Source organism: Actinophytocola xinjiangensis (assembly GCF_001921215.1).
Classification (GTDB): Bacteria; Actinomycetota; Actinomycetes; order Mycobacteriales; family Pseudonocardiaceae; genus Actinophytocola; species Actinophytocola xinjiangensis.
Genome location: NZ_MSIF01000021.1, coordinates 113,723 through 157,286, shown reverse-complemented (window position 1 = coordinate 157,286; position 43,564 = coordinate 113,723). Strand labels below are relative to the sequence as shown.

Sequence of the window (43,564 nt, the reverse complement as noted above, 5' to 3'; positions counted from 1 at the left end):
GATGCCACGCCGCTACGCGGGCATCCTTTCGTGAGGCAACGACTCACCTTCCCGGGCATTTTTGATGAGTCAACGCGAAAGACCTCCCCAACTGCTACTCCGGATAGAATGGCCCTGAGGGGAGCCCCCGGGAGGGTGGGGGTCTACCTACCAGTTGGGCGCGGTTGCTGACCTTGGCTGTGGGTGTTGGGGTCGTGGTCTTTGGCTGGGGTTCTTGGGTGTGCGGGCGGGGTCTGGGTCAGGGGCGGATGGTCCGGGTGGCCCCTCGCCTCATGCGGCCAGCAGCTGGCTTCTTGTCCCGTGAGCTTCCGCCGCCCCGCTCAAGGCAGGGGTGGCGCCGTGCCTCATCGTGGGCACCCGACCCGAACCCGTCGTGATCAATGGCTGTGGTCGGCGGCCAACCCTGAACCGGTCGTGATCAACGGGTCGGGCCTGGTGGAGGTCAGCGGCTGCGGCGGACGAGTTCGAAGCAGAGGACGGCGGCGGCGCTGGCCACGTTCAGCGATTCGACGCCGCCGGCCATCGGGATCGACAGGTGGGTGGTGACGCGTGCGTCGACCTCGGCGCTGACGCCTGCGGTTTCGGCGCCGAGGACGAAGGCGGCCCGGCGGGGGATGTCGGCGTCGAAGATCGTTCGGCGGGCTGTGCCGGTCAGGGCGAACAGGGGGTAGCCGGCGGCGCGCAGGTCGGTGGCGGCTTCCTCGGCGGTGTAGCAGCGCAGTACCGGCGCGTGGAACGCGACACCGGCCGAGGCCTTCACGACCAGCGGGTCGATGCTCGCCACTCCCCGCCGGGGCACGACGATGCCGTCGATGCCGGCGGCGGTGGCGGTGCGCAGGATCATCCCGACGTTCGCGGGGGTGGTGATGCCGTCGAGGAGCAGCACCGTCGCGGGTGGGGTGGGGTCGGCGAGGGCGGCCGAGAGTCGGCGCATGCGGGGGGCGATGATGTCGGCGAGTACGCCCTGGTCCTGTTTTCCGTTGCCGGCGAGGACTTTGACCCGGTGGGGGCTCGCGCGTTCCACGGGCACGCCGCGTGCGGCGGCGGCGTCGATGATCTCTCTCGCGGCCGGTCCTCGGGCGGTGTCGGCGAGGACCACCTTGTCCACGCGCAGGTCGCCGTCGCCGAGGGCTTCGAGTACGGGTTTGCGGCCGAAGACGGTCACGAACCGGTCCTTCGGTGATCCAGCGTCCACGGGCGAGAGCATTCCACGTCGCCGGGCGCCGGGTGTGTCAGGATCTAGCCGTGAGGGTCTACATCCCGGCCACGGTGACCATGCTGCGCGCGTTGACCGCCAAGGGCGAGGTCGCGGCGGTGAACGACACCGCGTTCGCGCTGACGCCCGCGCTGCGCGAGTCCTACGCCACCGGCAGCGCGGAAGAACTCGAGTACGCGGCGATGAGCGAGGCCGCGCGGGCGTCGCTGCGTCTGCTGGCCGGTGAGCTGTCCGACGACCCGGAGGGCACGCTCGCCAGGCGCGGGGTGATCTCGGCTGACGTCGACGGCGTCGAGCTGCGCCCCGACCTCGACTACGGCGTCGTGCGGCTGCCCGGCCCGGTCCCGTTGTCCTCGGTGGCCGCCGTCCACCTGGACACCGAGGACGCCGAGTCGGCCGTCCGCGCCGCCGCCGAGGTGATCGACGCAGCCGACCTGGGCGACGCCGACGCCGAGTTCACACTCGGTGACGCCGAGGACCACGAACTGGCGTGGTATGCCACGGACGAGTTGCCCTTCCTGCTGGAACTCCTCTAGCCGGCAGTCACTCTCCGCTTTCACCTTCCTGATCGGGTGATGTTTGTCCCGATTGGCCGGGAACCTGCCCTGTTAGGGCATGTCCGTACCTGCGATGCACGAGCCGACACCAGGCGGTTTCGTGCTGTACTCGCTACCCGACTACGAGCCGCCGCACGAGCCGGAGGAGTTCGGCCCGCCGCCGCGCTGGTCCAGCCTGCGCCCGGCCAGCGGCTCCCAGCTCACCCTGGTCGCGCCGCCCACCGAACCCACCCCGCCGCCGGCCGACGTGCTGTGGCGCCTGGTGCTGCACCTGATCGAGGCCCTCGACGCCCGCCGCCCGGTGGCCCAACTCCGGGCCATGCTCTCCGACGCGGCCTACGAGGCACTTCTGACGAGACTGCGCACCTCCAGACCCGGCCGCCGCCACCGCCTCCTGCGGCTGCACACCTGCGCACCCACGTCGGAATCGGTCGAACTGGGCGCCGTCCTCGAGGTCGTCGACAGCGCCGTCCGACGCGGCCGGCCCAGACGTGTCCGTGCGGCCGCCCTCCGCCTGGAACTGGTGAAGGGCCGCTGGCACTGCGCGGTCCTGCGCGTCCTCTGACAGCCCGGCTCGGCCGGCGCGGAAGAACTTCCCCTGCCGGCCGGGCCCCGACCCCTACGGGCCCTGGCGTCCGCTCGCGGGACGCGACGGGGAACACGTTTGGCCCGCTGGTCAGCGGGCATCCTGCTCCTGAGCCGCCCTGGACCTCGGCGGGTGGAGTCCGTGCACCCACCGCCCGGACAGACCGTGGAGGCAGACATGCTGATCTTCGTCGTCGTGTTGCTGGTGGCGTGGCTCATCGTCTCGATACTGGGTTTCGCCATCCAGGGCCTGATCTGGCTGGGCATCATCGGCGTCGTACTGTTCCTCGGTACCGCCGTGATCGGCTTCATCAGGCGCAAGGCCCTCCGGCGTCCCCGTCCACCCTCTGACCAGGGGCGACCGAGACCAGCGGAGCACTGACATGCGCACGAACACGGACTCACCGACAACGACCGAGGTACTGACGACCGAGCGGCTGACCCTGCGCCCCTGGAGCCTGGAGGACGCCGCGACCGCGTTCGGCATCTACGGGCACGCCGAGGTGACCCGGTGGCTCAGCCCGCTGATGGAACGGGTGCCGAGCCTGCCGGCCATGCGGTTGCTGCTGCGGCAGTGGATCGCCGAGGACGCCCGGTTGTCCGCCCCGGCGGGCCGGTGGGCGATCGAACGCACCAGCGACCACCACGTGATCGGCGGCGCCATCCTGCTCCCGCTGCCCCCGGGCCGCGAGGATCTGGAGATCGGCTGGCAGCTGCACCCCGACACCTGGGGAAACGGCTACGCCACCGAAGCCACCCATGCCCTGGCCAACTGGGCGTTCAGCAACGACGTCTACGAGGTGTTCGCCGTCGTCGCGCCGGGCAACGTCCGCGCGGCGGCCACGGTCCGCAACAACGGCATGTACTGGGTCGGTGAGACCACCAAGTACTTCGGTGTCGACCTGCAGGTGTTCCGGCTGCGCATCGCCGACCACAACCGGGCGGCACCGGAGGGCCACCACCCGCCCACCCGGCCGAGCTGAGGGAGGCCCCGGCGTCATTTCGCGCGCAGGATCTCGTCGACGAGGGTGCCCTCGATGATCTGCGCCGCGACGTCGGTGAGCTTGCGGTTGTGGCCACGGGCGTAGGAGCGCATCACCTCGAACGCCTCGTCCATCCGCAGGCCGACGCGTTCGGCGAGGACCCCTTTGGCCTGTTCCAGCTGGATGCGGCTGGTCAGGGCGGTTTGTAGCTGGGTGGCGAGCAGTTCACCGGCGGCGATGGTGCGTTCGTGGATCAGGCTGACGGTGGCGACGTCGGCCATGGCCTGTCCGACCCGCAGGTCGGCCTCGCTGAGCAGGCCGGGTTCGGCGCGGAACAGGTTCAGCGCTCCGAGGGTCTCCTCCCGCAGGCGCATCGGAAGTGCCTGCGCTGAATGGAACCCGACGCCCCGCAGCTGTTCGGTGAAGGCCGGCCACGACGCGCTCATCGCCGTCAGGTCGTCACGGGCGACGGGACGTCCTGACCGGTAGCAGTCCAGGCAGGGGCCTTCGTTGCTCTGCAGTTCGTACAGTTCCAGCAGGCGGGCCTCCTCGGCGGAGGAGGCCATCACGTGCAGGCCACCGTTCGGGTCGGCCAGCATGATGCCGGCCGCGTCGACGTCGAGCAGCTCCACGCTGCGGCTGGTGAGCGTGTGCAGGAAGTCGATGAGGTCGAAGTTCGCGACCAGTGTGTCGGCCAGGTCCACGAACGTGGTGGCCAGAAGTTGTTCTCGGCTCATCGTGAGCCCACCGCCTGGTTTCTGTTGGGGCGTCAGGGCCGGTCGTGCCGTGACGTGCCGGCCTGGTTGTCATCGAAGTGCAGGCGTCGGGCAACCACGTCGGCGGCGACGGACGACACCGTACGTCCCGAAGCGTACGCGTACGCGCGAAGCCGCAGCAGGGCCTCCGTGAGGCCGACACCCAACTGGATGGTGATCATTCCGGTTGCCTGGTGGACCTCGGCGCGGCCGTCGAGCGGCCCGAGCAGCGCCGTGTCCCCGCTGCCGTCCCGCAGGTGCAGGATCACGGCCGTCGCGGCGTCGGCGAAGGCGAGCGCCTCGGTGAGGTCGGGGAGGGCGAGCGTCCCGGGGGTGTCCCGGTAGAGGTCCAGCACGCCGACGCGGATCGCGCCGACCCGCAACGGGAACGCGAACAGGGCGCGGATTCCGGCGTCGCGCACGGCCGCGCCGAACCGGGGCCACCGGGAGGACCCGGCGAGGTCGGGTTCGAGCACGGGCTGACTGCCGTTGGACGCCTCGACGCACGGGCCCTCGCCGAGCGCGAACTGCCACTCCTCCACCTGTCTTGCCCGGTGGTCGGTGGCGGCGAGGACCACCCCGCTCGGCCCGTCGACGGTCATCAGCGCCGCGCCGACCCCGCTGACCGGCAACGCCGACAGGCAGGCCGCGCACAGCCGGGACGGCAGCGACACCTGGCCGCCGCCCCGGGCGAGCACGGACAGGATCTCCGCGACCCTCGGCTCGCGCCGTTGGCCGCTATCCATCGGGACCGCCTCCCGGTAAAGGCAGTGCGTCGGCGAGCGCGGAGTGGATGTCGAACTCGCGGTCGAGCCCGGTGAGCGTCAACGGGCGCAGCACGACCCGGGCGTGCGCGACCAGTGAGAGCCGCACGTTCGCCGCCGTCGCCGCCCTGCCGAGGATGTCCAGCACGCTCAGGCCGGCGGCGCCGAGGAAGGTCACCCCGGTGAGGTCGATGACCAGCGGCGGGCCGGCGGGGGTCAGGTTGGCGAGGCCGACGTCCTGGAGCAGCGGACCGGTGCGGTAGTCCACCTCCCCGCACGCGGTGACCACCACCGCGCCGGACGGGGTCGGCCGTGCGGTGACGGTCAGGAGTTGGGTGCTGGGCCGCTGGTCCGGTGGGACGATCGTTGCTGGCTCTTCCCGGGTGGTGCCGCGCCGGGCGGTCCAGGAATCCGGCGGTGTGCGCACCACCGAGGAGGTGGCCTTCTGGAGGTCCGTCCGGGACTGTCCACCGGCGACCCTGGCGAGGACCGAGGTGCCGTGGTCGCGGGGGATCAGCGGGCCGGCGTCCGTCGCGGTGAGGTGGTCGAGCCCGGTGGTTGAACTGGTTCGCGCCATGGAGATCGCATCCCTCGGTCGGATGTCATCAGACCGGGGTCCCGGGCACTCACTGGTCACCCTACCCCGCCGCGTTGACGAATGGTCACACTTCCAGGACCACCTTGCCGGTGGAGTGACCCTCGGCGAGGACACGGAGGGCTTCGGCGGCCTTGTCCAGCGGGTAGCGGGCGGTGATCGGGGGGTCGAGGGTGCCGGCGGCGACCAGGGCGAAGAGCTGGGTGAGGGCCTCGGTGAACCGGGGGCCGGGCTTGACGTAGTAGAAGCTGAAGCGGCGGCCCCGGCCCCGACCCCGCAGCCGCTGGATCTGCCAGCCGAGGACTCGGGCGATCATCCCGAAGTACGGGGTCGTCCAGTGGCCCTGGTCGTTGACCGTGGTGGCCGAGCCGTAGCTGACGACGATGCCGCCGTCGGCCAGGAGTTCGTAGGACTCGGTGACGCTGGCGGTGCCGAGGTGGTCGAACACGGCGTCCACCCCGCCGGGCGCGAGTTGCCGGACCCGGGTGGGGACGTTCTCGGTGCGGTAGTCGATGGGCTCCGCCCCGGCCGAGACCAGCAGGTCGCGTTTGGCGGCGGACGCGGTGCCGATGACCCGGGCGCCGGCGGCCACGGCCAGGCGCACCAGCAGGGTCCCGACCCCGCCGGACGCGCCGTGGACCAGCACCGTCTGGCCGCGCCGGACCTTCGCCACCTGGTGGAGCATCTGCCAGGCGGTGACGCCGTTCATCACGACCGCCTCGGCCACGCCGGCGTCCAGGTCGGCCGGGACCGGGACGATCTGGGCGGCCTTGACGACCACGTGGGTGCGCCACGCGCCGGTCCTGGTCAGTGCCGCCACCCGGTCGCCGACCCGCACGCCCTCGACGCCGGGGCCGATCTCGCTGACCGTGCCGACCAGGTCGTAGCCGGGCACGAACGGGTACTTCGGCTGCAGGGGGTAGCGGCGGCGCAGCATCTGCACCTCGGCGAAGCTCACGCCGGTCGCCTCGACCCGTACGCGGACCCGGGCGCGGCCGGGCATCGGAGCGTCACCCTCGGTGACGCGCAGCATCTCCGGGCCGCCTTCGCCGGTCAGCACGATCTCCATCTCGTCCACCCCTTCGGTTGTTATAGCCTCTAACTCACATTAGAAGGTGTTACTCTTCTCGTGTCAAGCGGAGGGAGAGGCATGGATCGCCGGCAGCGGTACCGGGAACAGACCCGCCAGGAGGTCAAGCGCATCGCGCTCGAACAGCTCGCCGAGCACGGCATCGCCGGCATCTCGGTGAACGCCATCGGCAAGCGGCTCGGCGTCACCGGCCCCGCCATCTACCGCTACTTCGCCAACCGCGACGCGCTGCTCACCGAGCTGATCGCCGACGGCTACCACGGCCTGGCCGACACCCTGGAGGCCGCGATCGACCCCGCCGCCCCACCGGCCGAGCGCACCCGCGCGGTCGCCACCGCCCTGCGGGACTGGGCGGTCGCCGTCCCGCACCGCTACCTGCTGCTGTTCGGCACCCCCATCCCCGGCTACCAGGCCCCGGCGCACACCCTCGACGCCGCCAACCGCGCGATGACCGCCCTGCTGGCCACCGCCCCGCCCGACCCGGGGCCCACCACCGTGGCCGAACCGCTGTATGGCCAGCTCTCCGAATGGGGTGAACAACTCGGCCACAACCACCTCACGCAGCGTCAGCAGCACTGGGGGATGACCGTCTGGAGCCGCCTGCACGGCGTGCTCAGCCTGGAGGTCGCCGGCCAGTTCTCGCTCACCGGCCTCGACCCGGGCCTGCTCTACCGGGCGGAGGTCGAGGCGTTGATCGCCTGGTGGGAATAGCGAACCGTGACAGGATGGACGGCACAGGCCGGCGATCGGTCACAAGCCGTCCGGCGACCCGACACCTCAGGGAGGCGAGCCACATCATGGACGCCGTTTCGTCCGTCCCACCGCCGGTCAACGAGCCGGTCCGCTCCTACGCGCCGGGCAGCCCCGAGCGCGCCTCGCTGCAACGGCGCATCGCCGAGCTCGAGGGTGAGCGGCACGAGTTGACCATGACCATCGGCGGCGAACAACGGATGGCCGGCGGCGACCCGATCGCGGTCGTCCAGCCGCACGACCGTCGTCACGTCCTCGGGGACAGCGCGCAGGCCACCGGCAAGGACGTCGCCGACGCGGTGGCCAGCGCCAAGCAGGCCGCGCCCGCCTGGCGGGAGCTGCCCTTCGACGAGCGCGCCGCCGTGCTGCTGCGCGCCGCCGACCTGCTCGCCGGGCCGTGGCGGGACACGCTCAACGCCGCGACGATCCTCGGCCAGTCCAAGTCCGTGCAGCAGGCCGAGATCGACAGCGCCTGCGAGCTGATCGACTTCTGGCGGTTCAACGTCGGCTACGCCAACCGGATCCTCGCCGAGCAGCCCAACTCCGGCCCCGGCGTGTGGAACCGGTTCGACCACCGGCCGCTGGACGGGTTCGTCACCGCGATCACCCCGTTCAACTTCACCGCCATCGCCGGCAACCTGCCGACCGCGCCCGCGCTGATGGGCAACACCGTCGTCTGGAAGCCCTCGCCCACCCAGCAGCTCGCCGCCCACCACACGATGCGTCTGCTGGAGGCCGCCGGCCTGCCGCCCGGCGTGATCAACCTGGTCACCGGCGACGGCTCGGCGGTCAGCGACGTCGCGCTGGCCGACCCGGACTTCGCCGGGCTGCACTTCACCGGCTCCACCACCACCTTCCGCTACCTGTGGCGCTCGATGGCCGAGCGGCTGGACACCTACCGCGCCTACCCCCGCATCGTCGGCGAGACCGGCGGCAAGGACTTCGTCGTGGCGCACCGCTCGGCCGAACCCGGCGCGGTGGTGGCCGGGCTGGTGCGCGGTGCGTTCGAGTACCAGGGGCAGAAGTGCTCGGCGGCCTCACGCGCCTACGTCTCGCGCACGCTGTGGGAGTCGGGCCTGCGGGAACGCCTGGTCGACACCACCGCCTCGCTGACCTACGGCGACGTCACCGACTTCGCCAACTTCGGCGGCGCGGTGATCGACGCCCGGGCCTTCGCCAAGCACCGGGGCGTGCTGGAGATGGCCGCCGCGACACCGACGCTGGAGGTGCTGACCGGCGGCACCTGCGACGACTCGGTGGGCTACTTCGTCTCGCCGACCGTCGTGCTGGGCACCGACCCGACACAGGAGATCTTCACCACCGAGTGGTTCGGGCCGATCCTGGCCGTGCACGTGTTCGACGACACCGACTACGGCAAGGTCCTCGAACTGGTCGACAGCTCCACGCCCTACGCGCTGACCGGCGCGGTGTTCGCCACCGACCGCTCGGCCATCGAGGAGGCGCACCGGTCGCTGCGCTTCGCCGCCGGCAACTTCTACGTCAACGACAAGCCGACCGGCGCGGTCGTCAGCCAGCAGCCCTTCGGTGGCAGCCGGGGCTCTGGCACCAACGACAAGGCCGGTTCGATCTACAACCTGCAGCGGTGGGTCAGCCCCCGCTCGGTCAAGGAGACGTTCGTGCCGCCGACCGAGGTCGGCTACCCGCACATGAACTGAAAACCTGGAAAACCTCGCAACCCGCACGGCGTGGGTGGGGTGGTTACGGGAGACAAGGCAGCGGGTGAGGCGCTGCCGCGACTCCAGGAGCGTTGATGACCCACCCACGAGCCAGAGCCGTTCTCGCGGCGCTGGTCGCGGTCGCGAGCGCAGTGGTGCTCCCCGCCGGTTCCGCCGTCGCGGAACCGGCGGGGAAACCGCTTGCCCGGCCGCCTTCGACCGTCACCCTCGTCACCGGCGACGTCGTCACCCTCGGCGGGCCGGCCGGCGTCCGGTTCACCCCGGGCGCCGGGCGTGAGCACATCGGTTTCCGCAGCCACACCGACGTGGACGGCGACGTGCACGTCATCCCCGACGACGCGCTGACCGGCGTGTCCGCCGGCCGGCTCGACCCCCGGCTGTTCGACGTCAGCGAGCTGGTGCGCACCGGCTACGGCGACGACGCGCGCGCCGACCTGCCGCTGATCGTCGACCACCGGGGCGCCCTGTCGAGAACCGCCGGCGCCAGCGCGGTGCGCGAGCTGCCGACCATGGGCGCCACCGCGCTGCGCGCCGCCAAGGACCAGCGGTTCTGGAGCGCCGCGCACGCCGAGCGGATCTGGCTCGACGGGCCGGTGCGGGCCTCGCTGGAGCACAGCGTGCCGCGGATCGGCGCGCCGGCCGCCTGGGAGGCCGGGTTGACCGGCGCGGGCGCGACGGTCGCCGTGCTGGACACCGGCATCGACGTCACCCACCCCGACCTGGCCGACGCGGTCACCGGCGCGCGGGACTTCACCGGCAGCCAGACCGGCACCGACGACCACCTCGGCCACGGCACGCACGTCGCGTCGATCGTCACCGGGGCCGGGCAGCGGCACCGGGGCGTCGCACCGGACGCGGCGCTGCTCAACGGCAAGGTGCTCGACGACACCGGTGAGGGTCTGGAGTCCTGGGTCATCGCCGGTATCGAGTGGGCCGCCGGCAGCGGCGCCGACGTGATCAACCTCAGCCTCGGGTCCGGCCCGACCGACGGCACCGACCCGATGTCGGCCGCCGTCGACCGGATCAGCGCCGAGACCGGCACGCTGGTGGTCGCCGCCGCCGGCAACGACGGTCCGGGTGCGGAGACGGTCAGCTCGCCCGGCACCGCCGGCGCCGCGCTCACCGTCGGCGCCGTGGACCGCGACGACCAGCTCGCCGGGTTCTCCAGCCGTGGCCCGCGCCCGCGCGACGGTGCGGTGAAACCGGAGATCACCGCGCCGGGCGTGGGCATCGTCGCCGCGCGGGCCGCCAACGGCATGATCGGCGACCCCGTCGAGGACGGCTACGTCGCCCTGGACGGCACCTCGATGGCCGCCCCGCACGTCGCCGGGGCCGCCGCGATCCTCGCCGGCGCCCACCCCGACTGGACCGGTGACCGTCTCAAGTCGACACTCGTGTCGACCGCGCGGCCTAGTGACGGCCCGTCGGTGTTCGAGCAGGGCGCCGGCCGGGTCGACGTGGCGGCGGCGGTCGGCTCGACCGTGTCGGTGTCGGCGGCGAACCTGTTCCTCGGCGTCGCCGCCTGGCCGCACGAGGACGACGAGCCGGTGGCGAAAACGGTGTCCTACACCAACTCCGGCACCGAGCCGGTCACCCTCGCGCTGGCCGCCGACGTGCGCGGGCCGGAGGGCGAGCCGGCCCCGGCCGGCCTGGTCACCCTGTCGGCCGACGAGATCACCGTGCCCGCCGGCGGCACCGCCGAGGTCACGGTGACCGCCGACACCAGCGTCGAGGCCGACAACGGGGTGTACGCCGGCACGGTCACCGCCACCGGGGACGGTGCGGCGCTGCGCACGGTGATCTCGGTGAACCGCGAGGCGGAGGTGTTCGACGTGGACCTGGAGTTCCTCAACCACGAGGGCACGCCGACCGACGGGTACTACGTGCGGCTGGTGGATCTCAACAACCCCAAGGAGTTCACGCCCTACGACCCGTCCGGCACGATCGCGCTGCGCCTGCCGAGGGGCGAGTACTTCGTGGAGGTCACCGTCCAGAACAACTACGGCGACTGGGAAACCCGGCGCACCGACTTCGTCGAACCGAGCATCGTCGTCGACGGCCCGGCCGAGTACACCTTCGACGCCCGCGACGGGATCACCCCGACGTTCGTCGTCGACCGGCCCAACGCCGCACCCACCTCGTCGTTCCTCGACTACACCGTGGAGACGGCCTGGGGCCGCACCGGGTTCCACGGGATCGTCTCCAAGTACACCTTCTACGGCCTGACCCCGTCGGCCACGGCGCTGCCCGGCGGGTTCACCGCCAGCATCGACTCCTACCTGGCCGAGCCGGAGGACTCCGGCCAGTGGGCCGGGTTCCACGAGAGCCCCTACCAGTACAGCCTGCGGGAGACCCTGGACGGCGCCATCCCGGCCGAGCTGGAGTTCCGGGTGACCGACGACGAGCTGGCCACGGTCCGCTCGACCCACGCCTCGGCCACCCCCGGCCGGGTCGGCGTGCGCGACAGTGTCGTCACGATGTCGCTGCCGTTCACGATGACCGAGTACTACACGCCCGACGTCGACTGGTTCCCCATGTTCTACGAGGTCGATCCCGCCGAGCTGTTCGTCCTGAACGGCATGAGCGGCCTCACGGTCGAACCGGTGTCCTACTCGCGGGGAACCACGACCGAGCAGCGGTGGAACGCCGGGGTGTTCGCCCCGGGCTTCCCGGTGCCGCGGACCTGGGACCAGGCGTTCAGGCTCCCCTATCTCAGCCGCCTCGGCGACACACTGATGGTCGGGATCCCGCTGCGTGCCGACCAGAACCTCGGCCGGGAGAACGCCCAGCACAACCAACCGGGCACCACCCAACTGCTGCGCGAGGGCGAGGTGATCGCGGAGAACCCGGACGCCGCCGGTGAGCTGATCACCGACCTGCCGCCGGAGCCCGCCGACTACACCCTGCGGGTCACCTCGACCCAGCCCGGCCGGCTGTCCACCGAGATCAGTGCGGAGTGGACGTTCACCTCGGGCCACTCCGACGACGAGGTGGAGGGGATCCCGGTGCCCGCGCTGGCCGTGCGGTTCGCCCCCGACCTGGACGAGCACAACAGCGCCCCGGCCGGCCGGTTCCGCCTCCCGGTCCACGTGCAGCGCAACGGCTCGCCCGACCCGGCCCGGGTCGCCGCGCCGAGGATCGAGGTCTCCTACGACGACGGCGCCACCTGGCGCGCGGCGAAGGTGGCCCGCACCGGCAGCGGGTGGTGCGCGGAGGTCACCCACCCGCGCGGCGCGGAGTTCGTGTCGCTGCGCTCGTCGGTCGACGACGGTCGGGGCAACACGGCCAGGCAGACGATCCTGCACGCCTACGCACTGCGCTAGGGGGAACGGTCTACGGCCGCGCGTCGGCGCGGCCGTAGACCGGGCGCCCGCCCGGCCGGTACACCTGGATCGTCACGCCCTGGGGCGTGGTCCGGGACGACACCAGGTCCAGCGCGAAGTCCTCGCCGTCCTCGGGGAACAGCCGCGCGCCCTGGCCAAGGACCACCGGCGCGACGAACAAGGTGATCTCGTCGACCAGCCGCTGGCTGAGCAGCCAGCGGACCAGCACACCGCTGCCGTGCACCTGGACCTCGCCGCCCGGCCGGGCCTTCAGCTCCGCGACCGCCGCCGCGAGGTCGCCGCCCAGCACGGTGGTGTCGGCCCACGTCGGGTCGGTGAGCGTGGTCGAGGCCACGTACTTCGGGGTGCCGTTCAGTGCGGCGGCGATCGGGTTGGCCGGGTCGGCGGTGCGGCCCCAGTAGCCGGCGAACAGCTCGTAGGTCCACCGGCCGAACAGGAACGCGTCGGCGCGCTGGTAGATGTGGCGCAGTGCCGTGCCGGCCTGCTCGTCCCACGCGGCGGCCTGCCAGCCGCCGCGTTCGAAGCCGCCCCGGCGGTTCTCCTCCGGGCCGCCGAGCCCCTGCAGGACGCCGTCGACGGTGACCATGGTGACGGTGGTGAGTTTCATCGCTGCTCTCCCAGTCGGGCTCGTCGGGTGCGCAGGAACGCGCGTTCGGTGTCGTTGGTGGCCAGGGCGATCGCCTCGTCGTAGGCGGTGGCCGCCTCGGCGGTGCGGCCCAGGCGGGTGAAAAGGTCGGCGCGGGTGGCCGGCAGCAGGTGGTAGCCGGGCAGGTCCAGCTCGTCGACCAGTGCCAGCGCCAGCGCCGGACCGTGGACCTGCGCCACGGCCACCGCCCGGTTGAGGGCCACGACCGGCGTCGGTTCGTGGGCCAGCAGCTGGTCGTAGAGCGCCAGCACCTGGTCCCAGTCGGTGGCCGGGCCGTCGGTGTGCACGGCGTTGATCGCGGCCTGAAGCTGGTAGGGCCCCGGCTGGTCGCGGCGCAGGCAGCGGCGGACCAGAGCGTGACCCTCGGCGATCAGCTCCCGGTCCCAGCGTGACCGGTCCTGCTCGGCGAGGGTCACCAGCTCGCCGTCCTGCCCGACCCGCGCCGGGCGGCGGGCCTCGGTGAGCAGCAGCAACGCCAGCAGCCCGTCGACCTCCGGCTCGTCGGGCATCAGCCCGGCCAGCGCCCTGGTCAGCCGGATCGCCTCCCGGCACAGGTCCGCGCGCAGCAGCTCACCCGAGGTGGCCGCGTAGCCCTCGTTGAACACCAGGTACAGCACGGTCAGCACCGAGGACAGCCGCGCCGGCAGCTCGGCCTCGCCCGGCACCCGGTAGGGGATGCCGGCGTCGCGGATCTTCTTCTTCGCCCGCACGATCCGCTGGGCGACGGTCGTCTCCGGCACCAGGTAGGCGCGGGCGATCTCCTCGGTCGTCAGCCCGCCCAGCAGGCGCAGGGTCAGCGCGGTGCGCGCCAGCGGGGACAGCGCGGGGTGGCAGCAGGTGAAGATCAACCGCAGTTGGTCGTCGCGCACCGGTCCCACGTCCTCACGCTCCTCGGGCTGGTGCAGCAACTGGGCCTGCGTCTGACGGTCCTTGCGGGTGGACTCCCGGCGCAGCCGGTCGATCGCCCGGTGGCGGGCGGTGGTGACGATCCACCCGCCGGGGTTGGGTGGTGGGCCGTCCGCCCAGGCGGTGACCGCCACCGCGAACGCGTCCTGCACGGCTTCCTCGGCCAGGCCGAGGTCGCCGAGCAGCCGTGTCAGCGTGGCCACACAGCGGCCGTACTCGGCCCGGTAGACACCGGCCAGCTCCATCGGTGCTCAGCGTCCCGAGTCGTCGGCGAACGGGCGCACCTCGATCGGCTCCCCACAGGCCAACGCGGCCTTGTTCGCCCAGCCAAGCGCCTGGTCCAGGTCGGCGCACTCGATCACCCAGAACCCGCCGAGCTGCTCCTTGGTCTCGGCGAACGGGCCGTCGGTGATCGTGGTGGTGCCGTTGCCCGGCCGCACCAGCGTGGTGGCGTGCGAGGGGCGCAGCCCGCCGACGAACACCCACGTGCCGGCGGCCTTCATCTCGTGGGTGACCCGGCCGGTCCTGGCCATCTGGGCCTGCACCTCCTCCTCGGTGTGCTGGGAGGTCTCGTCGTACTGGACCGCGAGCAGGTACCGCGCCATGGTGAACTCCTTCGTCGGTGTGACCGGCCCGCTGCCGGTCTCCCTACTCTGGCTACGAACGGGCCCGGCGTCATTCGACATCACCCGGGAGAAAAAACACGACGCCCCCGCCGAACCCGGCGGGGGCGTCGTCGCGCTGGTACCCGGTCACATACCGGGCATCTCCGCGATCTGGTCCTCGGACGGCGCGGTGACCTCCACCGGCTCGCCCCAGTTCGTGTAGTCCATCTGGAACGTGGACTCGATGGCCTCACCGGAGGCCGGGTTGGACATGGCCATCGTCATGGTCATGCGCACCGGCAGCTGGTCCTCGTTCACCCACAGCTCGACCGGCAGCTCCGTGACGTCCATCATCTCCATGGCCTTCTTGGCCTCGGGGTCGCTCTGCTGCTCGGCCATCTTCTTGGCGTCCAGCACGATGGAGTAGTGCGTGGTCTGCTCGCCGTTCAGCTCGACCTGCTCCTCGGCGGTGATCTCGCCGGCGTCCTTCATCTGCTCCAGCGACGCGCGCGGGTCGGCGTTCTTGCGCATCTCGTCGAAGGTGCTGCCCAGGGACTTGGACATCGCGTCGTCGCCGTTGGGGTCGATCTTGATCCAGGACTTGCCCGGCTCCAGCTCCTGGGGCATCTCGATGTACATGATGCCCTCGGCGAAGACCATGCTGATGCTGCCCTGGCCGGGGATCTCCATGTCCATGGTCATCTTGATGTCGTCGGCGCTGAACTCGACGTCACCCTCGGCGTTGATCTCCTGACCGGCCGCCTCGGCCGCCAGCGTCATGTGCGCCGAGTTCTTCTCGGTGGTCTTCTCACCGATCTGCTGGGTCAGCGCGGCGAGGTTGGTCGCCGCCTCCTTGCTGCCCCCGTCGCCGGAACCGCCACCGGTACCGGACCCGGTGCCCGGCACGCTGTTGCTGCCGCAGGCTCCCAGCGTCACGGCCAACGCTAAGGCGGACAGCCCCGCTGTCAGCTTGCGCATCCCTGAATCACCCCTAAGTTCGATTGGTCCGGACAGAGCCTAACCTCCGGTCGTCCGACCTACAGGCTAATCGGCGTATTCGTCCAGCCGGGCACGGGAGGACAACAGTCGGCGCAACGACTCGAGACGCCCGGGTGAGGCCTGCCCCTCGGCGGTGACCACGTCCAGCATGCACTCCGGGTCCTCCGGCGGCCCCAGGTGACCGCAGTGCGGCGGGCACTCCTCGGCCGGCTCGACGAACTCGTCGAACGCCGCCACGATGTCGCCCGGTTCGATGTGCGCCAGGCCGAACGAGCGGATACCGGGGGTGTCGACCACCCAGCCACCGCCCGGCAGCGGCAGCGCCACCGCCGTGGTGGAGGTGTGCCGGCCCTTGCCGACCGCGCTCACCGCCGACACCGCGCGGTCCGCGTCGGGCACCAGCTTGTTGACCAAAGTGGACTTCCCGACACCGGAATGGCCCACCAGCGCGGAAACCTGGTTGGCCAGCCGCTCGCGGACCTCGTCGGGCTCGCGGTCGCTGCGGGTCACCAGCACCGGCAGGGCCAGCTCCGCGTACGCGGCGACGATCTCGTCGGGCGAGGCGAGATCGGACTTCGTCAGGCACAGCAACGGTTTCAACCCGCCGGCGTAGGCGGCGACCAGGCAGCGGTCGATGAACCCCGTGCGCGGCGGGGGATCGGCCAGCGCGCACACGATCAGCAGCTGCTGCGCGTTGGCCACCACGACCCGCTCGTAGGGGTCGTTGTCGTCGGCGGTGCGCCGCAGCACGCTGGACCGGTCGGCCACCCGCACCACCCGCGCCAGCGTGTCCGGGCGCCCGGAGGTGTCGCCGACCAGGTCGACCAGGTCACCGACGACGATCGGCGTGCGGCCAAGCTCCCGGGCGCGCATCGCCACCACCTGCTGGTCGGGGCGGCCGTCCAGCGCACAGGTCCACCGGCCCCGGTCCACGCCCACGACCATCGCCGCGCGCGCGTCGGCGTGCTCGGGGCGGCGTTTGCTGCGGGGGCGGGTGCCCTTGCCGGGACGCACCCGGACGTCCGACTCGTCGAGTCGTGCCCAGTCCGGGGCCCGCCCGCGCCGGCTCACGACGTGCCGCCCGTCCCCTCCGGCCCGGGTGTTGCTGATGTCCCGCCGACGATCCGCCGCCACATCGCCGGGAAGTCCGGCAGGGTCTTGGCGGTGGTGGCGATGTCGTCGACCTCGACACCGGGCACCACCAGGCCGACGATCGCGCCGGCGGTGGCCATCCGGTGGTCGGCGTAGGCGCGCCAGGCGCCGCCGTGCAGGGCGGCCGGCTCGATCGCCAGGCCGTCGTCGGTCTCGGTGGCCACACCGCCCAGGCCGTTGATCTCGGCGGCCAACGCGGCGAGCCGGTCGGTCTCGTGCCCGCGCAGGTGGGCGATGCCCCGCAGCACCGACGGCCCGGCGGCCAGCGCCGCCATCGCGGCCACCGTCGGCGTCAGCTCACCCACGTCGTGCAGGTCGATGTCCAGGCCCGTCAGCCGGTCGGGGCCGGTGACCGTCAACCCACGGGTGTCCCTGGTCACGGTCGCGCCCATCCGTTCGGCGATCTCGCCGATGGCGTCCCCCGGCTGGGTGGTGCGCTCCGGCCAGCCGGTGACGGTGACCGTACCGCCGGTGACGGCGGCGGCCGCCAGGAACGGCGTCGCGTTGGACAGGTCCGGCTCGACCGCCCACTCCCGCGCGCCGATCGGGCCGGGCGCCACCCGCCAGGTGTTCGGCTCGCTGTCGTCGACCTCGACACCGGCCTCGCGCAGCATGGCCACCGTCATGTCGATGTGCGGCAGCGAGGGCACCGGCTTGCCGTCGTGGTGCACGGTCAGGCCCCGGTCGTAGCCGGCGCCGGCCAGCAGCAGCCCGGAGACGAACTGGGAGGACGCCGACGCGTCGATGGTCACCGCGCCACCGGGCACACGTCCCCGGCCACGCAGGGTGAACGGCAGGGCGTCGCCGTCGACGTCGGCGCCCAGCGCCCGCAACGCGCCCAGGACCGTGCCCATCGGCCGCTGCCGGGCCCTCGGGTCACCGTCGAAGGCGACCTCGCCGTCGGCCAGCGCCGCGGCCGGCGGCACGAACCGCATGACGGTGCCGGCCAGCCCGCAGTCCACCGTCGCCGGCCCGGACAGACCCTGGTGCGGCTCGACCTTCACGGTCGTGCCGTCGACGGTCACCGTCAGGCCCAGCGCCGTCAGCGCGTCGACCATCAGGTCGGTGTCGCGGCTGCGCAGCGCGCCGGTCAGCGTGCCACCGCCCTCGCTGAGCGCGGCCAGCACGAGCGCGCGGTTGGTGATGGACTTGGAGCCGGGCACGGCCACGGTGGCGTGCACGGGTCCGGTCGCGGTCGGCGCGGGCCAGGGCTGGGTCATACCCGTGATCCTCCCGCATCACGGCCCCGTCGGTGCAGACTGTCGGTAGGACGTGTCACGATCGCCCACCCGTTCAAGGAGGTGCGCCCGACCATGTGTGGCAGGTACTCGGCGTCGAAGGACCCGGCGCGGCTGGCCGCCGAGTTCGACGCCCTGGACGCCACCGACGGCCACGCGCCGCCGGCCGACCACAACGTGGCGCCCACCAAGGACGTGGTGGCCGTCGTCCAGCGCCACCCCCGCGACGAGCACGGCACGCCCGACCCGTCGACCACCGTGCGCAGCCTGCGGGTGATGCGCTGGGGCCTGATCCCGCCGTGGGCCAAGGACCGCTCGATGGGCGCCCGCATGATCAACGCCCGGTCCGAGTCGGCCGCCACCAGCCGCGCGTTCAAGTCCTCGCTGGCCCGCCGCCGCTGCCTGCTGCCGGCCGACGGCTGGTACGAGTGGCGCCGCGAGGGCAGACACAAGCAGCCGTTCTTCATGACCCCGCCCGACGGTCACAGCCTGGCCATGGCCGGCCTGTGGACCACCTGGCGTGACCCACGGGCGCCCGAGGATGCCCCGCCGGTGGTCAGCGCCGCCGTACTGACCACCGAGGCGCTGGGCCAGCTCGCCGAGGTCCACGACCGGATGCCGCTGCTGATGACCCCGGAGCACTGGGCGGCGTGGCTGGACCCGGACGTCGAGGACCCGGGGGAGCTGCTGGTCTCGCCGCCGCTGGAGCTGATCGGCTCGCTGGAGCTGCGCCCGGTGTCCAGCCGGGTCAACAGCGTCCGCAACAACGGCCCCGACCTGGTCGAGCGCGCCGAGCCGGTGGTGGCGCTGGACGAGCCGACCCTGTTCGACCAATGACCGCGATGGAGATCGACACCCCGCACGGCCCGGCCAGGGCGCAGCTGCACTGCGCCGAACAGGGCCGCGCCGGGCTGCTGCTCGGCCACGGCGCCGGCGGCGGTGTCGGCGCCCCCGACCTGGTGGCCGCCACCCGGGGCGCGCAGGCCGCCGGGGTGCACGTCGCCCTGGTCGAGCAGCCCTACCGGGTCGCCGGGCGCCGCGCGCCGGCCCCGGCCGGCCAGCTGGACACCGCGTGGCTGGCGGTCGCCGAGGTGCTGTCGCGGGAGTGGTTCGACGACCTGCCGCTGGTGTTCGGCGGGCGCTCGTCGGGCGCGCGCGTGGCCTGCCGCACGGCCGCCGACGGGCAGGCGGTGGCCGTCCTGTGCCTGGCGTTCCCGGTGCACCCGCCGGGCAAACCGGACCGCACGCGGATGCCGGAGCTGGACGCGGTGACCGTGCCGACACTGGTCGTGCAGGGCAGGTCGGACCCGTTCGGCATGCCTGACCAGGGCCATCACCGGGAGATCGTGGTCTTCCCCGGCGACCACTCGCTGCGCCGCGACGCCGACGGCATCGGCCGCACCGTCGAGGAGTGGCTGGGCCGCATCCTGCGTCCGCTGGACTGACGGCCGGGAATGTGCGGTGACCAGCCGTCGTTCCTACAGGTGTGCCAGCTGACGTGCTCACCAAGCCCCGCCGCGTATCCTCGGTGATGTCCCATCCGATGGTGGGACGGTTCCAAATGGAAGGGAGCACGGTGCCACGCACCGATACCCACCCCGACGCCGACGTCGACGCGGTCGAGACGGAGGAGCAGCGCGCTGAGCGGTTCGAACGGGATGCCATGCCGTTGCTGGACCAGCTCTACGCCGCCGCCCTGCGGATGACCCGTAACCCGGCCGACGCCGAGGACCTGGTCCAGGAGACCTATCTGAAGGCCTACGCCGCGTTCGCGTCCTTCTCCAAGGGCACGAACCTCAAGGCGTGGCTGTACCGGATCCTCACCAACACCTACATCAACGGCTACCGCAAGAAGCAGCGCCAGCCGCAGCAGTCGCCGACCGAGGAGATCACCGACTGGCAGCTCGCGCAGGCCGAGAGCCACACCTCCAGCGGCCTGCGTTCGGCCGAGATCGAGGCGATGGACCGGTTGCCGGACAATGATGTGAAGGAAGCGTTGCAGCAGTTGCCGGAGGACTTCCGGCTCGCCGTGTACCTCGCCGATGTCGAGGGCTTCGCCTACAAGGAGATCGCGGAGATCATGCACACGCCGATCGGCACGGTGATGTCCCGGCTGCACCGTGGCCGCCGGCAGCTGCGCGACCTGTTGGCCGGGGTCGCGCGGGACCGGGGGTTCCTGCGTTCGTCCGAGCACGAGGTGACCGGGTCATGAGCTGCGGCGAACCACACGAGACGGACTGTTCGGAGGTCCTGGAGGAGGTCTGGCTCTTCCTCGACCACGAGTGCGACCAGGGCCGCCGTGAGCTGCTGGAGAAGCATCTCGACGAGTGCAGCCCGTGCCTGGAGCAGTTCGGCATCGAGGAGCACCTGAAGGTCCTGCTCAGGAGCAAGTGCGGCGGCGAACACGCCCCCGAAACCCTCAAGCAGCGCCTGAGGGACAAGATCCGGCAGGCTGCTCCGCCTCCCCGAACTTCCTGAGTGTTGGTCGCGCTGGGCATTGTTGGTGCGGTTGGGTGGATGGTTGGTGGCTGGGTTGCTTCACGTTCCCCTGAGGTTGCGCTGAGTAGCGCCGGACTTGTGTGCACAGAAACAGGTCGGAAACACATGCGTGGCAGGATCGGTTAGGTGTCGACGCTCTCCGACCTGCTTGCCGAGCACACCAAGCTCTCCGGTGGTGAGGTCGACCACCTGCAGATGGTGGTCGCCGAGTGGCAGCTGCTGTCCGACCTGTCCTTCGCCGACCTGCTGATGTGGGTGCCGATCGGCGAGCCGCCGACTCCCGCGCAGACCGAGGCCGAGTACCTGTGCGTCGCCCAGGCCAGGGCCACCACCGCGCCGACCGCGCATCCCGAGGACGTGGTCGGCAGCATCCAGCAGGTGGCCGACCAGCCGCAGCTGCGCCGGGCGATGGAGGAGCGGCGGATCTGCCGCGAGGAGGACCCGCGCTGGTTCCACGGCGTCCCGGTCCGCCGCGAGGTCATCCCGGTGACCTTCGACGACAAGGTCGTCGCCGTGCTGTCGCGGGAGACCGACCTGGCCGTGCCGAGGGTCCCCAGCTCGCTGGAGATCGCCTATCTGGGCATCGCCGCCGACCTGTGCCAGATGGTCGCCGACGGCACCTTCCCCACCTCCGAACCGGCCGCCGACGTGCACACCAGCCCCCGCGTCGGCGACGGGCTGATCCGCCTGGACACCTCCGGCGCCGTGGTCTTCGCCTCGCCCAACGCCCAGTCCGCCTACCACCGCATGGGCCACCCGGCCGAGCTCGTCGGGGTCCGGCTCGCCCCGCTGACCAGGGGTTTGATCGCCGACCCGTTCGACGCGACGGAGATCGCCCAGCGGATCCTGGCGGCCCTGGACGGCCAGCCGAGCATGCGCGCCGAGGCCGAGTCCCACCGGGGCGCCGGGGTGCTGTTCCGCGCGCTGCCGCTGCGGCCGGGGGGCAAGGCGGCCGGCGCGCTGGTGCTGGTGCGTGACGTCACCGAGGTCCGCCGCCGGGACCGGGCGCTGATGTCCAAGGACGCGACGATCCGGGAGATCCACCACCGGGTGAAGAACAACCTGCAGACCGTGGCGGCGCTGCTGCGGTTGCAGTCGCGGCGTACGGCGAGCCCGGAGGCGCGGGCGGCGCTGGCCGAGTCGGTGCGCCGGGTCGCGGCGATCGCCATGGTGCACGAGGCGCTGTCGACCTCGGTGGACGAGAAGGTCGACCTGAACTCGTTGGTGGACAAGGTGATCCCGGTCGTCGGGGACGTCGCGGTCGCCGAGAACCACGTGCGGGTGCGGCGGACCGGGCAGTTCGGTGTGGTGGCCGCGGAGGTGGCCACGCCGCTGGTGATGGTGCTCACCGAGTTGGTGCAGAACGCGATCGAGCACGCCTACCCGTCGGGGGTGAGCGGCGAGGTGGAGGTCTCCGCCGAGCGCACCGCCCGCTGGCTGGACGTGGTGGTGTCCGACGACGGGCGGGGTCTGCCGAAGGGTTTCTCGTTGGAGCGGTCCAACGGTCTCGGGCTCCAGATCGTGCGGACCCTGGTCGAGTCGGAACTGCGCGGATCGCTTTCCATGCGGAACCGGCCGCGCGGGGGAACGGAAGCGGTGTTGCGCGTTCCGCTCTCCCACCGCCGGCAGTGACCTGCGCTGTCGATAATCCGGAAATCCGGAAACACGAAGGCCCGGTTCCCTGCGATCAGGATCCGGGCCTTTCGGCGTCTTGCTAAATTTTCAGGCGTTACAGTTCAGGCTGAGAATCAGGCGTTGCTGCCAGTCCGCGTACGAGCGTTGCGCCGCTTGAGCGCACGACGCTCGTCCTCACTCATTCCGCCCCACACGCCCGCGTCCTGGCCACTTTGCAGGGCCCACGTCAGGCAGTTGGAAGCGACGGTGCAACGGTGACAAACGGCCTTCGCCTGGGCGACCTGCAGTATGGCAGGACCGCTGGTTCCCACGGGGAAGAACAGCTCGGGGTCCTCGTCACGGCAGGCCGCGCGGTGGCGCCAGTCCATTTCTACGTGCTCCTCGCTTTGGGCGCGTTCGGAAGCGCCTCAGTCGTCATCCGGTCGTTTGGGGTGCTTGTGAATGCTTTCACGAACCAGCCGAATGTCAAGGGTTCTTCATCGGCCAGTGCGTGAACTCACCCGAAAGATCGACGTCAGAGGCCTATCCGGACGGAGTGTAACGATTAGGTCACGTCTACATCTCGCCCCTCAAGTGCCTCCCCGGCGCCTTCCGGGGTCGCCGGAGGGACTACCCAGCGACGGCGAGGGCATGCCTCACGGACGTGACTTTCACGCAGGTCCGCTCGCCGATGAGATCACCGTCACACTGCACCCGGACCGGCTCGGCACTGGTGATCGTCAGCTCAGGGACGTCGTCGCGGCGGAACAACTTCCTGCCGTGCTGCTCACCCGTCCGGCTGACCGCCTGCCGAAGGTGCCTGGCTACTGTCGGTAGCCGCAGGCTCTGGAGGGCGAACACGCCGAGGCCCCCGTCGAACCCACAACCCCGGTTCAGATGAATCGGCCGGGCCCCCAGATAGGTCCACGGATCGGTGTTGGACACGAACGCCAGCCGCAACCCGGTCACCGGCTCCTCGCCAGGAATCGACACCGTCAGCTGAGGTTTCCCGTGCTTGGGACGCAGGTACTGGAACAGCGCCATGCGCATGTAGAGCGCCGGGCTCGCCTTCTTCCCCCGCTTGCGGTCCACCTCGGCCACCACGTCGGCGTCCAGGCCGACCCCGGCGGAGAAGGTGAACCAGCGCGCCGGGTCGCCGGCCCGGTCCGAGGTCATCCGCCCGAGCCCTACTCTGCGTGACCGGCCGTCGGCCAGGGCGTGCAGCAGTTGGTGGGTCGCCTCGACCGGATGGCGCGGCAGGCCCAGCGAGCGGGCGAAGACGTTGGCCGAGCCGCCGGGCACGATCCCCAGCATCGGCACCGTCGGCCCGACGCCGTGCGTGAGCAGGCCGTTGACCACCTCGTTGACCGTGCCGTCGCCGCCGTGCGCGACGACCAGGTCGACGCCGTCGGTCGCCGCCTGGGCGGCCGCGGCCAGCGCGTGGCCCCGGTAGTCGGTCTCCAGGATCTCCAGCTTGGTCAGCTGGCTGGCCAGTGCGTGCGCCAGCACGTCCCGCCCGGCCGCGGTGGTCGCGGTCGCCTTCGGGTTCACCACCAGCACAGCACGCATGACGGCAGGGTAGGCGAGCCGGCCGGGGTGCCGGGCTACCATCCAGTCGAACCTCACACCCCGGACGAATCACAGCCGGACGACCCACGAAGGACCACGCGTGCGCATCGCCTCCGACGCCCCGGTCACCGTCCGAGGTGCCGGTGCCCTGGTCGGGCTCCAGGGTCTGGCCGGGCTCGGGTTCGCGGTGGCCCTGCTGGTCCGGGCGCTGGGCGGCGCGTCGACCGAGGGCAACAACATCTACGGCGAGGCCGCCTACTTCGGCGTGATCGGCGCGGCCGTGGTGGCCGTCGGGATGGCGCTGGTGCTGGGCAAGCACTGGGCGCGCAGCCCGGCCGTGGTCGTCGAACTGCTGCTGCTGGGTGTCGCCTGGTACGCCGCCGGCCCGTCCGGCCGGCCCGAGTTCGGGGTTCCGATCGGGCTGGTGTGCGCGCTCGTGCTGTACCTGCTGTTCACCAACCGGTCCCGGGAATGGTCCTTCGGTGAGGACTCCGACGAGGGTTCCGGCAGCGAGACCGGCACCCGGTAGTTCGGATTTCCGACTAACGGCGGGTAGTGGATCTACCTCGATCGAGTGACCCTGAAAGGGTTCCTTGTCCCTGCTTCGCGATGCTTTCCGTCGCGACTACGAGGAGATTCGCATGCGTTTCGCACGTGTCGGGGCGGCCTTCCTTGGTGCGGCGGCGGCCGTGCTGGGCCTGGTGACCACATCGGCCTCGGCCGACGAACCACCAACGGTCGGGCCGACGATCATCGACGGCGACTTCGCCGACAACGCGCCGTGGGCGGCGCGCCTTTTCGTCAACGGCCAGGAGAACTGCTCGGCGACCATCATCGCGCCGACCTGGATCCTGACCGCCGAACACTGCGTCGCCGGCGGCGGCACGGTGTCGTTCAACATCGGCAGCCTCGACCAGACCCAGGGCGAGTCCGCCACCGCGATCAACATCCACACCCACGACTCCGCCGACCTCGCGCTCGCCGAACTGGACCACCCGGTCGACGCGACCTACTCGCCGCTGGGCACCGCCGACGCGGTGGCCGTCGGCCAGACCGTCCAGGTCTACGGCTGGGGCGCGACCTGCACCGACCAGCCCGAGATCAACTGCCAGTCGCAGTACCTCAAGGTCGCCGACGTCGGTGTCTCCTCGACGACCTGCTCGGACTACCGGGGCGGCGTCGCGGTGTGCGCCAACCGGATCGACGGCATCACCGCCGGCGGCGACTCCGGCGGCCCGATGTTCGCCACCAGCCCCGTCGACGGCGGCTACTACCAGGTCGGCGTGGCCTCCACGAGCGACCGGCAGACCTTCACCGCCTACGGCAACGTCACCCAGTACCGCGACTGGATCGCCAGCATCGCGGGCGTGTAACGGGATTCGACGCGGGGCCGACGGACCGTCGGCCCCGCGTCGCACGTTCGCACATGCCACGTTTCCCGGGATTTCCCTGGCCCTGCCGGGGGATCGTCCCCATAGTCTTTCCGCCATGGACGGGAAGATCCTCGACCCGGATGGCGCGCGCGACCATCTGGCCTCGTGGAAGGGCCGCATCGACCGGATGGCCCAGGACACCGAGGCGATGAGCCAGCGCCTGCGGGAGTTACGCGTCACCGCCAGCGACCCCAACGGGCTGAGCCAGGTCTCGGTCGACTCGACCGGCGCGCTGGTCGACCTGCGGCTGACCGACCGGATCGCCCAGGTCCCCCCGGACGAGGTGGCGCGCGCGATCATGACGACCCTCGGCCAGGCGCGCAACACCCTCGCCGACCGGTCCCAGCAGATCATCGCCGACACCGTCGGCACCGAGTCGCCGGCCGCCCGCGCGATCGCCTCCAGCGTCGACACCCACCTGCGCCGCGACCTCGCCCCCGCACCCAAGTCGCCGCGCGGCGGCGCCAGCGCGACCAGCAACGACGACGGCTACGACGTCAGCTCCGACCTGTGGCGGTGACGAAATGGGGGTGACAGTGTGAGCGACCAGTTCACGGTCGAGATCGAACAACTGCGCACCCACGCGCAGAACGTGCAGGCGGTGCGCCAGCGCTTCGACGCCGTACGCGGCGCCAGCGCCGGCATCGCCCAGAACGACCAGGCCTACGGGCTGCTGTGCGGGTGGATCTCCTCGGTGCTGGAAGGCCGGCACCGCAGGCAGGACGAGCTGATCGGCTACGTCGCCGAGAACCTCGACCTGGTCACCCAGGAACTGGAGTCGACCGCGGACGCCTACGACACCGTCGACAACGACAGTGCCGACCGCCTGGACAGGATCGGTGCGGTGGAGCGGAGATGAGCGACGGTTCCCTGGTCGCCCCCGTCGAGTCGACCCGCGACCCGTGGACCGGGTCCAGCCTCGCCGACGGCATCGAGGACCTCGTCGAGGCGATCAAGAGCGAGAACTGGGTCACCGGCGCGCTGGCCGGCGCCGGCCTGGCCGTCGAGGGCGCCGCGACGGTGATGGACCCGTTCAGCGCGCTGCTGGCCAACGGCCTCGGCTGGGCGATGGAGTACTTCGACCCGCTGCGCGAGGCCCTCGACGAACTGACCGGCATCCCCGACGTGGTCCGCGCGCACGCCGCGACCTGGAACAACATGGCCCGCGAGCTGCAGGCCATGTCCCAGGACCTCGGCACCCACCTTGGCAACGACCTGCCGGGGTGGACCGGCGGCGCCGCCGAGTCCTACCGCTCGCTGATGGCCAACAACGTCGACGCGCTCGGCGGCCTGGCGGCGGTGTCGGCCGGGATGGCCGCGGCCACCGAGGGCGCCGGCGGCCTGGTCGAGATGACCCGCGAGATCGTCCGCGACCTGATCGCCGACCTGGTCGCCAGGGTGATCGTGTGGGCGGTGGAGGCGCTGCTCGTGGTCACCATCCCGGTGATCGCCGCGCAGATCGTCGCGGCGGTCACCAAGTGGGCGGGCCGCGTCCTGAACTACACGACGTCGCTGGTCGAGAGCATCACCAACCTTTCCCTGCTGCTGGACGGATAGCGCGCCATGACCCCAAGACCACGACGTCCGGGCGGCGACTCCGGTCACGGGCGGCCCTCCCGGCGTTCCGGCGACGTCGACGCGTCGTCGAGCATCGCCACCGCCCAGCGCACCACCGGCGACATCGCCGCCCGGGGCCGTCCCGGTGGCTCCGGCGGAACGGGCGGCACCACGGGGTCCGGCGACCAGACCACCGGCGAGACGTCGAGCCGCCCCGAGTGGTTGACCCAACGGCTGGAGGAGGGCAACGAGTTCAACCGCCGCCGCGAGCCGTACTACGAGGCCGAGGGTGGCGCCAACGAGGTGCACGTCGAGCCGAGGTCAGACAAGGGCCAGTACCCGAGGGTGGACTCCTACGTGCCGGGCGAGCAGATCGTCAGCCGCAAGTACACGCAGCTGGCTGATGTGCGGGAAAGCACCGCGGTCGGTTATCTGCGGGAACTTGCCAACACCTATGGCCCCGGTACCATCGTCGCCGACACCCCCTCCAACCGACGCGACCTGGGCGACGACGCCATTGGCCTGCCGATGGACGGGGACATGGTTCTCGAGGTCCCCGTGCAGAATGGTGCGGTGCCGCCGGCAGTTCTCGCCGAAGCGCGACGCCTGGGTATCATCATCCGGGACGAGAACGGACACACGTACTGATGGTCGACTACTGCTTCAAATGGAACTACGCGGACAACCTCCCCGGTGAACCGCTCACCGCCGACGAGGCGGCCACCCGCGACGCGGCCGGCGAGGAGTACACGGCGATCATGCCGCCGCGCGCCGGCACGACGTCTCCGGTGCTGGTCACGCCGGTGTGGAAGTCCGGTGTCGTCGCCGTCACGTTCCTCGACGACCCCGGCCGCAAGGCGACCGAGTACACGTTCATGCGCAAGACCGACGAGAGCCTTTTCCTGGCCAGGGTCAGTATGTGGACCTACGCCACCGACGAACCCGGCCTGCGCCTGTCGGACGCGACCACCAACGAAACCGTCACCTATCGCGAGGACGGTTACGTGAAAAGGCTCGTGAAGAACAAGGTCGAACATTTCCAGGAAACCGTCGAGTACAACGACGTGCCGATCGACACGAACTGGGAACCCATTCCCACGTTCGGTGACTACCGCTCGATCGCCCGTTTCGAACGCGGCGAGCAGATCACCAACCGCGTTCCCTAACGGCGGGCGTGCAGCCGCAGTTTGTGACCGCAGCCCCGGCAGTTCCGGGTGAACGCCTGGATGAGCGCCACGCCGCCGACGGTGGCGATGTTGGCCAGCAGCTTGCCCTGCCGGCGCCCCAGTTCGCCGACCGCCGAGTTGGTGCAGCGCTTGCAGTTGCCGCAGCCGGTGAGCACCCGTTTGGCCACAGTCCCTCCCCAGATCCCTCCTTCCACCCTACCGTTCGAGCCAGCGCGTCCAGGTCCTTCTGGTGATCGTCCGCCCTGGATCGGCGGACACGTCCAGCACGAACCGCGCGCGCAGCACGACGAGCGGATCGTCGTCGCCGGTGAGGGCGGTGACCGGCTCGCGCAGCCCGAGGTCGATGACGTGGCGCGCCAACAGGGCGTAGGCCCAGTCCTTGCACCGGTAGGGCCGCCGCAGCGCGGTGAGGACCAGCTCGACGGCGTCGGTCCCGGCGTCGTCCTGGTCGATCAGACCGAACATCCACGAGGTCCCCATGCGCGCAGCATCGCACGCCGATTCCCTGGTCGGCGCCACATTTACCGCCAGTGGCGTCGCACCAGACCGGCCAGCGCGCGGTGGGTGACCCGGTCGGCGGCGGCGATCAGCCCCTCGACGCCCGTGTGCACCTCGCCGCCGGCGAGGTTGGTCACCACGGCGCCCGCCGCCTGGCACAGGGCGATGCCGCTGGCGAAGTGGACGCTGTCGCGCAGCCGGCCGTCGGTGACGTAGCCGGCGCGTCGCCCGGCCGTCACCCAGGCCAGCGCCACCGAGGAGGACACCACCCGGGGCCGCCACGGCCCGGCGAACGCGTCGTCGGTCAGCAGCGTCGCCACCCGGAAGTCCGCGCCGTTGGGGAACGGCGGATCCAGGTTCAGGTCCACGAGCCGGTCCCCGGCGGCGGGTGCGAGCCGCCGCTCCCCGAGGTACGCGCCGGTGCCGTCGGTCCAGAAGACCTCACCGGACAGCGGATCCGCCGACGCCGCCGCCGTGACCCGGTCCCCGTCGCGCAACGCGACGTTGACCGCGACGAGCGGGGTGTTCGCGGCGAAGTTCAGCGTGCCGCACAGCGGGTCGACCAGCCAGGTGCGGGTGCCGCGGCCGGCGGCGCCGTACTCCTCGCCGAGGACCGCGTCGCCGGGCCGTTGCGCGCGCAGGACCTCGCGGACGGCCCGTTCGGCGGCCAGGTCGGCCTCGGTGGCGAAGTCGCCGCCGCCCTTGTCGACCCGGTCGAGCGGGGTGCCGTAGCGGCGCCGGATCTCCTCGCCGGCCGCCAGGGCCGCGCGGATCGCGACCTCCGCGTCGGTCACCACCCGGGGACCGACCTGTGGTCCCGGCTGACCATGCCGACCTTCGCGCGGTGTGCCAGCGTCTGGGCGACGTGGGTACCGAGGGGCAGGTCGGGCCACTTCCGCCACCGCTTGGGTGCCTTGGCGTACAGCCTGTTCTCCGTGTGTTCGGCGAGCTCCGGGTCGACCGCGCCGAGCGCCGAGGCGAACACCTGGTGCTCCCGGTGCCGGTTGGCGCGCCGGGGAAAGCGTTTGCTGCGCCGGACGTTGCGTCGGGAGCTCTTGTCGTTCTCGCCGTAGGCGTTACGCCGGTCCCGCGCGTAGCTCAGCGCCTTCTTCTCCTGCGGTGTCCTGCGCATGCCCCGAAGGTTATGGCTCGCGGGGTCAGGGCCGCGACGGGTTTACCGCCACCTGCCCGGCACCGACTGTCCACGTCGGACACGTCGGTCCAGGTGCTCCGGGTTGATCATGCCGATCTCCACGCGGCGCTCCAGCCTGCCGGTGACGAAGGTCCCGAGGGGCTGGTCCGGCCACTTCCGCCACCGCCGGGGCCGCGCGGCATTCAGCCTGTTCTCCGCGCGTTCGGCCAGCTCGGTGTCGACCGCGCCGAGCGCCGAGGTGAACACCTGGTGCTCCCGGTGCCGGTCGGCGCGCCGGGGAAAGCGCTTGCGCCGCCGGATGGTGCGCCGGGCGCCCTTGTTGTTCTGGAGGTAGCTCCTGCGCCGGTCCCGCGCGTAGCTCAGCGCCTTCTTCTCCTGCGGTGTCCTGCGCATGCCCCGAAGGTTATGGCTCCCGGGGTCAGGGCCGCGACGGATTTACCGCCAGCTGGTCGAGGGCGTCGCCGGTGACGCGGTAGACGGTCCAGTCGTCCATCGGGACGGCGCCCAGGGAGTGGTAGAAGCCGATGGCGGGTTCGTTCCAGTCGAGGACCCACCACTGGAGCCGGGTGTAGCCCTGTTGAACGCATTCCTGGGCCAGGGCGCCGAGCAGGGCCCGACCCAGCCCGCCGCCGCGCGCGGTGGGCCGGACGTAGAGGTCCTCCAGGTAGATGCCGTGCTCACCGTCCCACGTGGAGTAGTTGAGGAACCACAGTGCGCAGCCGACGACCTCCCCACCGGCCTCGGCGACGTGCGCGAACAGGGCGGGGCGGGGCCCGAACAGCGCGCGGTGCAACTGCTCGGCGGTGAGGTGGCACTGCTCGGGGGCGCGTTCGTACTCGGCAAGCTCGTACACGAGCCCGACCATGGCCTCCACATCGGACTCGACGGCTCGGCGGACGCGGGCGTCGGACATGCCCGCGATTCTACTGGTCGAGGGCCGGCGGAACGTTCAGTCGGGTGATCCGCGGGGTGCCCCGCTCGTCGCCGAGGACGGTCAGGGAGGCCGCGTCGAGTGCGAAGTGGACACCGGCGGTGGCGGCGAGCCCGAGCCAGGTGGCGACCACGACGCGGCTGAAATGCCCGTGCCCCACCAGGATGACGTCCCCGTCGTCGAGCGCGGCCCTGGCGCGCGCGACCACCCGGGCCGCCCGCGCCTCGACGTCGTGGGCGGACTCCCCGCCCGGACTGGGGTGTGTCCAGACCGTCCACTGGGGAACGGTCTCCCGGATCTGGGGGGTCGAGAGGCCCTCGTACTCACCGTAGTTCCACTCGGCCAGCTCCTCGGTGACCAGGTCGGCGGTGAGCCCGGCGAGTTCGGCCGTGCGCAGCGCCCGCACGCGGGGGCTGCTGGCGACCAGCGCGGGTCGTCGCGCGCCCCGCAGGTGGCCGAGGAGCCGGCCCGCGTCCCCGGCCCGGCGCTCGCCGGTGGGGGTGAGGGGCAGGTCGGTGTAGCTCGTGTGCCGGCCGGTGCGTGACCACTCGGTCTCCCCGTGCCGCAACAGGTACAGCGCCGTCATGCCCACCCCTTCTGACTACCGTCAGGTAGGTTAACCGCCGCCGCGCCGCGCCGCTCGCCGTGCGCCGAAACTGTCGGTGCCCGCCGCTACCGTCGCCCTCATGAGAGCAGCCGGAACCTTCACGGTCGTCACCTTCGACCCCACCGACGTAACCCCCACCCCACCCGTGACGACGGCCCTCCCCGTCGGAGTGTCCACAATGGAGAAGACGTACACCGGCGAGGTCGACGGCCGCTCGTCGACGTTGTTCACGGCGGCCTTCGACCACACCACCGGCGCCGGCACCTACGTCGCCATGGAATCGTTCGACGGCACCCTCGCCGGCCGCCGGGGAACCTTCAACTTCGCCCACTCCGCCAGCACCACCGGCACCAACCGCGAAGGCGACTTCTTCGTCATCGTCCCCGCCAGCGGCACCGCCGACCTCGCGGGCCTGTCCGGCACCGGCGGCATCACCATCACCGAGGACGGCACCCACCACATCTGGTTCGACTTCGACCTGTAGAACCGTGGAACGGCGCCGACCTCCGGACCGGGGAATCGCGGATTCGCTGTTGACGCTCGTCAACGCCCTGTGAACGCACTCGCCGCGATGTCCAGCGGCAAGGACGGCTGAGTGTGGCACGCAAGGTTTACCACGGTGATCCCGACGCACCGGCCCCGAAACTCAATCATGGCCGTGCACTCAGATCCGAGGCATCCACCGAGCTGGAGATCGGCGGCCTGAATCCCACCGTTCGACGTCGGTGAACGCGAAACGGCGTCGACCGTGGACAGTCGACGCCGTTTCGTGAAAGGCCGGGGTTCAGGCCTTCTTGGTCTCCCAGAAGATCTTGTCGATCTCGGCGATCAGGTCGAGGAGGCGCTGGCCGGAGGCCGGGTCCATGGAGCCCTTGGTGCCGGCGGCGCCGGCGGCCTTGGTGGCCTGGTTGACCAGCTCGTGCAGCTGCGGGTACTTCTCGAAGTGCGGCGGCTTGAAGTAGTCGGTCCACAGGACCCACAGGTGGTGCTTGACGAGTTCGCTGCGCTGCTCGGCGATCAGGATCGCGCGGGTGCGGAACTCCGGGTCCTCGTTGTCCTGGTACTTCTGCTGGATGGCCTTGACCGACTCCGCCTCGATGCGGGCCTGCGCCGGGTCGTACACGCCGCAGGGGAGGTCGCAGTGTGCGGTCGCCTCCAGGCGTGGGCCGAGAATGCGCGACAGGAGTCGCATCTTTCCTCCTGAGATCCTGAACAGGTTGACGCTCCGACCGTTCGGACCTTACTACCGGCATGCTGGGGCTTCATGACGGAGGTGATCGTTGGCACGTGAGTCCAACCCGCTCGGTCGGCTGCCGTTGCGCCGGATCCGTGTGCGGGGGCCGTCGATGGCACCGACCCTGCGTGACGGCGACGTCGTGGTCGCCCGGCGGGGGGTCGCCCGGGCCGGTGATGTCGTGGTGGTGACGTGGCCGCAGCGGCCCGGGCAGCTGTCGATCAAGCGTGCTGTCCGGGCCGACGGCGAGCGCTGGTTCGTCGTCGGGGACAACGACCTGGCCTCGACCGACTCGCGAGAGTTGGGGCCGGCGGTGGTGCACGGGGTCGTGCTGTGTCGGGCCTGGCCCCGGCCGGGGCGGCTAGTCGGCGGCGGCGGCGCGTAGCCGCTGGTAGTGGGCCAGGCAGTCCTCGTACGACGGGAGCAGGCCGGAGTCGCGGGCCTGTGCGAGGCCGGGTGCGTCACGGTCCTTGTCGGACAGCACGGCCTCGATCTCGGCCGGCCACGGGATGCCCAGGTCGGGGTCCAGCGGGTTGAGGCCGTGTTCGGCGCCCGGGTTGTAACCGGTCGAACACAGGTACGAGATCACCGTGTCGTCCTCGAGGGCCATGATGCCGTGGCCAAGGCCCTCCGCGACGTACACCGCGCGGAAGTCGACCGGATCGAGGCGGACCACGTCGACGGCGCCGAACGTGGGCGAGCCGACCCGCAGGTCGACGACCACGTCGAGCAGCGCGCCCTGCGGGCAGTACACGTACTTCCCCTGGCCAGGCGGCACGTCGGCGAAGTGCAGGCCGCGGATCACGCCGCGTCGGGACCTGCTGTGGTTGGTCTGCGCCAGCCGCAGCGGGTGGCCCACCGCCTTGACGAAGTCCTCCTCCTGGAAGGGGCACACGAAAAGCCCACGATCGTCCGGGAACACCCTGGGGGTGAACTCGAACGCGCCAGGTACCGCCAGTTCCCGAACGTCCATGTGACGCACAGTACTTGCCCCACCCGACCCCTTGTGGACGCGGACCTGCCACACTGTGAGACACCGCAGCGTCCGCGGTCGCACGCCAACATTCCCGCGCGCGGCCGATCGGCCGGCACACGAAAACGCGTCGATGCCACCCCGATCGTCGCTCGATTGTGCCGAGATCCGGCGGGGCTACCTTTTCGCGATCCCCGCTTCGGCCCGTTGGAGGGACGCAATGACCACCGTGAACGATCCGCTCGTGCACTCCGATCTGAACACCCCGGTCACCGACGAGGAGATCTTCGAGGCCCACGAGGGCGGCAAGCTCGACCTGGCGGCCACCCGCCCGATCGCCGACGCGCGCACGCTCTCGATCGTCTACACGCCCGGCGTCGCCAAGGTGAGCCTGGCGATCGCCGAGGACCCCGAGGCGGCGAAGAGGTACACCTGGACCAACCGGCTGGTCGCCGTGGTCAGCGACGGCACCGCCGTGCTCGGCCTGGGCGACATCGGCCCGCGTGCCGCGCTGCCGGTGATGGAGGGCAAGTCCGCCCTGTTCAAGACCTTCGGCGGGCTCAACTCGATCCCGCTGGTGCTGGACACCACCGACGTCGACGAGATCGTCGAGACGCTGGTGCGGCTGCGTCCCTCGTTCGGGGCGGTGAACCTGGAGGACGTGGCGGCGCCGCGCTGCTTCGAGCTGGAGCGCCGGCTGATCGAGGCGCTGGACTGCCCGGTCATGCACGACGACCAGCACGGCACCGCGATCATCCTGCTGGCCGCGCTGCGCGGGGCGAACGCCGTTCTCGACCGGCCGATCGAGAACGAGCGGGTGGTGATCGCGGGGGCCGGCGCGTCCGGCATCGCGTGCGCGAACTTCCTGCTCTCCGCCGGTGCCGGTGAGGTCACCGTGCTCGACTCGCGCGGCATCATCCACGCCGGTCGTGACGGGCTGAACCCGGTGAAGGCCGAGCTGGCGACGCGGACCAACACCTCCGGTCTGCGCGGCGGCCTGGCCGAGGCGCTCCAGGGCGCCGACGTGTTCGTCGGCCTGTCCGGTTCGACCGTGCCGGAGGAGCTGATCGCCACGATGGCGCCGGAGTCGATCGTGTTCGCGCTGTCGAACCCGACGCCGGAGATTCACCCCGAGGTGGCCGCCCGGCATGCCTCGATCGTGGCGACCGGTCGCAGTGACTTCCCCAACCAGATCAACAACTCGCTGGCGTTCCCGGGTGTTTTCCGGGGTGCGCTGGACGCGGGTGCCCGGCGGATCACCGAGCGGATGAAGCTGGCCGCGGCCGAGGCGATCTTCCAGGTGGCGTCCGAGGACCTGGCGCCCGACCACATCGTGCCCTCCGGGGTCGACCCGAGGGTCGCGCCCGAGGTCGCCACGGCGGTCGCGAAGGCGGCGGCCGAGGACGGGGTGACCGGCTGATCCGGTTTCACCGGGTCACGAAAGCGTCACCCACGACGCCGAAATCACGGATATCACGGTCTCGGGGAGCGGTTCCGTCGCTGGTCACGGGCCAGTGGATGATTCCAGACTGGCGACGGAACCACGCACCGACCAATTTCGATTAATCCCCGGGGTACCCTGTGCTCCGGCGGGAATGATCGGCGGCTGCCCTCGACCCGCCGGCTGCGGGCGAGAGGAAGGCGCGGTGGCCGAGCATGTCCTGCGCGCCGGCCTACACCCAGGGGGTGTGACCGGCGGGTTAGACGCACCCGCGGTGACGCTCGCCTCGCAGCGGCCCCGGGTCGAAACCGTCGTGTCCGACGGTCCCCGCTCGTTACGGCTGTCCGACGCCGAGGACATCGCCCAGCTCGGCGTGTGGAGCATCGATCTGGCCGCCGGCCACGTCTACATCTCCGACGGCATGCGCCGGCTGTGCGGGATGTCCAGCGAGACGACCGTGTCCGAGGCGATCGACCTGGTCCACCCCGACGACCGGGCCGCGCTCGACCTGTTCCGCACCCGGATCTTCGCCCCGCCGGACGACTCGCGCAGCGAGGTCGAGGTGCGCAGCGTCACCGGCGACCGGACCTTCCAGGTCAGGGCCCGCACCGAGTACGACGCCGCCGGCGTGGTGGTGCGCGTGCACGGCACCATCCAGGACGTCACCAGCTCACGCGAGCTGGAGCGGCGCGCCCTGCACGACCGCCGGCTGTTCGTCGACGCCCAGCGCGTCGCCCGGCTCGGTACCTGGGAGTGGGACACCCAGACAGGTGAGTGCGTGTGGTCGACGATGCTCTACGAGCTGTTCGGCATCGAGCCGGGCTCGCCGATCACCTTCACCGACTACCTGAGCCTGGTCCACCCCGAGGACCGCGGCTGGTTGGAGGCCCGCTGGCGCCGGCTGGCCAGCGATGGCCAGCCGGTCGAGATCGAGCACCGGGCCGTGCTGCCCGACGGCACCCGCCGGGTGTTCCGCTGCCGGGGCGTCCTGCGCGACGCCCAGCACCCGCACGTCCTGATCGGCACCGCCCAGGACGTCACCGAGCAGCGTTCGACCGAGACCCGGATGCTGCGCTCCAGCCAGCGCTTCACCGACCTGGTGGCCATCGCCCCGGTCGGCATCGCCCTGTTCGACGACGACGAGCGCCTGGTCGACGCGAACGAGGCGCTGTGCCGGCTGCTGGAGATGGACCTCGACCGGCTGCGCGGCACCGAGGCGGCCGACCTGGCCCACCCCACCGACCGCGCGCACCCGCTGCTGACCACCGCAGAGCGGCTCGGCCGCAACGGCGACCTGCGGGTCGGTCAGCGGATGCTGGCGACCGCGTCCGGCAAGGCGGTGTACTGCGAGCTGAGCGTCACCGGCTCGGTGGCCGACGACGGCCAGCGGTACTGGCTGGTGGTGTTCTCCGACGTCACCGACCGTCGCCGCACGGCCGAGCGGTTGCGCTACCAGGCGACCCACGATGAGCTGACGGGATTACCCGGCCGGGTCGCGGTGAACGAGCTGCTCGGTCAGCTGCTCGGCGGCCCGGAGGCGGACAGTGTCGCGGTCCTGTTCTGCGACGTCGACAACTTCAAACGGGTGAACGACTCCCTGGGCCACGACGTCGGCGACGAGCTGATCATCGCCCTGGCCAGGCGCCTGGAGCGCGGGCTGCCGCCCTGCTGCACGCCGGCGCGGATGTCGGGCGACGAGTACGTGGTGATCTGCTCGGACGCCACCGAGGTCGACGGGGTCGAGGCGCTGGCCAACCGGGTGGCGCGCCTGCTGCGCACGGCCGTCCCGGTGCGCGGCCAGCTGCTGCGGGTCTCGGCGACGATCGGCGCCGCGGTGCCCAGCGGACCGGACACCTCGGCCGCCGACCTGCTGCGGTTCGCCGACGCGGCCATGTTCCACGCCAAGCGCCAGGGCACCGGCCGGGTGGCGCTGGCCAGCGCCGAGCTGATCCACACCGCCAACAGCCAGATGCTGCTGGAGGGCCAGCTGCGCGACGCCATCGCCAACGACGGCCTGGTCCTGCACTACCAGCCGGTGGTCGGCCCGGACGGCTCGATCCTGTCGGCCGAGGCGCTGGTGCGCTGGCCGCACCCGGAGCGCGGGCTGCTCGGGCCGGGCGAGTTCCTGCCGGTCGCCGAGCAGGGCGACCTGTTGCGTGAGCTGGACCGGTGGGTGCTGCGCACGGCGCTGTGCGAGGCGTCGACCTGGTCGATGCTGGCCGGCAACGTCATCGGCGGCGGCCCCGGCGTCGCGGTGAACCTGGCGGGGCTGGTGCCCGGCGACCCGGAGTTCGTCGAGATCGTGTCGGCGGCGGTGGCCGAGGCCGGCATCGAGTGGGACCGGGTGGTGCTGGAGCTGGTGGAGACCAGCCTGATCGACCTGCCGTCGCGCTCGCGCGCGGCGATGGCCGAGCTGGCCGACCGGGGCGTGCGGTTCGCCGTCGACGACTTCGGCACCGGGTACTCGTCGCTGTCGCGGCTCAAGGAGCTGCCGGCGCAGATCATCAAGATCGACCGCGCGTTCGTGTCCGGCGTGGCGACCGAGGCGGCCGACTTCGCCGTGGTCCGCGCGCTGGTCGACATGGCGCGCGCGATGGGCCGGGCGTGTGTGGCCGAGGGCGTGGAGCTGGAGTCCCAGTTCCACGTGCTGCGCAGCTTCGGTGTCGAGGCCTACCAGGGCTGGCTGCTGTCCCAGCCGTTGCCGGCGCCGGAGTTCCACGAGCTGATGCGCCGGGGTCCGGTGGCCATTCCGAGCGGGTCCTGATCTCTCGGTGAAGTGTGCGGATAATCTCGACTTGGCAACAAATGCGGCAAACGGGTTAGGGTGTTGATCCGAACGGGCGCCGTCACATGGTGAGATCGACTGCCGGTGTCGGTGCCAGAGGCTAAGGTCGTCGACCTACGGCCGGCAGGTGGCCGTTCCGACCCGTAGGAGTCTCGAGCGTGATCGAGTTCCAGGCCGTGACGAAGCGTTACCCCGACGGAACCGTCGCGGTCGACAGCCTCGATCTCACGGTGGAGGACGGCAGGATAACGGTGTTCGTCGGTCCCTCCGGTTGCGGCAAGACGACGTCGCTGCGCATGATCAACCGGATGATCGATCCGACGTCGGGCACGATCCTGTTGAACGGCAAGGACATTCGCGAGTCCGACCCACCGCTTCTCCGTCGTGGCATCGGTTATGTGATCCAGCACGCCGGCTTGTTCCCGCACCGCACGGTGTTGGACAACGTGGCGACGGTGCCGCTGCTCAGTGGCGTCGACAAGCGCACGGCCCGCTCGCGGGCGGCGGAGTTGATGGAGCTGGTCGGGCTGCCCTCGACCATGGCCAAGCGCTACCCGGCGCAGCTGTCCGGTGGCCAGCAGCAACGGGTCGGCGTGGCTCGTGCGCTGGCCGCCGACCCGCCGGTGCTGCTGATGGACGAGCCGTTCAGTGCGGTCGACCCGATCGTGCGCGACGACCTCCAGCAGCAGCTGCTGCGCCTGCAGTCCGAACTGGACAAGACGATCGTGTTCGTCACCCACGACATCGACGAGGCGATCAAGCTCGGCGACCGGGTCGCGGTGTTCCGGGTCGGTGGGCGGCTCGCCCAGTACGACTCGCCGTCGGCGTTGCTGGCCAAGCCGGCCGATGACTTCGTGTCCTCGTTCGTCGGCCGGGACCGGGGTTACCGTGCGCTCGGCTTCCTGACCGCCACGGGCATTCCGGTCGGCGAGGTGGCGACCGTGCGCGCCGGCGACGCTCCCGAGCGGGCTCGGGAGGCGCTCGTGGACGGCTGGGCGGTCGTGGTCGACGAGCAGAACCGCCCACTCGGCTGGGTTTCCGCGGACCTTCTGTCCACAATGGACAAGTCGGTCGACACCGAAGCCCTGGTGTCCGGCGGCTCACTGTTCGAAGTGGACTCCTCGGCCGGCGGAACCGCCGGCTCGCTGCGCAACGCGCTGGACGCGGCGCTGAGCTCCCCGGCCGCCGTGGGCATCGCGGTCGACGGCACCGGCGCGGTCGTCGGCGGCGTGACCGCCGACACCGTGCTCTCGGCGCTGGCCGACGCGCGCAGCTCCGGCGAGGTCCCCGGATGAACATCGACTGGCCGTGGCCCTGGCTGGAACGCAATCTCGACGACATCGCGGAGGCCACCGGGCAGCACCTGTACCTGGCACTGCTCCCGGTCCTCGTCGGACTGGTGATCTCGGTGCCGCTGGGCTGGGCGGCCAGCCGGTGGCGACTGGCCAGGGGGATCCTGGTGCCGCTGGCCGGCGTGCTGTACACGATCCCGTCGCTGGCGCTGATCACCTTGGTGCCGCTGGCACTGGGCACGAAGATCATCGACCCGCTCAACGTGCAGGTCCCGCTGGCCATCTACACGATCGCGCTGCTGGTCCGCTCGGTGTCCGACGCGCTGCGCGCGGTGCCGGGTGACGTCATCGCGGCGGCCACCGCGATCGGCTACCGCCCGGTGCGCCAGTTCCTGTCCGTCGAACTGCCGCTGGCCGTGCCGGTGATCATCGCCGGCCTGCGGGTCGCGGTGGTCTCGGCGATGAGCCTGACCGCCGTCGGCGCCCTGGTCGGCATCGGCGGCCTCGGCCAGCTGATCACCGAGGGTTTCCTGCGTAACAACGGGGTGGAGCTGGTCGTGGCGATCGTGCTGATCGTGGTGATCGCGCTGCTCATCGACGCGTTGCTGCTGCTGGCCGGGCGCGTGATCACGCCATGGACCAGGGCCGGCCGGGGGGTGAAGGCGTGAACTCCGCGTTCAACTGGCTGTTCGACCCCGACCACTGGAGCGGGCCGACCGGCTTCCCGGCCAGGATCCTCGAACACCTCGGCTACACGGGCCTGTCGGTCCTCATCGCCGCGCTGATCGCGGTGCCCGTCGGCGCCGTCATCGGCCACACCGGCCGAGGGACCTTCCTGGTCGCCGGTCTGTCCAACGGCCTGCGCGCCCTGCCGGAACTGGGCCTGCTGACCCTGCTGGTGCTGCTCACCTATGTGGGCCTGCTGCCGGTGGTGGTGTCGCTGGTGGTGCTGGCGCTGCCGCCGGTGCTCGCCGGAACGTACGCCGGCGTGCGCAACGTCGACCGCTCGGTCGTCGACGCCGCGCGCGGCATGGGCATGCGCGGCCCGTCGGTCCTCTGGCGCGTCGAGCTGCCCAACGCCCTGCCGCTGATCGTCGGCGGCATCCGATCGGCGACGCTGCAGGTCATCGCCACCGCGACCATCGCGGCCTACGTGTCGCTGGGCGGCCTTGGCCGGTTCGTCATCGACGGCAACAACGCCGGCCCCGGGTCGCCCGACGGCTACCCCCAGATGGCGGCCGGTGCCGTGGCGGTGGCCGCCCTGGCGTTGACCGTCGAAGGCGTTCTGGCGCTCGCGCAGCGTCTGGTCGTCTCACCCGGCCTGCGGGCCACGAATTTGGTAGGGAAGAACACGTGAGGAGACTGGGAATGAAGCGCGTACTCGCCGGCCTGGCGACCGCGGCGACGGCGCTGGTACTGGCCGCCTGCGGTAGTTCCGACCCCCTGGCGGAGGATTCCGGCGATTCCGGGGACTCCGGCTCGAAGGAGACCATTTCGATCGGCTCGGCGGACTTCCCGGAGAGCCAGCTGCTCGCGGAGATCTACGCCCAGGCCCTGGAAGGCAAAGGCGTCACCGTCGAGCGGCAGTTCAACCTCGGCAGCCGGGAGAAGTACTTCGACGGACTCAAGGACGGGTCGATCGACCTGATTCCGGAATACACCGGTGTGCTGCTCCAGTTCGTGAACAAGGACGCGAAGGAGGTCGAGTCCGAGGAGGTGTACGCGGCGCTGCAGACGGCGCTGCCGGAGAACCTCATCGTGCTGGAGAAGGCCACCGCCGAGGACAAGGACGCCGTGGTCGTCACCCGCGAGACCGCCGACAAGTGGAGCCTCAAGTCCATCGACGACCTGGTCCCGCACTGCGGCGAGGTCGTCTTCGGCGGCCCGACGGAGATCCAGCAGCGGCCCGACGGTATTCCCGGCATCCAGTCGACCTACGGCTGCACCTTCAAGAGCTTCAAGGCGTTGCAGCCCGGTGCCATCACGACCAAGGCGCTCGTGGACGGGACCGTCCAGGCGGCCGACATCTTCACCACCGACTCGGCCATCGAGGCCAACGACCTGGTCGTGCTGGAGGACCCGAAGAACAACTTCGCCGCGCAGAACGTGGTGCCGCTGGTGAACAAGGACAAGGCCAGCGCGGTGGTCACGGACACGTTGAACGCCCTCTCGGCGAAGCTGGACACCGAGACGTTGCTGGACCTGAACGCGCGGTTGAACGCCGAGGACAAGCCTGACTACTCCGACGTCGCCGAGGAGTGGTTGGCCGAGATCGGGGTCTGATCGTTCGTCCCGCCTGACGGGCAGGACCAGGACACGGCCGTGGACCGTCCACAAGGGACGGCCACGGCCGTGTCCGCTAGAAGGGGTGAGCGTACGGGGCGCTGCTCACCTGGTCGTGGATCGCGCGGAGAGCGGGCTCGCGGACGGCGGGCAGGCGCGCGAGCCTGTGCAGGAAAACTCCCCCGTCGGGTCGGAAGGCCGTGCGGGGGAGCAGCGGTCGCGGTGCGTCGCGGGGGTGGTCGACGGTCGCCGGAATCGACGGCCGTTCGCGGTGAAACGCCAGGACCGTCCAGATCTCGAACGCCAGTGGCACGGTGTCGGCCCTGCCTGGTGACCGCCAGGGCTGCCCTGTCCACGGATGCCGGGGAACCAGGGCCAGGTCGACGGCGGGATCGGGCGCGGGCAGGCCAGGGCCGGCCAGCGCCGCCCGCTTCGCCGGTGGGCCAGGGGGAAGCAGTGCCTCGAGGACGTGGCGGAGCATCGTCGCGACGAGGCCGTCGGGAACGGTGACGGGTCGTCCCGACGAGAGGGCCACCAGGTGGGCCAACGCCTTGCCCGCCTCGGCCGCCCAGCGCGGGCTCCATTCCCCGGAGGGGTCGACGGGGGGAACGTCGTCCGGGACGAGGTCCGGGCTGGTGGGGGCGTCGGTGGGGATGCGGTGGACCGCACCCGGGTCCAGCCACACCGCCTGCCAGCGTGCGCAGTCGTCGACGCGGGTGGCCACCGCCCGGTCGCACCGGGCGCAGGCCAGGTTGGGTCCGCTGCGCTCGTCGAGTCCGCAGCAGCCTCCGTCGAGCTGTCTCGGGATCAGGACCGTGCCGCGCGCGTCACCGGGCGCGATGACGATCGCTCCCGCCGGGCCGAAGGACAAGGCGGGGACCGGTGCGTACACGCCGTGGGCCTCGGGCGAATCGACCTCGGTCCACGGATGCCAGGGCGGTCCGAACGGTTCCGGGTCGACCGCGTAGGTTCCGGACCGCATGAGTACGGGGAGCAGTAGCCCGTTCCCCACTGTCTGGTGGGCGTGGCTCGGGAAGCTGACCCGCGTCAGCGGGGCGGTCAGCGCGGCATCGCACCCGTCGCACGCGAACGACTCCATCGCGACAGGGTACGTCGGCGGGCGGGGGCTCAACCGCCCAATCGGGTACTCAACAACCCGGCGGCCCACGCGGTGTCCCCGGCCAACCCGGCCCAGCTCTCCCCGCACTCGTCCGCGCACTCGTGCCGGAACGTCGTGCTGATCGCGGCGATCGGATGCCCGCCGCGATCGACCACCGCCACCGCCACCGAGGCGAACCCCGGCGTCACGTAGCCGTCCTCCACGGCCCACCCCCGCTGCCGCCCCGCACTCAGCAACCTCCGCAGCGCCGGCAGGTGCCCCGGCCCCCGGCCCGTCCGATCGACGAACGTCTCCCGCGAAGGGAACAACGCCCGGACCTGAGCCGCCGGCAGCAGCGCCAGCATCGCCCGGCCCGACGCCGGCAGGTGGGCCGGCAGCCGCACCCCGACGTCGGTCACCACCGTCGGATGGGGATGGGGCGGCTGTTCCCGCAGCAGGTACAGGGTCTCCCGGCCGTGGAGCACCCCCAGGTGCGCGGTCTGCCCGGTGCGGGCGATCAACGCCCGCAGCACCGGCCGCGCCAACCGTTCCAGCGGGTCGTGGCGCAGGTACGCCGTCCCCAGCTCGAACGCCGCCAGGCCGAGGCCGTACCGGCGGTCCTCCGGCAGATGGGTCACGAAGCCGGCCGCCACCAGCTCCGCGAGCAGGTGGTAGGTCGTCGACCGGGGCAGGTCGAGTTCGCGGGCCACGGCACCCGCCGTGACCGGGCCGGGGCGCGTCGCCAGCAGGCGCAGGACCGCCAGGCCTCTGCGCAGCGCGGGGACGTCGGTACTGGATCCCATGGGGACAGTCTGGGATACCAGACCCTGTCCGCGCCTCCCGGGTCGTGCCAGCGGCTCGATCGCGCTGTGATGGACGCATGGTCGTGATCGACGGCGGGCCGCTCACCCGCGAACAGGTCGTCTCCGTGGTGCGGGGGCGGGTGCCCGTGCGACTGGGGGACGCGGCCCTGGACGGCATCGCCAAGGCCCGGGCCCACATCGAACAACTGGCCGAGGCGGTCACCCCCACCTACGGGGTGTCGACCGGCTTCGGGGCGCTGGCCACCCGCCACATCCCGCCGGAGCGGCGCGCGGCCCTGCAACGCTCGCTGGTGCGCTCGCACGCGGCGGGCGCCGGGCCGATGGTCGAGCCGGAGGTGGTGCGGGCGCTGATGCTGCTGCGGCTGCGCACCCTGGCCACCGGACACACCGGGGTGCGGCCGGCGACGGTGACCGCGCTGGCCGGCATGCTCAACGCCGACCTCGTCCCGGTCGTGCACGAGTACGGGTCGCTGGGGTGCTCGGGCGACCTCGCGCCGCTGTCCTCGGTCGCGCTCGCGCTCATGGGGGAGGGCGAGGTGCTCACCCCCGACGGGCCGCGACCGGCGGCCGAAGCGCTGCGGGACAACGGGATCACGCCGGTCACCCTGGCCGAGAAGGAAGGGCTGGCGCTGATCAACGGCACCGACGGCATGCTCGGCATGCTGGTGCTCGCCCTCGACGACCTCACCCGGCTGATCGACAT

General features: G+C 71.4%; 52 protein-coding genes (1 of these 52 only partly in view). 28 read left to right on the top strand and 24 right to left on the bottom strand.

Annotated elements, in window-relative coordinates:
* Nucleotides 1-442: 442 nt before the first annotated feature.
* On the bottom strand, nucleotides 443-1,207 hold the full coding sequence (locus tag BLA60_RS31935; protein ID WP_075136750.1) for a TrmH family RNA methyltransferase: 765 nt from the start codon (nucleotides 1,205-1,207) through the stop codon (nucleotides 443-445).
* 38 nt (nucleotides 1,208-1,245) lie between these two features.
* On the opposite strand from BLA60_RS31935, the gene BLA60_RS31930 reads away from it, so the two are divergent.
* The 4 genes from BLA60_RS31930 (at nucleotide 1,246) to BLA60_RS31915 (ending at nucleotide 3,341) form a co-directional block, all read left to right on the top strand.
* Nucleotides 1,246-1,752: a DUF6912 family protein gene (locus BLA60_RS31930; protein ID WP_075136749.1), complete on the top strand. Its 507-nt coding sequence runs from the start codon at nucleotides 1,246-1,248 to the stop codon at nucleotides 1,750-1,752.
* A 79-nt stretch (nucleotides 1,753-1,831) separates the two neighbouring features.
* Nucleotides 1,832-2,338 (top strand): Rv3235 family protein, encoded by a 507-nt coding sequence (locus BLA60_RS31925; RefSeq protein ID WP_154814760.1) that lies wholly within the window; start codon nucleotides 1,832-1,834, stop codon nucleotides 2,336-2,338.
* Between the two features lie 198 nt (nucleotides 2,339-2,536).
* Entirely contained in the window at nucleotides 2,537-2,740 is a 204-nt protein-coding gene (locus BLA60_RS31920) for a hypothetical protein (RefSeq protein WP_075136769.1), read from the top strand.
* Between the two features lies 1 nt (nucleotide 2,741).
* The gene (locus BLA60_RS31915; RefSeq protein WP_075136747.1) at nucleotides 2,742-3,341 is read left to right on the top strand and encodes a GNAT family N-acetyltransferase; all 600 of its coding nucleotides are present in this window, start codon (nucleotides 2,742-2,744) and stop codon (nucleotides 3,339-3,341) included.
* Between the two features lie 14 nt (nucleotides 3,342-3,355).
* Here the strand turns inward: BLA60_RS31915 and BLA60_RS31910 are convergent, their stop codons facing one another.
* The 4 genes from BLA60_RS31910 to BLA60_RS31895 form a co-directional block, all read right to left on the bottom strand.
* The gene (locus BLA60_RS31910) at nucleotides 3,356-4,078 is read right to left on the bottom strand and encodes a GAF and ANTAR domain-containing protein (RefSeq protein WP_075136746.1); all 723 of its coding nucleotides are present in this window, start codon (nucleotides 4,076-4,078) and stop codon (nucleotides 3,356-3,358) included.
* A gap of 32 nt (nucleotides 4,079-4,110) precedes the next feature.
* Nucleotides 4,111-4,842 (bottom strand): GAF and ANTAR domain-containing protein, encoded by a 732-nt coding sequence (locus BLA60_RS31905; protein WP_075136745.1) that lies wholly within the window; start codon nucleotides 4,840-4,842, stop codon nucleotides 4,111-4,113.
* The gene (locus BLA60_RS42515) at nucleotides 4,835-5,437 is read right to left on the bottom strand and encodes an STAS domain-containing protein (RefSeq protein WP_084735502.1); all 603 of its coding nucleotides are present in this window, start codon (nucleotides 5,435-5,437) and stop codon (nucleotides 4,835-4,837) included. The genes BLA60_RS31905 and BLA60_RS42515 overlap by 8 nt, the downstream gene beginning before the upstream one ends.
* Before the next feature lie 85 nt (nucleotides 5,438-5,522).
* The gene (locus tag BLA60_RS31895) at nucleotides 5,523-6,524 is read right to left on the bottom strand and encodes a medium chain dehydrogenase/reductase family protein (protein WP_075136767.1); all 1,002 of its coding nucleotides are present in this window, start codon (nucleotides 6,522-6,524) and stop codon (nucleotides 5,523-5,525) included.
* Between the two features lie 81 nt (nucleotides 6,525-6,605).
* Between BLA60_RS31895 and BLA60_RS31890 the strand changes: the two genes are divergently transcribed.
* From BLA60_RS31890 to BLA60_RS31880, 3 genes are all read left to right on the top strand, one after another.
* The gene (locus BLA60_RS31890) at nucleotides 6,606-7,256 is read left to right on the top strand and encodes a TetR/AcrR family transcriptional regulator (protein WP_075136744.1); all 651 of its coding nucleotides are present in this window, start codon (nucleotides 6,606-6,608) and stop codon (nucleotides 7,254-7,256) included.
* Nucleotides 7,257-7,342: 86 nt separating this feature from the next.
* On the top strand, nucleotides 7,343-8,971 hold the full coding sequence (gene pruA / locus BLA60_RS31885; RefSeq protein ID WP_075136743.1) for an L-glutamate gamma-semialdehyde dehydrogenase: 1,629 nt from the start codon (nucleotides 7,343-7,345) through the stop codon (nucleotides 8,969-8,971).
* Nucleotides 8,972-9,066: 95 nt separating this feature from the next.
* A complete protein-coding gene (locus BLA60_RS31880) occupies nucleotides 9,067-12,315 on the top strand; it encodes a S8 family peptidase (RefSeq protein WP_075136742.1) in 3,249 nt (1,082 codons plus the stop codon).
* Between the two features lie 10 nt (nucleotides 12,316-12,325).
* Here the strand turns inward: BLA60_RS31880 and BLA60_RS31875 are convergent, their stop codons facing one another.
* The 6 genes from BLA60_RS31875 to aroA all read right to left on the bottom strand — a co-directional run bounded on the left by BLA60_RS31875 (nucleotide 12,326) and on the right by aroA (nucleotide 17,864).
* Entirely contained in the window at nucleotides 12,326-12,943 is a 618-nt protein-coding gene (locus BLA60_RS31875) for a dihydrofolate reductase family protein (protein WP_075136741.1), read from the bottom strand.
* Nucleotides 12,940-14,133 (bottom strand): RNA polymerase sigma factor, encoded by a 1,194-nt coding sequence (locus BLA60_RS31870; RefSeq protein ID WP_075136740.1) that lies wholly within the window; start codon nucleotides 14,131-14,133, stop codon nucleotides 12,940-12,942. The genes BLA60_RS31875 and BLA60_RS31870 overlap by 4 nt, the downstream gene beginning before the upstream one ends.
* Before the next feature lie 6 nt (nucleotides 14,134-14,139).
* Nucleotides 14,140-14,493, bottom strand: coding sequence for a YciI family protein (locus BLA60_RS31865; protein ID WP_075136739.1), 354 nt, complete (start codon nucleotides 14,491-14,493; stop codon nucleotides 14,140-14,142).
* Between the two features lie 147 nt (nucleotides 14,494-14,640).
* The gene (locus tag BLA60_RS31860) at nucleotides 14,641-15,471 is read right to left on the bottom strand and encodes an SCO4651 family lipoprotein (protein WP_075136738.1); all 831 of its coding nucleotides are present in this window, start codon (nucleotides 15,469-15,471) and stop codon (nucleotides 14,641-14,643) included.
* 66 nt (nucleotides 15,472-15,537) lie between these two features.
* A complete protein-coding gene (gene rsgA, locus BLA60_RS31855) occupies nucleotides 15,538-16,563 on the bottom strand; it encodes a ribosome small subunit-dependent GTPase A (protein WP_075136766.1) in 1,026 nt (341 codons plus the stop codon).
* The gene (aroA, locus tag BLA60_RS31850) at nucleotides 16,560-17,864 is read right to left on the bottom strand and encodes a 3-phosphoshikimate 1-carboxyvinyltransferase (protein WP_075136737.1); all 1,305 of its coding nucleotides are present in this window, start codon (nucleotides 17,862-17,864) and stop codon (nucleotides 16,560-16,562) included. The genes rsgA and aroA overlap by 4 nt, the downstream gene beginning before the upstream one ends.
* 93 nt (nucleotides 17,865-17,957) lie before the next feature.
* Between aroA and BLA60_RS31845 the strand changes: the two genes are divergently transcribed.
* The 5 genes from BLA60_RS31845 (at nucleotide 17,958) to BLA60_RS31825 (ending at nucleotide 22,013) form a co-directional block, all read left to right on the top strand.
* Nucleotides 17,958-18,719 (top strand): SOS response-associated peptidase, encoded by a 762-nt coding sequence (locus BLA60_RS31845; protein WP_075136736.1) that lies wholly within the window; start codon nucleotides 17,958-17,960, stop codon nucleotides 18,717-18,719.
* Nucleotides 18,716-19,327 (top strand): alpha/beta hydrolase family protein, encoded by a 612-nt coding sequence (locus BLA60_RS31840; protein ID WP_075136735.1) that lies wholly within the window; start codon nucleotides 18,716-18,718, stop codon nucleotides 19,325-19,327. The genes BLA60_RS31845 and BLA60_RS31840 overlap by 4 nt, the downstream gene beginning before the upstream one ends.
* A gap of 116 nt (nucleotides 19,328-19,443) precedes the next feature.
* Complete coding sequence (locus tag BLA60_RS31835; RefSeq protein WP_075136734.1) at nucleotides 19,444-20,094, top strand: sigma-70 family RNA polymerase sigma factor; 651 nt, start codon at nucleotides 19,444-19,446, stop codon at nucleotides 20,092-20,094.
* Nucleotides 20,091-20,360: a mycothiol system anti-sigma-R factor gene (rsrA, locus tag BLA60_RS31830; protein WP_075136733.1), complete on the top strand. Its 270-nt coding sequence runs from the start codon at nucleotides 20,091-20,093 to the stop codon at nucleotides 20,358-20,360. Before BLA60_RS31835 ends, rsrA begins: the two co-directional genes overlap by 4 nt.
* A gap of 147 nt (nucleotides 20,361-20,507) precedes the next feature.
* Nucleotides 20,508-22,013, top strand: coding sequence for a sensor histidine kinase (locus BLA60_RS31825; RefSeq protein WP_075136732.1), 1,506 nt, complete (start codon nucleotides 20,508-20,510; stop codon nucleotides 22,011-22,013).
* 116 nt (nucleotides 22,014-22,129) lie between these two features.
* On the opposite strand, the gene BLA60_RS31820 is transcribed toward BLA60_RS31825, so the two are convergent.
* Together BLA60_RS31820 and BLA60_RS31815 are read right to left on the bottom strand one after the other, a co-directional pair.
* Nucleotides 22,130-22,384: a WhiB family transcriptional regulator gene (locus BLA60_RS31820; RefSeq protein WP_075136731.1), complete on the bottom strand. Its 255-nt coding sequence runs from the start codon at nucleotides 22,382-22,384 to the stop codon at nucleotides 22,130-22,132.
* Between the two features lie 241 nt (nucleotides 22,385-22,625).
* Nucleotides 22,626-23,564, bottom strand: coding sequence for a diacylglycerol/lipid kinase family protein (locus tag BLA60_RS31815; RefSeq protein WP_075136764.1), 939 nt, complete (start codon nucleotides 23,562-23,564; stop codon nucleotides 22,626-22,628).
* Nucleotides 23,565-23,664: 100 nt separating this feature from the next.
* Between BLA60_RS31815 and BLA60_RS31810 the strand changes: the two genes are divergently transcribed.
* The 7 genes from BLA60_RS31810 to BLA60_RS31780 all read left to right on the top strand — a co-directional run bounded on the left by BLA60_RS31810 (nucleotide 23,665) and on the right by BLA60_RS31780 (nucleotide 27,720).
* On the top strand, nucleotides 23,665-24,093 hold the full coding sequence (locus BLA60_RS31810) for a hypothetical protein (protein WP_084735497.1): 429 nt from the start codon (nucleotides 23,665-23,667) through the stop codon (nucleotides 24,091-24,093).
* A 112-nt stretch (nucleotides 24,094-24,205) separates the two neighbouring features.
* The gene (locus tag BLA60_RS31805) at nucleotides 24,206-24,937 is read left to right on the top strand and encodes a S1 family peptidase (protein ID WP_075136730.1); all 732 of its coding nucleotides are present in this window, start codon (nucleotides 24,206-24,208) and stop codon (nucleotides 24,935-24,937) included.
* Nucleotides 24,938-25,052: 115 nt separating this feature from the next.
* Nucleotides 25,053-25,517 (top strand): YbaB/EbfC family nucleoid-associated protein, encoded by a 465-nt coding sequence (locus BLA60_RS31800; RefSeq protein ID WP_075136729.1) that lies wholly within the window; start codon nucleotides 25,053-25,055, stop codon nucleotides 25,515-25,517.
* A gap of 18 nt (nucleotides 25,518-25,535) precedes the next feature.
* A complete protein-coding gene (locus tag BLA60_RS31795; protein WP_075136728.1) occupies nucleotides 25,536-25,856 on the top strand; it encodes a type VII secretion target in 321 nt (106 codons plus the stop codon).
* Complete coding sequence (locus tag BLA60_RS31790) at nucleotides 25,853-26,554, top strand: WXG100 family type VII secretion target (protein ID WP_075136727.1); 702 nt, start codon at nucleotides 25,853-25,855, stop codon at nucleotides 26,552-26,554. The genes BLA60_RS31795 and BLA60_RS31790 overlap by 4 nt, the downstream gene beginning before the upstream one ends.
* A 6-nt stretch (nucleotides 26,555-26,560) precedes the next feature.
* Nucleotides 26,561-27,202, top strand: coding sequence for a hypothetical protein (locus BLA60_RS31785; RefSeq protein ID WP_084735493.1), 642 nt, complete (start codon nucleotides 26,561-26,563; stop codon nucleotides 27,200-27,202).
* The gene (locus tag BLA60_RS31780; RefSeq protein WP_075136726.1) at nucleotides 27,202-27,720 is read left to right on the top strand and encodes a hypothetical protein; all 519 of its coding nucleotides are present in this window, start codon (nucleotides 27,202-27,204) and stop codon (nucleotides 27,718-27,720) included. Before BLA60_RS31785 ends, BLA60_RS31780 begins: the two co-directional genes overlap by 1 nt.
* On the opposite strand, the gene BLA60_RS31775 is transcribed toward BLA60_RS31780, so the two are convergent.
* From BLA60_RS31775 to BLA60_RS31745, 7 genes are read right to left on the bottom strand one after another with little or no spacing between them, the layout of a single operon-like run.
* Nucleotides 27,717-27,908: a hypothetical protein gene (locus BLA60_RS31775; protein WP_075136725.1), complete on the bottom strand. Its 192-nt coding sequence runs from the start codon at nucleotides 27,906-27,908 to the stop codon at nucleotides 27,717-27,719. The two genes, BLA60_RS31780 and BLA60_RS31775, sit on opposite strands and share 4 nt — an antisense overlap.
* Nucleotides 27,909-27,936: 28 nt before the next feature.
* Nucleotides 27,937-28,221: a hypothetical protein gene (locus BLA60_RS31770; RefSeq protein WP_075136724.1), complete on the bottom strand. Its 285-nt coding sequence runs from the start codon at nucleotides 28,219-28,221 to the stop codon at nucleotides 27,937-27,939.
* Between the two features lie 41 nt (nucleotides 28,222-28,262).
* The gene (locus tag BLA60_RS31765) at nucleotides 28,263-29,036 is read right to left on the bottom strand and encodes an inositol monophosphatase family protein (protein WP_075136723.1); all 774 of its coding nucleotides are present in this window, start codon (nucleotides 29,034-29,036) and stop codon (nucleotides 28,263-28,265) included.
* The gene (locus tag BLA60_RS31760) at nucleotides 29,030-29,371 is read right to left on the bottom strand and encodes a hypothetical protein (RefSeq protein WP_075136722.1); all 342 of its coding nucleotides are present in this window, start codon (nucleotides 29,369-29,371) and stop codon (nucleotides 29,030-29,032) included. Before BLA60_RS31760 ends, BLA60_RS31765 begins: the two co-directional genes overlap by 7 nt.
* Nucleotides 29,372-29,413: 42 nt before the next feature.
* On the bottom strand, nucleotides 29,414-29,785 hold the full coding sequence (locus tag BLA60_RS31755) for a hypothetical protein (protein ID WP_075136721.1): 372 nt from the start codon (nucleotides 29,783-29,785) through the stop codon (nucleotides 29,414-29,416).
* Between the two features lie 25 nt (nucleotides 29,786-29,810).
* Nucleotides 29,811-30,305, bottom strand: coding sequence for a GNAT family N-acetyltransferase (locus tag BLA60_RS31750; RefSeq protein WP_075136720.1), 495 nt, complete (start codon nucleotides 30,303-30,305; stop codon nucleotides 29,811-29,813).
* A 10-nt stretch (nucleotides 30,306-30,315) separates the two neighbouring features.
* Nucleotides 30,316-30,909, bottom strand: coding sequence for a histidine phosphatase family protein (locus BLA60_RS31745; protein WP_075136719.1), 594 nt, complete (start codon nucleotides 30,907-30,909; stop codon nucleotides 30,316-30,318).
* 100 nt (nucleotides 30,910-31,009) lie between these two features.
* Here BLA60_RS31745 and BLA60_RS31740 point away from each other — a divergent pair, with 100 nt between their 5' ends.
* On the top strand, nucleotides 31,010-31,414 hold the full coding sequence (locus BLA60_RS31740) for a DUF3224 domain-containing protein (protein WP_075136718.1): 405 nt from the start codon (nucleotides 31,010-31,012) through the stop codon (nucleotides 31,412-31,414).
* Nucleotides 31,415-31,714: 300 nt separating this feature from the next.
* Here the strand turns inward: BLA60_RS31740 and sodN are convergent, their stop codons facing one another.
* Nucleotides 31,715-32,122: a superoxide dismutase, Ni gene (gene sodN, locus BLA60_RS31735; RefSeq protein WP_075136717.1), complete on the bottom strand. Its 408-nt coding sequence runs from the start codon at nucleotides 32,120-32,122 to the stop codon at nucleotides 31,715-31,717.
* Nucleotides 32,123-32,210: 88 nt separating this feature from the next.
* On the opposite strand from sodN, the gene BLA60_RS31730 reads away from it, so the two are divergent.
* On the top strand, nucleotides 32,211-32,549 hold the full coding sequence (locus BLA60_RS31730) for a S24/S26 family peptidase (RefSeq protein ID WP_075136716.1): 339 nt from the start codon (nucleotides 32,211-32,213) through the stop codon (nucleotides 32,547-32,549).
* Here BLA60_RS31730 and BLA60_RS31725 read toward each other — a convergent pair.
* Nucleotides 32,526-33,137, bottom strand: a complete 612-nt coding sequence (locus BLA60_RS31725; RefSeq protein WP_075136715.1) for a dTDP-4-dehydrorhamnose 3,5-epimerase family protein — start codon at nucleotides 33,135-33,137, stop codon at nucleotides 32,526-32,528. The two genes, BLA60_RS31730 and BLA60_RS31725, sit on opposite strands and share 24 nt — an antisense overlap.
* 220 nt (nucleotides 33,138-33,357) lie before the next feature.
* On the opposite strand from BLA60_RS31725, the gene BLA60_RS31720 reads away from it, so the two are divergent.
* From BLA60_RS31720 to BLA60_RS31695, 6 genes are all read left to right on the top strand, one after another.
* Entirely contained in the window at nucleotides 33,358-34,557 is a 1,200-nt protein-coding gene (locus BLA60_RS31720) for an NAD(P)-dependent malic enzyme (protein WP_075136714.1), read from the top strand.
* Between the two features lie 268 nt (nucleotides 34,558-34,825).
* Nucleotides 34,826-37,342, top strand: coding sequence for a sensor domain-containing protein (locus BLA60_RS31715; RefSeq protein WP_342744793.1), 2,517 nt, complete (start codon nucleotides 34,826-34,828; stop codon nucleotides 37,340-37,342).
* Nucleotides 37,343-37,521: 179 nt separating this feature from the next.
* The gene (locus tag BLA60_RS31710) at nucleotides 37,522-38,658 is read left to right on the top strand and encodes an ABC transporter ATP-binding protein (RefSeq protein ID WP_075136712.1); all 1,137 of its coding nucleotides are present in this window, start codon (nucleotides 37,522-37,524) and stop codon (nucleotides 38,656-38,658) included.
* On the top strand, nucleotides 38,655-39,323 hold the full coding sequence (locus BLA60_RS31705; protein ID WP_075136711.1) for an ABC transporter permease: 669 nt from the start codon (nucleotides 38,655-38,657) through the stop codon (nucleotides 39,321-39,323). The genes BLA60_RS31710 and BLA60_RS31705 overlap by 4 nt, the downstream gene beginning before the upstream one ends.
* Entirely contained in the window at nucleotides 39,320-40,012 is a 693-nt protein-coding gene (locus BLA60_RS31700; protein ID WP_281257493.1) for an ABC transporter permease, read from the top strand. The genes BLA60_RS31705 and BLA60_RS31700 overlap by 4 nt, the downstream gene beginning before the upstream one ends.
* An 11-nt stretch (nucleotides 40,013-40,023) precedes the next feature.
* Nucleotides 40,024-40,938, top strand: coding sequence for an ABC transporter substrate-binding protein (locus BLA60_RS31695; RefSeq protein WP_075136709.1), 915 nt, complete (start codon nucleotides 40,024-40,026; stop codon nucleotides 40,936-40,938).
* A 76-nt stretch (nucleotides 40,939-41,014) separates the two neighbouring features.
* Here BLA60_RS31695 and BLA60_RS31690 read toward each other — a convergent pair whose 3' ends face one another.
* Nucleotides 41,015-42,037 (bottom strand): hypothetical protein, encoded by a 1,023-nt coding sequence (locus tag BLA60_RS31690; RefSeq protein WP_075136708.1) that lies wholly within the window; start codon nucleotides 42,035-42,037, stop codon nucleotides 41,015-41,017.
* A 29-nt stretch (nucleotides 42,038-42,066) separates the two neighbouring features.
* The gene (locus tag BLA60_RS31685; RefSeq protein ID WP_075136707.1) at nucleotides 42,067-42,840 is read right to left on the bottom strand and encodes an IclR family transcriptional regulator; all 774 of its coding nucleotides are present in this window, start codon (nucleotides 42,838-42,840) and stop codon (nucleotides 42,067-42,069) included.
* Between the two features lie 77 nt (nucleotides 42,841-42,917).
* Between BLA60_RS31685 and hutH the strand changes: the two genes are divergently transcribed.
* Nucleotides 42,918-43,564: the beginning of a histidine ammonia-lyase gene (gene hutH / locus BLA60_RS31680; RefSeq protein WP_075136706.1), read on the top strand. 850 nt of this gene lie beyond the right edge of the window; only the first 647 of its 1,497 coding nucleotides appear in the window; the start codon lies at nucleotides 42,918-42,920; its stop codon lies beyond the right edge, outside the window.

What these genes read in the sequence shown, in the direction of transcription:
- BLA60_RS31935 (WP_075136750.1), bottom strand. Translation starts at nt 1,207, where the DNA reads ATGCTCTCGCCCGTGGACGCTGGATCACCGAAGGACCGGTTCGTGACC.
- BLA60_RS31925 (WP_154814760.1), top strand. Translation starts at nt 1,832, where the DNA reads ATGTCCGTACCTGCGATGCACGAGCCGACACCAGGCGGTTTCGTGCTG.
- BLA60_RS31920 (WP_075136769.1), top strand. Translation starts at nt 2,537, where the DNA reads ATGCTGATCTTCGTCGTCGTGTTGCTGGTGGCGTGGCTCATCGTCTCG.
- BLA60_RS31915 (WP_075136747.1), top strand. Translation starts at nt 2,742, where the DNA reads ATGCGCACGAACACGGACTCACCGACAACGACCGAGGTACTGACGACC.
- BLA60_RS31910 (WP_075136746.1), bottom strand. Translation starts at nt 4,078, where the DNA reads ATGAGCCGAGAACAACTTCTGGCCACCACGTTCGTGGACCTGGCCGAC.
- BLA60_RS31905 (WP_075136745.1), bottom strand. Translation starts at nt 4,842, where the DNA reads ATGGATAGCGGCCAACGGCGCGAGCCGAGGGTCGCGGAGATCCTGTCC.
- BLA60_RS42515 (WP_084735502.1), bottom strand. Translation starts at nt 5,437, where the DNA reads ATGGCGCGAACCAGTTCAACCACCGGGCTCGACCACCTCACCGCGACG.
- BLA60_RS31895 (WP_075136767.1), bottom strand. Translation starts at nt 6,524, where the DNA reads ATGGAGATCGTGCTGACCGGCGAAGGCGGCCCGGAGATGCTGCGCGTC.
- BLA60_RS31890 (WP_075136744.1), top strand. Translation starts at nt 6,606, where the DNA reads ATGGATCGCCGGCAGCGGTACCGGGAACAGACCCGCCAGGAGGTCAAG.
- pruA (WP_075136743.1), top strand. Translation starts at nt 7,343, where the DNA reads ATGGACGCCGTTTCGTCCGTCCCACCGCCGGTCAACGAGCCGGTCCGC.
- BLA60_RS31880 (WP_075136742.1), top strand. Translation starts at nt 9,067, where the DNA reads ATGACCCACCCACGAGCCAGAGCCGTTCTCGCGGCGCTGGTCGCGGTC.
- BLA60_RS31875 (WP_075136741.1), bottom strand. Translation starts at nt 12,943, where the DNA reads ATGAAACTCACCACCGTCACCATGGTCACCGTCGACGGCGTCCTGCAG.
- BLA60_RS31870 (WP_075136740.1), bottom strand. Translation starts at nt 14,133, where the DNA reads ATGGAGCTGGCCGGTGTCTACCGGGCCGAGTACGGCCGCTGTGTGGCC.
- BLA60_RS31865 (WP_075136739.1), bottom strand. Translation starts at nt 14,493, where the DNA reads ATGGCGCGGTACCTGCTCGCGGTCCAGTACGACGAGACCTCCCAGCAC.
- BLA60_RS31860 (WP_075136738.1), bottom strand. Translation starts at nt 15,471, where the DNA reads ATGCGCAAGCTGACAGCGGGGCTGTCCGCCTTAGCGTTGGCCGTGACG.
- aroA (WP_075136737.1), bottom strand. Translation starts at nt 17,864, where the DNA reads ATGACCCAGCCCTGGCCCGCGCCGACCGCGACCGGACCCGTGCACGCC.
- BLA60_RS31845 (WP_075136736.1), top strand. Translation starts at nt 17,958, where the DNA reads ATGTGTGGCAGGTACTCGGCGTCGAAGGACCCGGCGCGGCTGGCCGCC.
- BLA60_RS31840 (WP_075136735.1), top strand. Translation starts at nt 18,716, where the DNA reads ATGACCGCGATGGAGATCGACACCCCGCACGGCCCGGCCAGGGCGCAG.
- BLA60_RS31835 (WP_075136734.1), top strand. Translation starts at nt 19,444, where the DNA reads ATGGAAGGGAGCACGGTGCCACGCACCGATACCCACCCCGACGCCGAC.
- rsrA (WP_075136733.1), top strand. Translation starts at nt 20,091, where the DNA reads ATGAGCTGCGGCGAACCACACGAGACGGACTGTTCGGAGGTCCTGGAG.
- BLA60_RS31820 (WP_075136731.1), bottom strand. Translation starts at nt 22,384, where the DNA reads ATGGACTGGCGCCACCGCGCGGCCTGCCGTGACGAGGACCCCGAGCTG.
- BLA60_RS31815 (WP_075136764.1), bottom strand. Translation starts at nt 23,564, where the DNA reads ATGCGTGCTGTGCTGGTGGTGAACCCGAAGGCGACCGCGACCACCGCG.
- BLA60_RS31805 (WP_075136730.1), top strand. Translation starts at nt 24,206, where the DNA reads ATGCGTTTCGCACGTGTCGGGGCGGCCTTCCTTGGTGCGGCGGCGGCC.
- BLA60_RS31800 (WP_075136729.1), top strand. Translation starts at nt 25,053, where the DNA reads ATGGACGGGAAGATCCTCGACCCGGATGGCGCGCGCGACCATCTGGCC.
- BLA60_RS31790 (WP_075136727.1), top strand. Translation starts at nt 25,853, where the DNA reads ATGAGCGACGGTTCCCTGGTCGCCCCCGTCGAGTCGACCCGCGACCCG.
- BLA60_RS31785 (WP_084735493.1), top strand. Translation starts at nt 26,561, where the DNA reads ATGACCCCAAGACCACGACGTCCGGGCGGCGACTCCGGTCACGGGCGG.
- BLA60_RS31780 (WP_075136726.1), top strand. Translation starts at nt 27,202, where the DNA reads ATGGTCGACTACTGCTTCAAATGGAACTACGCGGACAACCTCCCCGGT.
- BLA60_RS31770 (WP_075136724.1), bottom strand. Translation starts at nt 28,221, where the DNA reads ATGGGGACCTCGTGGATGTTCGGTCTGATCGACCAGGACGACGCCGGG.
- BLA60_RS31760 (WP_075136722.1), bottom strand. Translation starts at nt 29,371, where the DNA reads ATGCGCAGGACACCGCAGGAGAAGAAGGCGCTGAGCTACGCGCGGGAC.
- BLA60_RS31755 (WP_075136721.1), bottom strand. Translation starts at nt 29,785, where the DNA reads ATGCGCAGGACACCGCAGGAGAAGAAGGCGCTGAGCTACGCGCGGGAC.
- BLA60_RS31750 (WP_075136720.1), bottom strand. Translation starts at nt 30,305, where the DNA reads ATGTCCGACGCCCGCGTCCGCCGAGCCGTCGAGTCCGATGTGGAGGCC.
- BLA60_RS31745 (WP_075136719.1), bottom strand. Translation starts at nt 30,909, where the DNA reads ATGACGGCGCTGTACCTGTTGCGGCACGGGGAGACCGAGTGGTCACGC.
- BLA60_RS31740 (WP_075136718.1), top strand. Translation starts at nt 31,010, where the DNA reads ATGAGAGCAGCCGGAACCTTCACGGTCGTCACCTTCGACCCCACCGAC.
- sodN (WP_075136717.1), bottom strand. Translation starts at nt 32,122, where the DNA reads ATGCGACTCCTGTCGCGCATTCTCGGCCCACGCCTGGAGGCGACCGCA.
- BLA60_RS31725 (WP_075136715.1), bottom strand. Translation starts at nt 33,137, where the DNA reads ATGGACGTTCGGGAACTGGCGGTACCTGGCGCGTTCGAGTTCACCCCC.
- BLA60_RS31720 (WP_075136714.1), top strand. Translation starts at nt 33,358, where the DNA reads ATGACCACCGTGAACGATCCGCTCGTGCACTCCGATCTGAACACCCCG.
- BLA60_RS31705 (WP_075136711.1), top strand. Translation starts at nt 38,655, where the DNA reads ATGAACATCGACTGGCCGTGGCCCTGGCTGGAACGCAATCTCGACGAC.
- BLA60_RS31695 (WP_075136709.1), top strand. Translation starts at nt 40,024, where the DNA reads ATGAAGCGCGTACTCGCCGGCCTGGCGACCGCGGCGACGGCGCTGGTA.
- BLA60_RS31690 (WP_075136708.1), bottom strand. Translation starts at nt 42,037, where the DNA reads ATGGAGTCGTTCGCGTGCGACGGGTGCGATGCCGCGCTGACCGCCCCG.
- BLA60_RS31685 (WP_075136707.1), bottom strand. Translation starts at nt 42,840, where the DNA reads ATGGGATCCAGTACCGACGTCCCCGCGCTGCGCAGAGGCCTGGCGGTC.